Here is a 57,671-nt window from a genome sequence, read left to right on the forward strand (position 1 = left end):
TCTTCGACCTCTCGCACATGGGCGAGATCGTCGTGGTCGGCCCCGAGGCTGGCGCGGCGCTCGACTACGCCCTCGCCGGCAAGCTGTCGGCGATCGCGCTGGGCCAGGCGAAGTACACGCTGCTGCTCGCCCGCGACGGCGGCGTGATCGACGACCTCGTCGTCTACCGCACCGGCGAGGACCGCTTCATGGTCGTCGCCAACGCCGGCAACCGCGAGGTGGCGGTCGCCGAACTGCTCGAGCGCACCGCGCCGTTCGACGTCGAGGTCTTCGACCAGAGCGACGACGTCGCCCTCATCGCCCTGCAGGGGCCCGACGCGCTCGAGGTGCTCCTCGAGACGCCCGGCTTCGGCATCCAGGGCCCGGGCAACGACCACGACGACTTCGCCGACGCGATGCGCGACCTCAAGTACTACCGTGCGGTCGCCGCCGAGTACGAGGGCGAGCCCGTCCTCGTCGCACGCACCGGCTACACCGGGGAGGACGGCTTCGAGCTGTACGTCGCGCCCGAGCGCGCGGCGGGCCTCTGGCGCAACCTCGCCGAGACCGGCGGCCCGCGGGTCGTCCCCTGCGGGCTCGCGAGCCGCGACACGCTCCGCCTCGAGGCGGGCATGCCGCTCTACGGGCACGAGCTCGGCCTCGACACCCACCCCGTCCAGGCGGGGCTCGGCCGGGTCGTCGCGCTCACCAAGGAGGGCGACTTCGTCGGTCGCGCCGGCATCGAGCGCGGTCCCCGAGCGGATGCCCCGGTGCTGGTCGGCCTCCGCGCCGAGGGCCGCCGCGCGGCTCGCGCCGGCTACGCCGTGCACGCCGGCACCGCGGACGACGCGCCCGACATCGGCGTCGTCACCTCGGGCGTGCTGTCGCCGACCCTGGGGCATCCGATCGCCATGGCGTTCGTGCACCCCGACCATGCCGAACCCGGCACGGTGCTCGCCGTCGACGTGCGCGGCACGCGCATCGAGGCATCCGTCGTGCCCCTTCCCTTCTACCGCCGCGGCGCCTGACGCGCGCGCGGACCCCGAACGACACCAGATCGACCCCCGAGACCAGGAGAACCCCATGAGCGAGAACACCGAACTCCAGTACACCGCAGAGCACGAGTGGGTGCTCGTCGACGGCGACACCGTCACGATCGGCATCACCGACTACGCCGCCGAGAAGCTCGGTGACATCGTCTTCGTCGAGCTCCCCGCCGTCGGCACCACGGTCGCCGAGGGCACGGTCGTCGGCGAGATCGAGTCGACCAAGTCGGTCGGCGAGCTCTTCGCGCCCGTGAACGGCGAGGTCGTCGAGGCCAACCAGGCCGTCGTCGACTCGCCCGAGCTCGTGAACAGCGACCCGTTCGGCGAGGGCTGGCTGCTGAAGATCACCGCGCCCGAGCTGCCGAAGCTCCTCAGCCAGGCCGAGTACCGCGCCCTCGTCGGCGAGTAGGGGAAGCACAGATGAGCACCTCCTCCACGTTCGACATGGACGCCTTCGGGCGCCGCCACATCGGCACCACCCCGAGCGATCACGCCATCATGCTCGCCGAGCTCGGCTACGACTCCCTCGAGTCGCTCATGACGGCCGCCGTGCCCGCCTCCATCCGCATGGGGGAGGTGCTGAACTCCGCGATCCCGGCCGCCGCGACCGAGCGCGAGGCGCTCGCCGAGCTCGCGGCCCTCGCCGACCAGAACGCCGTGCGCACCTCGATGATCGGCCTCGGCTACTTCGGCACCATCACGCCCGCCGTGATCCAGCGCAACGTGCTCGAGAACCCGAGCTGGTACACGGCCTACACGCCGTACCAGCCCGAGATCTCGCAGGGCCGCCTCGAGGCGCTCATCAACTTCCAGACGATGGTCACCGACCTCACCGGGCTCGACACCGCCAACGCGTCGATGCTCGACGAGGGCACCGCGGTCGTCGAGGGGATGCTCCTCGCTCGCCGCGCCTCGAAGTCCCCGTCGCACCGCTTCGTCGTCGACTCCGACGCGCTGCCCCAGACGCGGGCGCTCCTCGAGTCCCGTGCCGAGGCCGTGGGCATCGAGCTCGTCGTCGCCGACCTCCACGAGGGCACGGATGTCGCCGCCCTCGGCGAGCACTTCGGCGTCTTCGTGCAGTACCCGGGCGCGTCGGGCCGCGTCTGGAACCCGGCATCCGTCATCGCCGCATCGAAGGCCCAGGGCGCGCTCGCCGTCGTGGCGGCCGACCTGCTCGCCCTCGCGCTCATCACGAGCCCGGGCGAGCTCGGCGCCGACGTCGCCGTGGGCACGTCGCAGCGCTTCGGCGTGCCGATGGGCTTCGGCGGTCCGCACGCCGGTTACATGGCCGTGCGCAAGGGCCTCGAGCGCCAGCTCCCGGGCCGCCTCGTCGGCGTCTCGCAGGACGCCGCGGGCCACCCCGCGTACCGCCTCAGCCTGCAGGCGCGCGAGCAGCACATCCGCCGCGAGAAGGCGACCTCGAACATCTGCACCGCGCAGGTGCTCCTCGCCGTCATGGCGTCGATGTACGCGGTCTACCACGGTCCCCGCGGCATCCGGCACATCGCCGTCACCACCGCGGCGAAGGCGAAGGCGCTCGCCGACGCGCTCACGGGCTTCGGCCTCGCGCTCGCCCACGACGCCTACTTCGACACGATCCGGGTGCACGTGCCCGGCCTCGCGAAGAACGTCGTCGCGAGGGCGCACGACCTCGGCCTGAACGTGTGGGAAGCCGATGAGGCGACCGTGCACATCTCGGTCGACGAGACGACCACCGAGCGCGAGCTGTCCCTCGTCGTCGAGGCGTTCGGCTTCGGCGAGCGGGCGGATGTCCCGGTGTCGCTGTCCGAGCTGCCCTCGAGCCTGCCCGGCGACCTCCGCCGCTCGAGCGCGTACCTCGAGCACCCCGTGTTCAACACGCACCAGTCCGAGACGCAGATGATGCGCTACCTCAAGCAGCTCGCCGACCGCGACTACGCGCTGGACCGCGGCATGATCCCGCTCGGCTCCTGCACGATGAAGCTCAACGCGGCCACCGAGATGCAGGCCGTCACCTGGCCCGAGTTCGCGAACCTGCACCCGTTCGCGCCCGAGGCCGACGTCGTCGGCACGCTCGGGCTCGTCGAGCAGCTCGAGACCTGGCTCGCCGAGGTCACGGGCTACGACACCGTGTCGCTGCAGCCGAACGCCGGCAGCCAGGGCGAGCTCGCGGGGCTCCTCGCGATCCGCGGATACCACCGCGCCAACGGCGAGGCCGAGCGCGACCTCTGCCTCATCCCGTCGAGCGCGCACGGCACGAACGCGGCCTCCGCGGTGCTCGCGGGCATGCGCGTGGTGGTCGTGGCGTGCGACGAGCTCGGCAACGTCGACCTCGACGACCTGCGGGCGAAGATCGCCGAGCACGCGGCATCCATCGCGGCCCTGATGATCACCTACCCGTCGACGCACGGCGTCTACGAGCACGACGTGCGCGACATCTGCCAGGCCGTGCACGACGCGGGCGGCCAGGTGTACGTCGACGGCGCCAACCTGAACGCACTCCTGGGCTTCGCCCGGTTCGGCGACTTCGGCGGCGACGTCTCGCACCTGAACCTGCACAAGACCTTCTGCATCCCGCACGGCGGCGGCGGCCCCGGCGTGGGCCCGGTCGCGGCGAAGGCGCACCTCGCGCCCTACCTGCCCGGCCACCCGATGGCCCAGCGCACCGACCACGCCGGCGGCTTCGTGCACGGCGGCGGACCGGTCTCGGCGGCGCCGTACGGCAGCCCGTCGATCCTGCCGATCTCGTGGGCGTACGTGCGCATGATGGGCGCCGAGGGCCTCGCGCAGTCGACCGCGTCGGCCGTGCTCGCGGCGAACTTCGTCGCCTCCCGCCTGCGCGAGCACTTCCCGGTGCTCTACACGGGCGAGAACGGCCTCGTGGCGCACGAGTGCATCCTCGACCTGCGCCCGCTCACGGCGCAGACGGGGGTCAGCGTCGACGACGTGGCCAAGCGCCTCATCGACTACGGCTTCCACGCGCCGACCATGTCGTTCCCGGTCGCGGGCACGCTCATGGTCGAGCCGACCGAGTCCGAGGACCTGGCCGAGCTCGAGCGCTTCGTCGAGGCGATGGTCGCGATCAAGGCCGAGGCCGACGCGGTCGGACGCGGTGAGTGGCCCGTCGACGACAACCCGCTGCGCAACGCCCCGCACACGGCCGAGTCGGTCATCGCGGGGGAGTGGGAGCACCCCTACACCCGTGAGCAGGCCGTGTACCCGGTGCACTCGCTCGTGCGCACCAAGTACTGGGCGCCCGTGCGTCGCATCGACCAGGCCTACGGCGACCGCAACCTCGTGTGCGCCTGCCCGCCGGTGGAGGCGTTCGCCTAGCGGCGCGGCGTTCGCGGGGCGGGCCTCCACGGGTCGGTCCGTCGTGCCCGGGAACCCTGTACGTGAGGTGCCCTCAGGTCTACACTGAGGGCACCCTCACGAGGAGGTGCCCATGTCCTTCATCGACCTGGTCCAGATCGTCGGCGGCGTCGGGTTCGTCGCGGCGATGGTGTTCGCCAGTGCCGCCGCGTCGCGGGCGTTCGGGCTCGAGGAGCGCGCCGGGCTCATGGAGCGGCGCGACCCGGCTCGGGCCGAAGCCCTGCGCCGTGCCGAGTCTCTGAGCTCGCTCGCCCAGGTCGGCGGTGCCGGCATCGACGGGGTCTGGTCGGTCTGCACGCCCAGCCGGAGCAGCTGGCTCGACATGGCGCGCGTGCGCGCGAGCGAGGCCGACCTCAGGGTCGAGCCGCCCGAGGAGGCGCTGCCGCCGATGCCGTCGACGGTGCTCGCCCTCGCCGATGCCGAGCACGTCGCCCGATCGGTACGGACGCGGCATCCGTCACCCGCGCCTGCGCCGCGGGCCGTGCCTCACGAGGCAGGAACCGCGAAGAGCGTGGGCCACCAGGCGACCGCGAGCGGGTAGCCGACGAACGAGACCACGTCGAGCACGAGGTGCGCGACGACGAGCGGCATCGTGCGCCCGCGACGCTCGTAGAACCAGCCGAACACGATGCCCATGGCGACGTTGCCGACGAACGGCCCGAAGCCCTGGTAGAGGTGGTACGTGCCGCGCAGGAGCGCGCTGGAGACGATCGTCGCCCACGGGCCGACGCCCAGTTCGCGAAAGCGCGTGAAGAGGTAGCCGACCACGATCAGCTCCTCGGTGAGCGCCGCCTCGAGCGCGCGCAGCACGAGGATCGGCACGGTCCACCACAGCCAGTCGGCGGGGGAGGCCTGCACCGCCACGGTGATGCCGAGCGCGCGCCCTGCGGCGTACAGCGCGAGGCCCGGGATCCCGATGACGGCCACGAGCAGCAGGCCGGATGCCACGTCGCGTCCGGGCTGGGTCAGGTCGAAGCCGATGCGCCGGAACGGGCTCGTGCCGGGCTGCCACAGCAGGTAGAGCACGAGGGCGACGGCGAAGAGCCCGAAGAACACGTCGAGGAACTGGTACGTGAAGTCGAGCCACTCGCGCTGCGAGCGGCTCGGGTTGAGCGCGACCGACTGATCGCCCAGCGCCTGCTCCGCCGTGAGCTTGGCGATGATCGAGACGATCGAGTAGACGGCCGAGGCGCCGAGCGAGAGCCCGAGCACGATGACGATCTCGATCCGCAAACGTGCAGCCGACATGCGTCGATCTTCGCATATGCGCTGGTTGCGCAAAGATCCTGCGCATCATGACAAATTCTTCCGCAGGAAACCATTCGAAGGTTGCGCGTCGGTAACGGTTTCCTCAGGAGTTTGCTTCGGGCGAATCCGATTCATAGTCTCAATTCATCCCGCGCCTCAGGACGGCCAGAAGCCGCACCGTCGACGCACGTCTCACAGGAGGAACATTGAAGAACAAGAGAATCGGCGTCGCAGCCATTGCTCTTGCTGCAGCCGGAGCACTCGTGCTCACCGGCTGCACGAGCGGTGGAGCAGAGCCCTCGGACTCGGCCGGTGACGCCACGGCGATCATCACGACCAACGGTTCCGAGCCGCAGAACCCGCTGATCCCGACGAACACCACCGAGACCGGTGGTGGCAAGATCGTCACCTCCCTCTTCGCGGGCCTCGTCTCCTACGACGCTGACGGCGAGATCGAGAACGACGTCGCGGAGTCGATCGAGTCCGACGACTCGCAGCACTGGACCGTCAAGCTCAAGGAGGGCCAGACCTTCACGAACGGCGACCCGGTCACGGCGCAGTCCTTCGTCGACGCCTGGAACTACGGCGCGAAGTTCAGCAACGCGCAGAGCGCCTCGTACTTCTTCGATGACATCGAGGGCTTCAGCTACACCGAGGACACCGAGCTCACGGGTCTCGAGGTCGTCGACGACACGACCTTCACCGTGAGCCTCGTCGCACCCGAGGCCGACTGGCCCCTGCGACTCGGCTACACGGCGTACTTCCCGCTCCCCGAGGTCGCGTACGAGGACATCGAGGCCTTCGGTGAGAACCCGATCGGCAACGGCCCGTACATGTTCGCCTCCGAGGACGCATGGACGCACGAGGAGCAGATCGAGCTCGTCACCAACCCCGACTACGACGGCGTTCGCACGCCTGCGAACGGCGGCCTGACGATCAAGTTCTACACCTCGCAGGACACGGCGTACGCCGACCTGCAGGCGGGCAACCTCGACGTCCTCGACGCCGTGCCCGACTCGGCACTGGCGACCTACGAAGACGAGTTCGGCGACCGTGCGGTCAACCAGCCGGCTGCCATCTTCCAGGGCTTCAACATGCCGTACTACCTCGAGCACTGGAGCGGTGAAGAGGGCAAGCTCCGTCGCGCCGCCATCTCGATGGCCATCAACCGCGACGAGATCACCGACGTGATCTTCCAGGGCACCCGCACCCCCGCTTCGGACTTCACGTCGCCGGTCATCGCCGGTTGGTCCGACAGCCTCGCCGGTGCCGAGGTCCTCGAGTTCAACGCCGACGAGGCGAAGAAGCTCTGGGCCGAGGCCGACGCGATCGCCCCGTACGGCGACACCGTGTTCGACATCGCCTACAACGCCGACGGCGGCCACCAGGCCTGGGTCGACGCAGTCGCGAACAGCATCGCCAACACCCTGGGCATCCAGGCCGTCGGCAAGCCGTACCCGACCTTCGCCGCAGCGCTCGACGACCGCGAGAACGAGAAGCTCACCGGCGGCACGCGTGCCGGCTGGCAGGGCGACTACCCCTCGATGTACAACTTCCTCGCCCCGCTGTACCAGACCGGTGCCGGGTCGAACTACGAGAAGTACTCGAGCGAAGAGTTCGACAACCTCCTCAAGGAGGGTGCCGCCGCTTCGTCCGTCGAAGACGCGACCGCCCTCTACCAGCAGGCTGAAGAGGTGCTCCTCGAGGACCTCCCCGCCATCCCGCTGTGGTACTCGAACGTGACCGGCGCTTCGGCCGACACGGTTGACAACGTGGTGTTCGGCTGGGACTCGGTCCCGCTGTACACCGAGATCACCAAGGGCTGACGTAACCCGTCTATAATCCCTGAGGCAGGATGTCCGGGGCGGCAACGCCCCGGACATCCTGCTGATCTATGCTCATTTCTGTGATTGCGGTCAAACATGCTCTCAGCGACAACAACTGAGGAGAGCTGATGCTCTGGTACACCGGTAAGCGTCTCCTCCAAGTCATCCCAGTGCTCCTCGGAGCAACCTTCCTCATCTACTTCATGGTCTTCGCCATGCCCGGCGACCCGATCGCCGCGCTGTACGGTGACCGCCCGCCGGCGCCCGGCGTCATCGAACAGATCCGCGAGCAGTATCACCTCAACGATCCGTTCATCGTCCAGTACTTCCACTACCTCATCGGCATCTTCCAGGGCGACTTCGGGGTCTCGTACTCCGGCCAGCCCGTCACGGAGATCCTCGCGCGCACCTTCCCGGTGACGATCCGCCTCGCGCTGCTCGCCATCTTCTTCGAGATGGTCGCCGGCATCACGATCGGCCTGATCAGCGGTCTTCGCAAGGGCGGCATCTTCGACGCGACCGGCCTCGGTGTGAGCCTCGTGCTCATCTCCCTGCCGATCTTCGTCATCGGTTTCGCGGCGCAGTACTTCCTCGCCATCCAGCTCGGCTGGTTCAGTCCGACGGTCGGACCAGGTGCGCCACTCGGAGATCTCGTGCTGCCGGCATTGGTGCTCGCCAGCATCAGCTTCGCGCAGATCGTGCGATTGACCCGTGCCTCGGTCATCGACACGTCCGGCCTCGACTTCGTGCGAACCGCATACAGCAAGGGACTGACGCGACGACGCATCGTTCCCGTGCACATCCTGCGCAACTCGCTGATCCCGGTCGTCACCTACCTCGGCACCGACTTCGGCACGCTGCTCGTCGGCGCGACCGTGACCGAGGGAATCTTCAACGTGCCCGGCGTCGGTCGCACGCTCTACCAGGCGATTCTTCGAGGTGAGGGGCCCACGGTCGTGTCCTTCGTCACGATCATGGTGCTCCTGTACCTCATCGTGAACCTCCTCATCGACCTTCTCTACGCCGTGCTCGACCCGAGGATCCGCTATGCCTGATATGCCTTCACCAACACCTCGACACCAGCACTACGTCGCTCCACTCGAAGAGACGCCGCTCGACGCGATCGACGCGATCAAGGCCGAGAGCAAGCCGTCGAACCTCTGGATCGACGCCTGGGCCGATGTGCGTCGCCGTCCGATGTTCTGGATCTCGGCCGCGCTCATCTTCATCATCGTGTTCGTCGCGCTGTTCCCCGGCCTGTTCACCAACGAGCCGCCGAACTCGAACTGCCAGCTCTCCAACAGCAACGGCGCCCCGACCGAGGGGCACCCCCTCGGCTTCACGCGCCAGGGCTGCGATGTCTGGTCCCGAATCGTGCACGGCGCGAGCACCTCGCTCTCCGTCGGCATCATCGTGACGGTGCTCGTGTTCACGCTCGGCGTCCTGTTCGGCGCATTCGCGGGCTACTACGGCGGATGGGTCGACGGCGTGCTCTCGCGCGTCGGCGACATCTTCTTCTCGATCCCCTACATCCTCGCGGCCGTCGTCATCATGTCGGTCTTCGCGGAGTACCGGAACGTGCTGATCATCTCGCTCGCCATCGGCGTGTTCGCATGGCCGGCGACAGCGCGCGTCTTGAGATCCGAGATATTGCGGGTGAAGAACTCGGACTTCGTCACGGCCGCCACGGCCATCGGCGTCCCGAAGTTCAAGATCATGTGGGCGCACGTCGTGCCCAACTCGATCGCACCGGTCATCGTCATCACGACCATCTCCCTTGCGGCGGCCATCGTCGCAGAGGCGACGTTGTCCTTCCTGGGCGTCGGCCTCCCGTCGACGTTCATGTCGTGGGGCAATGACATCGCACAGGCGCAGACGACGCTGCGAACGGCACCGCAGGTGCTGATCTACCCGTCGCTCGCCCTCTCCCTGACCGTGTTCTCGTTCATCATGATGGGTGAAGTCATCCGAGACGCACTCGACCCGAAGGCGAGGGCACGGCGATGAGCAACCCACTTCTCGAAGTCAAGGACCTCGAAGTCGCATTCCGCACCCAGGGCGGGGTCGTCCAGGCCGTCCGCGGCGTGAGCTTCACCCTCGAGCGGGGCTCGAGCCTCGCCATCGTGGGCGAGTCGGGGTCCGGCAAGTCGACGACCGCGCACGCGATCATCAACCTGCTCCCGGGCACCGGATTCATCTCGGGCGGCCAGATCCTCCTCGACGGTCAAGACCTCACCAAGGCCTCGAAGCACGAGATGGAGGGCATCCGCGGTCGCAAGATCGGGTTCGTCCCCCAGGACCCGATGTCCAACCTCAACCCCGTGTGGTCGATCGGCTTCCAGGTCGAGGAGGCGATCCGTGCGAACGGCATCGCCACCGGACGCAAGGCCGTGAAGAAGCGCGCGATCGAGGTGCTGAAGGAGGCCGGCCTCCACGATGCCGACCGACGCCTCAAGCAGTTCCCGCACCAGTTCTCGGGCGGCATGCGCCAGCGCGTGCTCATCGGCATGGGCCTTGCGGCCAACCCGCAGCTGCTCATCGCCGACGAGCCGACGTCGGCGCTCGACGTCACGGTCCAGCGCGTCATCCTCGACCACCTCGAGTCCCTGACGCGCGAGCTCGGCACGACGCTGCTGTTCATCACGCACGACCTCGGCCTCGCGGCCGAGCGTGCCGAGCAGCTGCTCGTGATGTACAAGGGCAAGGTGGTCGAGTCCGGTCCCTCGGCGAAGATCCTGGCGAACCCGCAGCACCCGTACACGCAGCGACTCGTCGCCGCGGCTCCGAGCCTCGCCTCGCGCCGCATCCAGGCGACGGGCAGCGTGCACGCGGAGCACACGGTGCAGACCGGTGCGGAGGCCGCCGCCGGTGAGGAGATCGACCTGATCGCCACCGCCGAGGCTCGCGCCGAGGCACTGGCGGCCGCCGAGGCCGCACCGCCCGCCATCACGGTCGAGCACCTCACCAAGGTGTACAAGATCCGCGGCGCCGGCGACTTCACGGCGGTCGACGACGTGTCCTTCCAGATTCCCAAGGGCACCACGATGGCGCTTGTGGGCGAGTCCGGTTCGGGCAAGTCGACGGTGGCCAAGATGCTGCTGAAGCTCGAGGACGCGACGTCGGGCAAGATCGTCGTCGGCGGCCAAGATCTGGCCAGCGTGACCGGCAAGCAGCTCTTCAACCTGCGCAGCCGCATGCAGCCGGTCTTCCAGGACCCATACGGCTCGCTCAACCCGTTGCGCAACATCGGCAACACGATCTCGGAGCCGCTCTCGACGCACGGCGTGGGCGACCGCACCTCGCGTCGCGAGCGGGTGCTCGAGCTGCTCGACCAGGTCTCGCTGCCGCGCACCCTGGTCAGCCGGTACCCGAACGAGCTGTCGGGCGGTCAGCGCCAGCGCATCGCCATCGCGCGCGCGCTCGCCCTGAAGCCCGAGATCGTCGTGCTCGACGAGGCGGTCTCGGCACTCGACGTGCTCGTGCAGGCGCAGATCCTGCGCCTGCTCGCCGACCTGCAGGGCGAACTTGGACTCACGTACCTCTTCATCACGCACGACCTCGCGGTCGTGCGCGTCATCGCCGATCACGTGTCGGTCATGCAGCGTGGTCGCATCGTCGAGGCGGCGACCACCGATGAGGTGTTCGACAACCCCCAGCAGCAGTACACGCAGGACCTGCTCGCGGCCATTCCCGGCGCGAACATCGAGCTCGGGGCGTAACGCTCCGAAGGGCCCGTGCGAACGCGAACGCCCGGCATCCGTCTTCCGGATGCCGGGCGTTCGTCGTTCCCGGCGGCGGTTCTCAGGTGAAGCCCCTTCGAGCGCGGTAGGCTTGTCGGGCGCGTGCCGTCGATCTCGGCCCCCGCACTCCCAAAGACCTTTCACCAAAGCGCTCCCGCGTTCCCATCGTGCCGCCCGTCGCGGTCACGGGATCGTCGTACGGAGCCCACCAGCCCAGAGGACCGAACACCATGGCGAAGGCCACCCGCAACGACCTGCGCAACGTCGCGATCGTCGCCCACGTCGACCACGGCAAGACCACGCTCGTCGACGCGATGCTCAACCAGACGCACTCCTTCGCCGAGCACGCGCACGTCGAAGAGCGAGCGATGGACTCCAACGAGCTCGAGCGCGAGAAGGGCATCACGATCCTCGCCAAGAACACGGCGATCTCGTACAACGGCCTCCACTCGGGCGGCCAGCCCATCACGATCAACGTCATCGACACCCCGGGCCACGCCGACTTCGGCGGCGAGGTCGAGCGCGGCCTGTCGATGGTCGACGGCGTCGTGCTCCTCGTCGACGCGAGCGAGGGGCCGCTGCCGCAGACCCGCTTCGTGCTGCGCAAGGCGCTCGAGGCCCGCATGCCGGTCATCCTCCTCGTGAACAAGACCGACCGCCCCGACGCGCGCATCGACGAGGTCGTCGCCGAGAGCCAGGACCTCCTGCTCGGCCTCGCCTCCGACCTGGCCGACGACGTGCCCGACCTCGACCTCGACGCGATCCTCGACGTTCCCGTCGTCTACGCGTCCGGTCGCAACGGCGCCGCGAGCCACAACAAGCCCGAGAACGGCGAACTGCCCGACAACGACGACCTCGAGCCGCTCTTCGAGGCGATCCTCCAGCACATCCCCGCTCCGACGTACGACGACGAGCACCCCCTGCAGGCGCACGTCACGAACCTCGACGCATCGCCCTTCCTCGGTCGTCTCGCGCTGCTGCGCGTCTTCCACGGCACCATCAAGAAGGGCCAGACCGTGGCCTGGGTCAAGCACGACGGCTCGGTGCAGAACGTGCGCGTCACGGAGCTGTTCCTGACCAAGGCGCTCGACCGTTACCCCGCCGAGAGCGCCGGCCCCGGCGACATCGCCGTGGTCGCGGGCTTCGAGGACATCATGATCGGCGACACGCTCGCCGACGCTGAGGACGTGCGCCCGCTCCCGGTCATCGCGGTCGACGAGCCGGCCATCTCGATGACGATCGGCACGAACACGTCGCCGCTCGTCGGCAAGGTCAAGGGCCACAAGCTCACCGCCCGCATGGTGAAGGACCGCCTCGACCGCGAACTCGTCGGCAACGTCTCGCTCAAGGTCGTCGACATCGGACGCCCCGACGCCTGGGAGGTGCAGGGCCGCGGCGAGCTCGCGCTCGCGATCCTCGTCGAGCAGATGCGTCGCGAGGGCTACGAGCTCACCGTGGGCAAGCCCCAGGTGGTCACCAAGCAGGTCGACGGCAAGACGCACGAGCCCTACGAGCACCTCACGATCGACGCTCCCGAGGAGTACCTCGGCGCGATCACGCAGCTGCTCGCGTCGCGCAAGGGTCGCATGGACAACATGTCGAACCACGGCACCGGCTGGGTCCGCATGGAGTTCATCGTCCCGAGCCGCGGCCTGATCGGCTTCCGCACCGAGTTCATGACCACCACGCGCGGCACGGGCATCGCGAACGCGATCTCGCACGGCTACGACGCGTGGGCCGGCCAGATCGTCACCCGCAACAACGGCTCGATCGTCGCCGACCGCTCGGGCGTCGTGACGCCGTTCGCGATCATCGCCCTGCAGGAGCGCATGACCTTCTTCGTGAACCCGACCGAAGAGGTCTACGAGGGCATGGTCATCGGCGAGAACTCGCGCAACGACGACATGGACGTGAACATCACCAAGGAGAAGAAGCTGACGAACATGCGTCAGTCGACCTCCGACACGTTCGAGTCGATGACGCCGTCGCGTCAGCTCTCGCTCGAGGAGTGCCTGGAGTTCGCGCGTGAAGACGAGTGCGTCGAGGTCACCCCGGCCGCCGTGCGCATCCGCAAGGTCGAGCTCGACGCCACGGCGCGCGCTCGCACGACGTCGCGCCTGAAGAAGCAGGGCTAGTCCACCGAACAGGGCGGATGCCGCGGGCCATGCCTGCGGCATCCGCCCTTTCGCATGCACGGGGTTCGGAGTCGAAACTGAGGGTTTGTACAGCTTGCAAACGTATGTTGTTGGAGATCCCCTCCCCGACCCGGAACCTCGCACGCCCTATGACCTTCCCCCATCACGGCCGTCGCTCGGCCGCGCGCACCCGTGCGCCGTTCCGTGCGAGCACCGCTCCCCGCCCCGTCCACTCGTTCTCCTCGCGCACCGCGTCGGCCTTCGCCGCCGTCCCGCCGCTCGGCAGCCTGATCCCCGCCCGCGCGGGCCTCGCAGCGCTCACGATCGCGGCGGCCTTCGGCCTGGCCCTCAGCACGAGCACCCCCGCCATCGCGGTGAGCGCGAGCGACACGACCGTCTCGGTGTACGCCCCCGTGCAGTCGACGTTCGAGGACACGGTGGAGCTCGAGCCGCAGGTGGTGGAGGTCGCGAGCGAGGCCGTCATGGCCCCCGTGCCCGACGGCGGGTACGCGGTCGAGGCCGCGCCGCCGCCCATCACGTCGCAGGTCGCGAGCGTCGGGACGGTCTCCCTGATCGAGACCGACCGCATCGTCTGGCCCGTCATCACCCCCGAGCGCACGAGCGACGGGTTCGGTCCCCGGTCGGCGCCGTGCGCCGGCTGCTCGACGAACCACGACGGCATCGACTTCAACCCGGGTGCAGGCACCCCCGTGATGTCGGTCGCCGACGGCGTCGTCGTGCTCGCCACCGAGAACGGCGGCGGCCTCGGGGTCAACGTCGAGGTGCAGCACAACATCGGCGGCGAGCTCGTCACGTCGTCGTACGCGCACATGCAGAACGGCTCGATCGCGGTGAGCGTCGGCCAGCAGGTGACCGCGGGCCAGCAGCTCGGCCTGGTGGGCTCCACCGGCCAGGCGACCGGACCCCACCTGCACCTTGAGATGTTCGGCACCGACGGCGTGCGATTCGACGGCTTCGCATGGCTCGCCATGCGTGTGACCGGCTGAGTCGACGCTGAGCGGCGTTCGGCCCCTCAGCCGCGGCTGAACCCGGGGGTGCGCTTCTCGAGGAACGCAGCCACGCCCTCGCGCATGTCATCGGTGCCGAAGGCGTCCATGAAGCCGCCGATCTCGAGCTCGACGGCCTGCTCCGTGGGTCGCCCGGACGCCGCGACCAGGACGCGCTTCGCGTTCGCCACGGCGACGGGGGAGTTCTCCGCGATGCGCGCGATGGTCTCGCGCGCGCCGGCGAGCAGGGCGTCGCGATCGGGGAACGCCCGCGCGACGAGCCCGGCCTGGACCGCCTCATCCGTTCCGATTCGGCGTCCGCTGTAGATGAGCTCCTTGGCGCGCGCGGGGCCCACGACGCGCGGAAGGCGCACGGTGCCGCCGAAGCCGGGGATCAGCCCCAGTCGCACCTCGGGCTGGCCGAAGGACGAGGCCTCGGTGGCGTAGATGAGGTCGCACGCCAGTGCGAGCTCGAGCCCGCCGCCGAGGGCGAAGCCGTCGACGCAGGCGATGACCGGTGCGGGGCACGCCTCGATGCGCGCCGCGACCCGGTGCCCGAGGCGCGCCATGCGCTCGCCCTCGGCAGGTGTGCGCCCCGCCATGGCCGCGATGTCCGCTCCGGCGACGAACGCCCGGCCGCCCGCGCCGACCAGCAGCACGCCGCGAACGGATGCCGCAGCGTCCGTGATCTCGACGAAGGCCGCGTCGAGCGACTCGAGCACGTCACCCGACAGCGCGTTGAGGGCTCGCGGGCGATCGATCGTCACGACGGCGACATCCGCATCGAATTCGAGTCGGACCTCGGGTGCTGCGGCCTCGGCCTCCGGCATGGTCATCTTCGATCCTCTCGGGAGCTGACGGGGACCTCCACGCTACGCCATGGGGCACGTCGATCGTGGTCGTCCGCGTCGCCCGACGGTAGACTCGCCGCGGGGGATCGGGCAGTGCGTCCGCCCCGACGATCCCGTCCCCAGCCGCGAGGAGTCCTGATGTCGACTGCGACCACCACCGCACGGATGCCGCGCGCACTTCGGCGCACCGCCCTCGCCATCGCGGCGGCCGGCCTCGCCGCGGGCCTGCTGACGGCGTGCGCCGGCAATCCGGTCGAGGACCTGGTCCAGAACGGCGTCGAGGACGCGATCAAGAGCGCGACCGGTGAAGACGTGAGCATCGGCGGCGAACTGCCCACCGACTTCCCGACCTCGATCGACGTCGTCGACGGCAAGATCACGGTCGGCATCGGCACCGGCGACAGCAACGGCTGGGTCGTGGTCGTGCAGGCCGACGAGGCGGATGCCGCCGCGGGGGCGAAGTCGAAGCTCGAGGCGGGCGGCTTCGTCGAGGACACGTCGCTCACCCAGGAGCAGATCGACTCCCTCACGGGCGGCCAACTCGACGCGACGGTCTACGCCGACGACGAGTACCGGGTGCTGCTCGCCGTGAAGGACGACACGGTGACCTACACCGTCACGCCGAAGTGACCGACGTGGCTCGCCCCGGCCTCGGCTCCCGCATCGGGACGCTCGTCATCGCCTTCCTCGTCGGCGTGCTCTACGGCACGCTCGGCACCGTCGGCCATCGCCACGTGCTGGCCATCGGCGACGTCGTGCTGCCCTGGGGGCTCGTCGCGGCGCTCATCGGCGTCGCGGCACTGCTCGTCGCGTTCCGCGTCTTCAGCGGGCGACTGGTCGCCGCCGTCGTGGGTCTCGGCGTGATCGTCGCGGTCGGCGTGCTCACCCTGACGGGCCCGGGCGGATCGGTGCTCGTGGTCGGCGACCTCACCGGCACGATCTGGTCGCTGGGCCCGGCGCTCATCACCGTGTTCGTCGTGGCCTGGCCGCACCTGCCGGCGCGCTCCGCCGCCCGCGCCGCGGCATAGACTGAGATTCCCCCTCCGAAAGGACGCGAGCCACCGTGACCTACGTCATCGCTCTCCCGTGTGTCGACGTCAAAGACCGTGCCTGCATCGACGAGTGCCCGGTCGACTGCATCTACGAGGGTGAGCGTTCGCTCTACATCCACCCCGACGAATGCGTCGACTGCGGCGCCTGCGAACCCGTCTGCCCCGTCGAGGCCATCTACTACGAAGACGACCTGCCCGACGAGTGGGCCGACTACTACAAGGCCAACGTCGAGTTCTTCGACGACCTCGGCTCGCCCGGCGGCGCCGCCAAGGTCGGCGTGATCGCCAAGGACCACCCCGTCATCACCGCCCTGCCCCCGCAGGCGCACTGAGCATGGCGCTCGGCGCGCTTCCCGACTACCCGTGGGAGAGCATGGCCCCGTACGCGGCGCGCGCGAAGCAGCACGCCGACGGCATCGTCGACCTCTCCATCGGCTCGCCCGTCGATGAGACTCCGCCGATCATCCGCGAGGCCCTGTCCGCCGCGACCGATGCGCACGCCTACCCGCAGACCGTCGGAACGCCCGAACTGCGACGCGCCATCGTCGAGTGGTTCGAGCGGCGCCGGGGCGTCGTCGGCACCGGACTGAGCGAACGCAACGTGCTGCCGACCATCGGCTCGAAGGAGCTCGTCGCGCTCCTTCCGCTGATGCTCGGCGTCGGCGAGGGCGATGTCGTCGTGCATCCCCGTGCGGCCTACCCGACCTACGCCATCGGCGCGGCCATCGCCGGTGCCGAGGCGTTCGCGTCCGACGATCCGGCCGAATGGCCCGCGGCGACGAAGCTCGTCTGGCTCAACAGCCCCGGAAACCCCGACGGCCGCGTCCTCGACCTCGACGAGTTGCGTGCGGCGCAGGCCCGGGCGCGCGAGCTCGACGCCGTCATCGTGAGCGACGAGTGCTACGCCGAGCTCGGCTGGGACGCCCCGTGGAGCACCGAGCCGGTGCCGAGCATCCTCGATCCCCGCGTGAGCGGCGAGGACCGCCGTGGCACGCTCGCCGTCTACTCGCTCAGCAAGCAGTCGAACATGGCCGGGTACCGCGCCGCGTTCATCGCCGGCTGCGGGCTGCTCATCGAGCGGCTGACGACCGTGCGCAAGCACGCGGGCCTCATGGTGCCCGCGCCGCTCCAAGCGGCGATGACGGTCGCGCTCGGCGACGACGCCCACGTCGCGCACCAGAAGGAGCTGTACCGCGCCCGGCGAGACGTGCTGCGCCCTGCGCTCGAGGCGGCCGGTTTCCGCATCGACCGCAGCGAGGCGGGCCTGTACCTGTGGGCGACCGAGGGCCGAGACGCCTGGGACTCGATCGACCGCCTCGCCGAGCTGGGCATCCTGGCCGGCCCCGGGCACTTCTACGGCGAGCACCACCCGCAGCACGTGCGGTTCTCGTTGACCGCGACCGATGAGCGCATCGAGGCCGCTGCACGCCGCCTCGCGGCATCCGTCGCCTGACCCCGATTGTCCATCCCCTCAAGACACGGACGGATGTCTTGGCGGATGCAACAGTGTGCCCGGAGCGCGTCTAGGCTGTATCCCGGACCGCGGCCGAACGGAGCTGCGGTGCGGAAAGCAGGTGACCGCACTTGACGATCACAGGAGGCGCCGTGAGCGACGTCGTGAACAATGCCGAAGGCCAGAAGCCCCTTCAGGCGACCTTGAACTTCCCCGGTGGCACCGCGGAGTTCCCGATCCGCCCCGCCGTCGACGGCGCGGCGAGCCTCGACCTGTCGACGCTGACGCGACAGACCGGACTCACCGCACTCGACTACGGGTTCGTGAACACCGCGTCGACCCAGTCCGAGATCACGTACATCGACGGCAACCAGGGCATCCTGCGCTACCGCGGGTACCCGATCGAGCAGCTGGCCGAGAACTCGACGTACCTCGAAGTCGCATGGCTGCTCATCTACGGGTCGCTGCCGACCGCAGACGAGCTGGGCGAGTTCGACGAGAAGATCCGCCGGCACACGCTGCTGCACGAGGACCTCAAGCGGTTCTTCTCGGCGCTGCCGCACACGGCCCACCCGATGTCGGTGCTCTCGAGCGCCGTGTCCGCGCTGTCGACCTACTACGAGGGTTCCGACCCCGACGACGTCGAGCTCACCATGATCCGCCTGCTCGCGAAGCTCCCGGTCATCGCCGCGTACGCGCACAAGAAGAGCCTCGGCCAGGCGTTCCTGTACCCCGACAACTCGCTGAGCTTCGTCGACAACTTCCTGCGCCTGAACTTCGGCAACATGGCCGAGCCGTACCAGATCGACCCCACGCTGTCGAAGGCGCTCGACCGCCTGCTGATCCTGCACGAGGACCACGAGCAGAACGCGTCGACCTCGACCGTGCGTCTCGTCGGCTCCACCGGTGCGAACCTGTACTCGTCGATCTCGGCCGGCATCCAGGCGCTTTCGGGCCCGCTGCACGGCGGCGCCAACGAGGCCGTGCTGCAGATGCTCGCGCAGATCCGCGACTCCGGCGAGGGCGTCGACAAGTTCGTCGAGCGCGTGAAGCGCAAGGAGGACGGCGTCAAGCTCATGGGCTTCGGGCACCGCGTCTACAAGAACTACGACCCGCGCGCGACGATCGTCAAGCAGTCGGCCGACGAGGTGCTCGCCGGTCTCGGCGTGGCCGACCCGCTGCTCGACATCGCCAAGGAGCTCGAGCAGTTCGCCCTGCAGGACGACTACTTCAAGGAACGTCGCCTCTACCCGAACGTCGACTTCTACACCGGCGTGATCTACAAGGCGATGGGCTTCCCGACGCGCATGTTCACCGTGCTCTTCGCGATCGGCCGCCTCCCCGGCTGGATGGCCCACTGGCGCGAGATGAACCTCGACCCCCAGACCAAGATCGGCCGCCCGCAGCAGCTCTACGTGGGCGAGGCCGAGCGGCGCTACCCGGGCATCTGACCCGTGCGGCGGTGCCCGAGCGCCCGCCATCGAACGGCCCGAAGGGGGCGCCACCGACGGTGGCGCCCCCTTCGGCGTGCGGCCGGCGCCTACTCGGCGGCCGGCGCCTCGCTCGGCACCGCGCTCGAGGGCGTGACGCCGGCCGCGGGAAGCAGGTCGAGCGTGTCCGTCGCGGCATCGCGCACCGCGTCGAGGGTGAACGCCCAGGGCCGCGTCTTCCCGTGCTGCCAGAGCGGGGCCTGGTCGACGTAGTTCGGGTGGAACGCGTGACCGGATGCGCCGGTGAGGTTGATCCACGTGGACGCGTCGAAGTCGTGCAGGTCGACGACCATGCGCATCGACGGCACCCAGTCGACCCCGTATCCCACGCTGGTGTCCCAGCCGATCGCGTTGACGATCGAGGAGCCGCCGCCGAGCTCGAACGGGCCGCGGTTGAAGAGCCACTCGATCGGGGCGATGCCCGACGTGCCGAAGCTCTGGTTGGTGAGCGTGAGCGTGTGCAGTCGGCCCCAGCGCCAGGCGTCGGCGTCGCTGCCCATGCGGCTCGTCGCCTCGGTCCACGCGGCGTCGAGGGCGTGGGCGATCATCGCGTCGCGACCCGAGACGCCGAGCTCCTCGTTCGTCCACCACGTGGCGTCGGGTTCGGCGAGCAAGGTGCCGACGACGCTGAACCAGCGGTCGCCGCCGGTGGGCTGCGTCTCTTCCGGCAGCGCCGAGAACATGTCCGCGAGCAGGGTGCGCCAGAACACGGCGAAGTACGCCGCCCCCGCGCTGTCGACGTCGTCGCGAGCATCCCATGCGGCGAGCAGTTCGGCGCCGCGTGCGGCGTCGCCCGAGAGGTCGAGCTCGGCGATCACCGGCAGGAAGGCGGCGGCGTTCGCATCGCCCGTGTCGAGCTGGATGTCGGAGAGGTCGGCGGCCGTGAGCTTCTCGCCGGCGTCGATCTTCTCCTTCAGCAGGCGTTCGATGCCCGCCGCGCGGTATCCGTAGTCCCAGTCGGCCGTGAGGAACGGGCCGTCGTGGGTCACGGCGTTGTTCGCGGTGACGATGTAGCCGCGCTCGGGGTTCAGGACGTTCGGCATGTCGTCGAAGGCGACCTCGTCGCGCCACCCGACGTCGTTCGTCCATCCGGGCTGCGGCAGGGTGCCGTCGCCGACCTTGCGGATCGGCACGGTTCCGGGCGCCTGGTATCCGATGTTGCCGTCGACATCGGCGTAGACGAGGTTCTGGGCGGGCACGTCGAAGAGGGACGCCGCCTTGCGGAACGCGTCCCAGTCGCCGGCACGGTCGAGGGCGAAGATCGACGCGGCGGTGGTGCCGGGCGTGAGCGCGGTCCACTGCAGTGAGAGCGCGTAGTCGCCCTCCGGCTGGCCGGATGCCACGGGATATCCTTCGGCGACCGCCGCGAAGTCGTCGCCGATGCCCGACACGATGGGGCCGCGACCGGTCGAACGCACGGTGATGGTCACGGGAGCGCCGCCGGCGACCTCGATCGTCTCCTCGCGCTCGATCAGCGGCACCTGGGCGCCGTCGAGCTCGTACGTGTCGCCCGTGATGCGTTCGAGGTAGAGGTCGGCGACGTCGGGGCCGAGGTTGGTGAATCCCCACGCGATGCGGTCGTTGTGGCCGATGATCACCCCGGGCAGACCCGCGAAGGTGTAGCCGGCCACGTCGAACGCGCAGGTCTCGGTGATCTCGGCGCAGTGCAGGCCCATCTGCGCCCAGATCGACGGCAGGGCGGGCCCGAGGTGCGGATCGTTGGCGAGCAGGGGCAGGCCCGACTCCGTGAGCGATCCGCCCACCACCCAGGAATTGGAGCCGATGTCGTTGCCCTCGGGCCCGAGGAGGGCGGGGATCCGGTCGAGCGTGTCGCGCAGCGACGAGAGCGCGGCGACGTAGGCGGTCGAGGCATCCGACTCGGTCGAGGCGCCGGATGCGGCATCCGGGGCCTCGGGCAGGGACGTCACCTCGGTCGAGGCCGGGGCGGATGCCGCGGGCGTGCCCCCGAGGATGGTCGGCGCGGTCGACCAGTCGAAGTCGGGGTGCAGTCGGGCGACCTCGTCGGCGGGCAGCGCCGTGGCGAGGAGTGCCCGGTCGATCTCGTCGCCGAGGTTGGAGCGGAGGTCCCATGCCATGGCCTTGAGCCAGGCGATCGAGTCGACCGGGGTCCAGGGCTCGGGGGAGTAGCCGGGGTTCTGGAGCCCGAGCACGGCGTACTCGAGCGAGAGCTCGGCGCCGCTGCGCTGGTCGAGGTAGGCGTTCACGCCGGCGGCGTAGGCCTCGTAGTAGGCGCGCGAGGTCTCGTCGAGGCCGTCGTACTCCTGCTCGGCGATGCCGCGCCAGTCGAGTGTGCGGATGAACGTGTCGGTGCCCACCTGCGACGAGCCGAAGAGCTCGGCGAGGCGCCCGGCGGTGACGTGGCGGCGGAAGTCCATCTCCCAGAAGCGGTCCTGCGCGTGCACGTACCCCTGGGCGAAGAAGAGGTCGTGGTCGTTGTCGGCGACGAGCTGGGGGATGCCGGCGTCGTCGCGGTACACGGACACCGATGAGATGAGGCCCGGCGCGTCGACGCGACCGCTCGTCGTGGGGAACGAGCGCTGCACGGTCCACCATCCGACGCCGGCTGCCGCGATGACGAGCAGCAGGACGATGGCGAGGAGCCACGTGAGCGCTCTCAGCCAGCTGTGGTGTCGGGTTCGGGGTGCGTCGGTGCCCACGTCACTCCTTCGTGATCGCCCATGACGACGGCCGCCACTCGGCGACCTGAGGCACCACTGTAATCGAGTGCGCGAGCGGGGGAGGACTCAGGCGTGGAGGGCGGTGTTGAGCTTCACGCCGTGGCCGTCGCGGGAGAGCACCTCGACCCGGCCATTGAGCGAATTGCGGCGGAACAGCAGGTTCGGAACCCCCGACAGCTCGACCGCCTTCACGGTGCGCGCCTCGGCGTCGCCGAGCAGTGCGACCTTCGTGCCCGCCGTCACGTAGAGGCCCGCCTCGACCACCGAGTCGTCGCCGATGGAGATGCCGATGCCCGAGTTCGCACCGAGCAGCGCCCGCTCGCCGATGGTCACGCGCTGGGTGCCCCCACCCGAGAGCGTGCCCATGATCGAGGCGCCGCCGCCGATGTCGGACCCGTCGCCCACGACGACGCCCTGCGAGACGCGCCCCTCGATCATCGACGTGCCCAGGGTGCCGGCGTTGAAGTTCACGAAGCCCTCGTGCATGACGGTGGTGCCCGGTGCGAGGTGCGCGCCGAGGCGCACGCGCGAGGCATCGGCGATGCGCACGCGCTCGGGGGTGACGTAGTCGAGCAGGCGCGGGAACTTGTCGAGCCCGGTCGCGTGGATGCCGGCGCGCTGCAGCGCGGGCCGCAGCCGGTCGAAGTCGGCCGGATGCACCGGGCCGGCGTTGGTCCAGACGACGGCCGGGAGGTGCCCGAAGACGCCGTCGAGGTTGATCGTGTTCGGGGCGACGACCAGGTGCGAGAGCAGGTGCAGGCGAAGGTACGCGTCGGCGGTGCCCGCGGGCGCCGCGTCGAGGTCGATCGTGAGCTCGACCACCTCGACCCGCACGTTGCGGCGGGCGTCCTCGCCCGCGAGCGCGCTGTGCTCTGCGGCGAGCGGCGTCGCCTCGTCGCCGAGGATCGGCGCCGGGAACCAGGCGTCGAGCACGGTGCCGTCGCCGGCGATGGTCGTGAGGCCGGCGGCGGCGGCGGTGCGGGCGGGGCTGGGGGCGGCGTCGTTCGCAGGCATGGTTCAAGGGTAGCGATGCGGCCCGGCGGATGACGCGGCGCGTCGCTTCCGTAGAATCGGGGAATGCCCGCTGAGACCGCCAAGACGCCCCCCGCGCTCGACCCGACCGCCGACTCCGTCACGCTCACGAGGGCGATCTGCGACATCCCGAGCGTGTCGGGCGATGAGACGGTGCTGGCCGACCTCGTCGAGCGGGCGCTCGCCGCGGCATCCCACCTCGAGCTCCACCGAGACGGCGACACGATCGTCGCGCGCACGAATCTGGGGCGCGAGCGCCGCGTCGTGATCGCCGGGCACCTGGACACCGTGCCGATCAACGGCAACGTGCCGACCCGGTTCGAGACCGATGGCGGCGTCGACTACCTCTGGGGGCGCGGCACGACCGACATGAAGGGCGGCGTCGCGGTCGCGCTGAAGCTCGCGGTCGAGCTCGCCGAACCCGTCTACGACGTCACGTGGATGTTCTACGACCACGAAGAGGTGCAGGCCGACCTCAACGGGCTCAAGCGCCTCGCCGAGACGCGGCCCGACCTGTTCGTCGCCGACTTCGCGATCCTCGGCGAATCCTCCAATGGGCAGGTCGAGGGCGGATGCAACGGCACGCTCCGCGTCGAGCTGCGCGCCACGGGCACCCGGTCGCACACCTCGCGGCCGTGGATGGGCGTCAACGCGATCCACGCGCTCGCCCCGGCGCTCGAGCGGCTGGCGGCCTTCGAGGCCGAGACCGTGGAGGTCGAGGGGCTGGCCTATCGCGAGGGGCTCAGCGCCGTCGGCATCCGCGGGGGAGTGGCCGGCAACGTCGTGCCCGACGAGGCCGTGCTCACGGTCAACTACCGGTTCGCGCCGAGCCGCTCGGTCGACGAGGCGATCGAGGCCATGCGCGAGCTGTTCCCCGAGTACGAGCTGACGGTGACGGATGCCTCGGCCGGCGCCCGCCCCGGGCTCGACGACCCGTTCGTGCAGGGGTTCCTCGCGGCGGTCGGCGCCGAGGCGCGGCCCAAGTACGGGTGGACGGATGTCGCGCGCTTCAGCGCCCTCGGCGTGCCCGCGGTGAACTACGGACCCGGTGACCCGAGCCTCGCGCACACCGACGACGAGCGCGTGCGCCTCGACGCGATCGTCGCGTGCGAGGTGGGCCTGCGGTCGTGGTTGACCGGCGCGTGATGCCGGCATGACCGACGTGAACGCCGCGGCGCACGAGCAGCCCGACCGCGAGGCCGCGCTCGACGCCCAGCCGCCGGCAGAACACGAATCCGGGGTGCGCGAACCGGACCCCTTCCGCGCCACCCGCTGGTCGCCGCGCGTGCGCTGGCGCGTCTCGCCGTGGTGGCTGCGCGTCCTGCTCGTCTACGCGGGTGCGCGCGCGATCACGACGGTGTTCGTGCTGACCCTCGCGAGCGTGCAGGGCGCGAACCCGTGGACGGGCGCAAGGCCCGGCTACTTCGAGTTCGCGAACATGTGGGACGCCCGCTGGTACCAGATCATCCAGCTCGCCGGGTACCCGAGCCTGCTGCCGCTCACGCCCGACGGGCACACCGCCGAGAACGCCTGGGCGTTCATGCCGGTCTACCCGGCCCTCGTCGGCGCGCTGACGTGGCTGGCGATCCCGTGGAACATCGCCTCCGTGGTGGTCTCGCTCGCCGCGGGCCTCGGCGCCGCACTCGTGTTCCACCGCCTCATGTCGCGCTTCCTCGCCCCCGATCGGGCGATGTTCGCCGTCGTGCTGTTCTGCGTCGCGCCGGTCGCGCCGATCATGCAGTTCGGGTACGCCGAGGCGCTCGGGTACCTCCTGCTCGCCACGGCGCTCCTGCTCCTCGTCGATCGCCGCTACGGCTGGCTGTTCCCCGTGATCGCGGTCTGGTCGTTCACGAGGCCAGGCGCGCTGGCGTTCGCGCTCACGCTCGGCCTGCACTGGCTCTGGCGGTGGTGGCGCCGACGCGAGGAGCCGTTCCCGGTGCGCGAACGCGTGCTCGCGGCATCCGCCACGGTCTTCACCGTGGTCTGCGGCTTCGGGTGGTTGCTCGTGGCCGGGGCCGTCACCGGGAACCTGCACGCCTACACCGACACCGAGCTCGCGTGGCGCGCCGCGTACATCGGGTACGGCGAGCTCGTGCCGTTCACGGCCTGGTTCCAGTCGGGCGGATGGTGGCTCGGACAGCCGCTCGGCACGATCGCGGTCGCGGCGCTCATCCTCGCGTTCACGCTCGTGCTCCTCTCGCCCGCGGTGCGCCGCCTCGGCATCGAGATCCGCCTCTGGTCGGCGAGCTACGCGCTGTACCTGCTCGCCGTGTTCTTCCCGCAGTCGAGCGTGTTCCGAATCGCGTCGCCCCTGTTCCCACTGCTGGGCGCCGCCGCGATCCCTCGCGCCCGCTGGTACCGCTGGAGCCTGGTGATCGTGTTCCTGGCGCTGCAGGTGGGCTGGCTGCTCATCTGCTGGGGCATCGACGGTCGCGACTGGACGCCGCCGTGATCGTGGCTCCGATCGCGTCCGGGCGCGCTCCGCATGCCGCCGTATGGCCTCCCGGGTCGCTCGATGTCGTCCACAGCCTCACGGCGATTTCTCAGGAGTGCTTCCGATGACCGATAATGGAATGAGACAGCCACGAAAGGGGTAGCTCAATGGCGGCCATGAAGCCACGCACCGGAGACGGGCCTATGGAGGCTGTGAAGGAGGGTCGTCTGATCATCGTGCGGGTACCGCTCGAGGGCGGCGGTCGCCTTGTCGTCTCGGTCAACGACGCTGAGGCCAAGGAGCTCTACGACGTGCTCGGCGGCGTCGTCAACCCGGCCTGATCAGTTCCATAGGTTTCGAGCCGAGCCCGCAGTGCGGTGCTCGGCTCGAGGCATGTCCGGCGGTCCGCCTGCACTGACGGGGGCGGGCCGGCCACGGGCGCGAAGGGCGGATGCCGCGTGCCGACGTGTCGCTGCCGTCGAGGCCCGTGGCTCCAGACCCGTGGCTCCAGACCCGAGGCCCGAGTGCCGATCGCGAAGGGTCGGCCGCTGAGCAGTGGGCTGCGTGTCGAGTCTCGCGTACGCCTCAGGCGCCGAGCTTGACGATCTGCAGCAGGCCCTCGCCGGCGGGGGAGACCGCCGTCGCGACCGCGGGCGAGGCCGCGAGTTCGGAGATGAGCGCGCGGTACGCGGTCGCCTGCTCGTCGCGCCGGGCGGGGTCGGCCACGCGCCCGCGCCAGAGCGCGCGCGCCACGAGCACGGAGCCGTTGGGCTTGGCCAGGCGCAGGCCGTGCTCGACGTACTCGATGACGAGGGTCGGGTCGGCGTCGATCACGACGAGGTCGTAGGAGTTCTCGTTCATGCGGGGCAGCACCTCGCTGGCGCGCCCGGCGATGAGGCGCACGCGGGCGGCGGCGATGCCGGCGTCGGCGAAGTTCTCGCGGGCGGCCTGAAGGTACTCGTTCTCGGTGTCGATGGAGGTCAGCAGCGCACCACGGGCGGCCTGCAGCATCCAGAGGCCCGAGACGCCCACGCCGGTGCCGATCTCGATGATCGACTCGGCCCGCGCTGCCGCGGCCAGGACCGCGAGTTGCGCGCCCACCGCGGGGGAGACGGGGTCGATGCCGAGCTCGATGGACTGCTGGCGCGCACGGGCGACCGCGTCGGTCTCGACGACGGATTCGTCGACGTACTTCCAGTTCAGGTCACGTTCGGACACGATTCGGCTCCCGGCACTCTCTCAGCTCCCAAGCCTACGGCCCGGCCCGCATGTGATTTGCACGCCTCGCCGCCGACTATCCTGTAGGGGTGTTCGGTCTGACGTTCGAGAAACTCCTCATCATCGGGGTGATCGCCGTCTTCCTGCTCGGGCCCGAACGCCTGCCGCACTACGCGGCTCAGCTCGGCCGGTTCGTCCGGTCCGTCCGCGATTTCGCCAACGGGGCGAAGGACCGCATGCGCGAGGAGATGGGCCCCGAGTTCGACGAGGTCGACTGGCAGAAGCTCGACCCCCGCCAGTACGACCCGCGCCGCATCATCCGCGACGCCCTGAGCGACGCCGACCCGTTCACCGAGCCGGCCGCGACCGCACCGGTCGTGGCGCGCGCCGGCGTGAACGAGAACTCCGCCTACCTGCAGCGCAAGCGCAAGCGCGAGGCCCTCGGCACGGGCGAGCAGGCGCCGTTCGACTCCGAGGCGACCTAGCCCGGTCCAGGTCGCGGTGACACGGCCCCGCTCCACGTCGAGCGGCCGACCCGTTGCATCCGTGCAGGAGAGGCGGCATCCGCCCTGTCAGCGGGGACGCCGCCTGATCTCCTGCACCGTGCACCGTGCACCGTGCACCGCGCACCGCGCACCGTGCACCGTGCACCGTGCACCGCGCACCGCGCGCCAAGCACCGCGCACCGCGCGCCAAGCACCGCGCGCCCTGCACCCTGCACACCCTGCACCACGGCATCCGAGCGGCGCAGCGCGTCGCCGGCGTGCAGGGCGGATGCCGCAGCACGGGCGTCAGGCGCGTCGGATCGCCTTCAGCGACTGCGCGACGAGGGTCATGACCGGCACGAGCGTGCGGTACTCCGACGCGGTGCGCGGGAGCGGGATCAGGCCCGTCGACCGCGACACGGTGACCGGCTCGACGAAGCGCATCAGCCCCTCGGTGCCGTTGCGACGGCCGACCCCCGACTGCTTGACGCCGCCCATGGGCGCGGCGACCGCCGAGAACGAGCCGCGATAGCCCTCGTTGATGTTGATGCTGCCGGCCTCGAGCTGGTCGGCGACCCGCGAGGCGTGCTTCAGCGAACCCGAGAAGATCGACGCGTTCAGGCCGTACTGGCTGCGATTGGCGGCGCTGATCGCCTGGGCGTCGTCGTCGACGAGGTAGAGCGAGGCGATGGCGCCGAAGGTCTCCTCGGCGAACACGGTCATCTCGGGGGTGACGCCCGTGAGCACGGTCGGCTCGAAGAACCACGGCCCGAGGTCGGGCCGGTGCGTGCCGCCGACGAGCACCGTGGCGCCCTTGGCGACGGCGTCGTCGAGGTGCGCCTGCACGCGCGCCAGCTGGGCGGCAGTGGTGAGCGAGCCGAAATCGGCGCGGTACTCCAGCTCGGAGCCGAGCACGGCGCCGTTCAGGCGGCTGACGAGTTCCTGCTGGAACGGGCCGGCGACCTTGCGGTCGACGTAGAACCGCTCGACCGAGACGCAGAGCTGGCCCATGGCCGAGAACGCCGCGTGCGCCGCGCCGCGGGCCGCGTCGACCGGGTCGGCGTCGGCGAGCACGAGCAGGGCGTTCTTGCCGCCGAGCTCGAGCGAGGCGCCCACGAGACGTCGCCCGGCCTTCTCGGCGACCTTGCGGCCGGTGGCCGTCGAGCCCGTGAAGCAGATGTAGTCGGCGACGTCGGTCACGGCCTCGCCGACCTCGGCGGCCGTTCCGGTCACGACCGCCCAGAGCGCCTCGGGCACGCCCGCGTCGATGAAGGCGCGGCGCAGGGCGAGGATCGAGAGCGCCCCCTGGTCGTCGGCCTTCTGCACGACGGCGCAGCCGGCCGCGAGGGCGGGCACGACGTCCATGGCGGCGAGGCTCAGGGCGTAGTTCCAGGGCGTGATCACGCCGGCGACGCCCTTCGGCCGGTAGCGCACGCTCGCGGTCAGCACCGTCGGGATGCCGCTGCGTCGGGGACCGCCGCGCAGCACTTGGCGGGCCATGACGGCGTTGTAGCGCGTGACGGATGCCGCCTGGAAGACCTCCTCGAAGGCCTGGCCGCGGGTCTTGCCGCTCTCGAGCTGCACGAGGTCGAGCAGGAGCTCGCGGCGCTCGAGCACGAGGTCGTGCGCCCGCAGCAGCACGCGGCGGCGCTCGGCGAAGCCGGCGCGGGCCCAGGCGAGCTGGGCGATGCGGGCGCGAGCGGTCGCGTCGTGCACGTCTTCGGCGCTCGACTGCGGCAGTGCGTGGAGCGTCTCGCCGGTGGACGGCGTGGGCACCTCGACCGTCGTGTCGCCGGTGGCGACGATCTCGGCGGTGAGGCGGGCGAACAGGTCGGGGGAGGCCAGGGTGGCGCGCATGCGGCACAGTCTAGGACAGTTGACCCACTCTGGTCGGATCGAGGCCCCGGAGCCGATTACACTATGCCTCCATGACCGCACCGGAGCGCCCCCTCTCCCGCGGCGTCATCACCCGCTACGCCATCGGCTCTCTCGGCACCGGCGGGTTCGCGACGCTCCCGGGACTCGTCCTCGTCTTCTACATGACCGACACGCTGGGCGTCACCGCGCTCGCCGCCGGCCTCGTGGTGACCGCGGCGAAGGTGTGGGACGTCGTCATCGACCCGTGGATCGGCGAGCACAGCGACCGCGCCCTCGCCAGAACCGGCTCGCGCCGCACGTGGATGCGCGTCGGCGCGCTCGCGCTGCCGATCGGCTTCGTGCTCACGTTCGCCGTGCCGGCCGGTCTCGGCTCCGCGGCATCCGGGGTCTGGGTCTTCCTCGCGTTCCTCGCGACCGCCACCGCCTTCAGCCTGTTCCAGGTGCCCTACATCGCCCTGCCCGCCGAGCTCACGCCCGACTACGACGCCCGCACCAGGCTGCTGTCGTGGCGCGTGGTCGTGCTGAGCCTCGCGATCCTGCTCTTCGGCGCCGGCGGGCCGGTGCTCCGCCGCATGGGCGGCGACGACGAGGCCGTCGGCTACCTCGTGATGGCCGTCGTCGCCGGCCTCGTGATCGGGGCGGGCATGCTCGTCGCCGTCACGACCGCCCCGCGCGGCCTCCCCGGCGTCGAGGCGCCGCGGCTCGGCATCCGATCGGCCTATGCCGAGGGCTTCGCGGCCCTGCGTCGCAGTGCGCCGTTCCGCACGCTGCTCGCGACGTTCGTGCTGCAGGGCCTCGCGACCGGCGTCATGCTCGCCGGCGCGAACTACGTGGCCGTGTGGGTGCTGCACAGCGAAGACGCGCTGACCCTGCTCTTCGTCGCGCTCATCGCGCCCGCGGTGCTCTGCGCGCCCCTGTGGAGCCGCATCTCGCGCCGCACCGGCAAGGAGCGCGCGTTCCAATGGGCGAGCCTGCTGTTCGCGCTCGCCGCGCTCAGCCTCGTCGGCATGATCTGGGCGCCCGGCGCCTGGGTGTACCTGCCCGTCGCACTGGCCGGTGCCGCATACGCCGGAATGCAGACGCTGCCCATGGCGATGCTGCCCGATGTCATCTCGCACGACGCCCGCGAGCATGGCGAGAGCCGCGCGGGCAGCTTCGGCGGCGTCTGGACGGCGGGCGAGACCGCCGGCATGGCCCTCGGCGCGACCGTGCTCACGATCGTGCTCGCGATGACCGGATACCTCGAGTCCACCGGCTCGACCGTCGTCGAGCAGCCCGCGGCGGCCGTCGCCGGCATCGCCGTGAGCTTCAGCGCCCTGCCCGCGCTCCTCGTGTTCCTCAGCCTCGTGCCGCTCGCCCGCTACAGCCTGCGCCGGCACGACATCGTGGCGGATGCCGCGAGTGCCGCCCCGGGCGACACCTCGGCCGGAACGCCGCCGACGCCCGCCGCGAGCGCCGAGCCCGCCGGGCCCGCACCCGCGAACGACCCCCAGGAGACGGTGTGACCATGAACGACTTCCGACGCGACCCCGCCGAGGTGCTCGCCGAACTCGAACGCCTCCGCAAGGGCGACGCGCCGACGCATGGCGGCCGCGTGCTGTCGTACGTGTACGACTCGGGCGTGGCCGAGCTCGACGAGCTCGCCGCTGCGGCGGCCCGACTCGTGCAGCCGGTGAACGGACTGGACCCGACCACGTTCACCTCCGTCGCGGCCATGGAGGCCGGCGTCGTCGGGTTCGCCCGCCACGTCTTCCACGGCGAGGCGCACGACCGTGCCGACGAGCACGCGGACTCCGGCCCCGACCGGGCGGAGGTCGTCGTCGGCACCGTCACCTCGGGCGGCACCGAGAGCTGCCTGCTCGCCGTGAAGACGGCCCGTGACGCCTGGCGTGCGGCACGGGCGGGCACCCCGCGGATGCCGCGCATCGTCGCCCCGATCACCGTGCACGCCGCGTTCCACAAGGCCGCCGAGTACTTCGGGCTCGTGCTCGACCTCGTGCCCGTCGATCCCGAGACCGGCACGCTCGCGGCATCCGCCATCACCGATCGCCTCGGCGACGACGTCGCCCTCGTGGTGGTGTCCGCGCCGTCGTACCCGTTCGCGGGGCTCGACCCGATCGCCGACGTCGCCGACGCCTGCCGTCGGCGGGGCATCGCCGTGCACGTGGACGCCTGCATCGGCGGGTTCGCCCTCGCCTTCTGGCCCGACGCGCTGCCCGCCTGGGACTTCGCGGTGCCCGGCGTCACGAGCCTCTCGGCCGACCTGCACAAGTACGGCTACGCGCCGAAGGGCGTCTCGGTGCTCCTCACGCGGGGTCGCGATCGCCAGCGCCACCAGTACTTCCGCACGACCGAGTGGCCCGGCTACCCCGTCGTGAACCCCACCATGACCGGGTCCAAGCCCGCGGGGCCGCTCGCGGCCGCCTGGGCGATCACGGAGGTCCTCGGAGAGCACGGCTTCGCCGCGCTCTCGGCGAAGACCGCGCGGGCCACCGCAGCCCTGCGCGAGACGGTCGACGGCATCGAGGGACTGCGCGTCGTCGGACGTCCCACCGGGCCGCTGTTCGCCGTCGCCACCGACGAATCGGTCCCCGAGCACCTGCGCGTCGACCCGCACCACTGGGCGGATGCCGCGCGCGGCGCCGGCTGGTTCCTGCAGCTGCAGCCGGGCCTCGTGCAGTCCGACGGCACGCGCCTGCCGCACACGACCCACCTCACGATCACGCCCGTCACCGACGACGTGGTGCCCGAGCTCGCCGACGCGCTCGTCACCGCGGCCGACGCCGTGCGCGGGGTCCCGAAGGTCGACGGCGCGCTCGTGCTCGCCGGGCTCGCCGACGCGGTGCCCGGCGGCATCGAGCCGCTGCTCGCGGCATCCGGCGGCATCGACTCCGACACCGCGGCCGGCCTGCTCGGCGCCATCGGGCTCCTGGGCGACGAGAGCGGCGGCCTCCCGGCGCAGATGGCGCCCGTGCTCGCGCTCGTCGAGGCGCTGCCGTCGGAGCTGACCGGCCGGCTGCTCGTCGAGCTGCTCGCCCGGGTCGTCGAGCCGAAGGGGTAGGTCGAGCGGGCGGAGCAGGCGGTCGCGTCAGCTCGAGGGCAGCCCGCACCGCTCGGTGAAGTAGGTGAACAGGTCCTGCTTCAGCGAGGCCGCGGCGCGCACCTCGTACTGGCCCGACCACCCCTCGCTCGTCGTCATGACGAGCGGCAGGATCGTGCCGCGCTTGTCCTCCGCGCCCGCGTGCGGATCGCAGCGGGCCGGCCGCACGGGGAGCGAGATCGTCGAGGGCTGATCGCCGGCCTCGATGTGCGCCGTCGTGGTCGACCAGTTCAGGCCGTCCTCGGCCGAGAGCAGCGTGGTGCCGAGCACCTGCTCCAGGTCGAGCGATCCGGATGCCGCGCCCGTCGGCTCGACCGCGATGTCGAGCCAGGCGCGGCGATCGACGCCCGAGCCGGTCGACCGGAGGCGGTCGGCCAGGGTGAACGCGGCGACGCGCTCGACCGCCGCCGTGAGGCATCCGAAGTTCTGCAGTCGGGGGAGGGTGTCGTACGGGTCTTCGGCCTCGATCGTGCCGACCGCGGTGCCGCCGCCCTCGGGGTCGACGGTCAACGTGACCTCGGCGGGCCCGGCGTCGCCCTCGCAGCGCGCCGGGGTGAGGTCCATGCGGTACTGCACCGACGTGCCGTCGGGGATGGTGCGAGGCCCGTCGAAGTGGAGGCCGGGCTCGAGGCCCGGCGCGGCGACGTCGAACGACGCGAAGGCGAGCTCGGAGCCCGTGCCGTTGTCGATCTGTACCACGAGCCGCCCGTCGACCACGTCGGTGCGGCTCTGCAGGACGCTCGCGGTGATCCCGTCGGGCAGCGCGGCCGGCGTCGCGGACGCCGTGCCGGGGGCGGCGCCGGTGCAGCCGGTGAGGGTCGCGACGGCACCGAGCAGTGCGGCGGCGGCGAGCACGCGCCAGACGACGGGGCGGGAGCGGGGCGCGCGCGGCATCCGTCTCACCCGACCGTCAGCGGACCGAGACGTTGAGTCGGCGGCCGGCGAGCTGTCGCGGCCGGGAGGCGATGACCTCGGCCACGCGCTCGATGGCGCGGGCGGCGGGATCGTCGGGGGCGCCCACGACGACCGGGGTGCCGTCGTCGCCGCCCTGGCGGAGCGCGATGCTGAGCGGCACGCTCGCGATGAGGGGGACGGATTCGGGCTGTCCCTCGGAGAGACGCCGCGCGACCTCGTCGCCGCCGCCGGAGCCGAAGAGGTCGAGCACGGTGCCGTCGGGACCGGCGAGCCCGGCCATGTTCTCGACGACGCCGATGATGCGCTGACCTGTCTGCCGGGCGACCACGCCCGAGCGCTCGGCGACGTCGGCGGCCGCCGGTTGCGGGGTCGTGACCACGAGCACCTCGGCGTTCGGCAGCAGCTGACCGAGGGAGATCGCGATGTCGCCCGTGCCGGGCGGCAGGTCGACGAGCAGCACGTCGAGGTCGCCGAAGTACACGTCGGTGAGGAACTGGTTGAGCGTGCGGTGCAGCATGGGCCCGCGCCAGGCCACCGCGACGGACGATGCGCGCGCGCCCGGCTCGGCGGGCTCGACGAACATGCCGATCGAGATGACCTTCACGCCGTGCGCCACGGGCGGCAGGATCATGTCGTTCACCTGCGTGGGGCGGGCGGCGAGGCCGTCGGCGTCGACGAGCCCGAGCAGGGCCGGGATCGAGAAGCCGTGCACGTCGGCGTCGACGAGGCCGACCGACAGCCCGCGCGCTGCGAGCGCGACCGCGAGGTTGGCGGTGAGCGTCGACTTGCCGACGCCGCCCTTGCCGCTCGTCACGGCGACCACGCGCGTGAGCGTGCCGGGTCCGAACGGGTTGCCGCGGGCGGCCTTGCCGCCGCGCAGGCGCTCGGTGAGGGCGGTGCGCTGCTCGGGCGTCATGACCGTGAGCGTCACGTCGACCGCACCCTCGCCGGCGACGGTCTCGGCGGCCTGTCGCACATCGCGTTCGATGCGGTCGGATGCCGGGCAGCCGACGATCGTCAGCCGGATCACGATGCCCACGCGACCGCCGACGGCCGTGACGGACTCGACCATGTCGAGTTCGGTGACGGGCTTGCGGATCTCGGGGTCGATCACCGACTCGAGGGCGCGGCGCACGGCCGCCTCGAGCACCTGCGCGTCGGGCGAGTCAGCTTCGGGTTGCGGCATCGGCGGCTTCCTCGTCGTCCTTGCGATCGAGTTCCTCGAGCACGGCGCGGAGCTCGGATCGGATGAAGTCCTTCGACGCGAGGTCCTTCACGGCGAGGCGCAGCGCGACGACCTCGCGCGCGAGGTACTCGGTGTCGGCGAGGTTTCGCTCGGCGCGCTGGCGGTCCTGCTCGATCTGCACGCGGTCGCGATCGTCCTGGCGGTTCTGCGCGAGGAGGATCAGGGGAGCGGCGTACGAGGCCTGCAGGCTGAGCACGAGCGTGAGCGCGGTGAATCCGATGGCGATCGAGTCGAAGCGCAGGGGCTCGGGCGCGAACGTGTTCCACGCCATCCAGGAGATGGCGAACACCGAGAGCCCGAGCAGGAAGCCCGGGGTTCCCATGGCGCGCGCGACCCATTCGGTGAAGCGCCCGAAGCGATCCTTGTCGGGGTTTCCTCGGCGGAACCGGGAGCCGCGGCTGCCCTTCGGCGTGTCGAAGCGCCGCTCGTCGGCGGTGTTAACGCGTGCCATCTCCGGCCCTCCTTCCGTTCATCGGGATCGGGATGCTCCCCGTGGTCAGCTGTGCTCGGGCGGTCGCGCGTTTGCTCACCTCGTCTTGGTCTTCGGGATGACTTCGCCAGTCATCGGGCAGCAGGTAGTCGAGGACGTCGTCGATGGTGACGACGCCGACGAGTCGGTGCCGCTCGTCGATCACCGGCACCGACACGAGGTCGTAGCTGGCGAGGATGCGGCTGACCTCGGCGGCCGAGGTGTCGGCCCCGACCGGCTCGAGGCCCTGGTCGATGAGCGTGCCGAGCCGCTCGTGCGGCGGGTAGCGCAGCATCCGCTGGAAGTGCACCATGCCGAGGAACCGGCCGGTGGGCGCCTCGTAGGGCGGCAGCGTGACGCAGACGGCGGCACCGAGCGCCGGCGGCAGGTCGTGGCGGCGGATGAGCGCGAGTCCCTCGGCGACCGTCGCATCGGCGGACACGATGATCGGCTCGGTCGTCATGAGCCCGCCCGCGGTGTCGGGCCCGTAGCTCAGCAGCATGCGCACGTCTTCGGCCTCTTCGGGCTCCATGAGCTCGAGCAGGTGCTCACCGCGCTCCTCGGGGAGCTGGGCGATGAGGTCGGCCGCGTCATCGGGCTGCATGTGGTCGAGCACGTCGGCCGCGCGGTCGTCGCCGAGGCCGCCGAGGATCTCGACCTGGTCTGCCTCGGGCATCTCCTCGAGCACGTCGGCGAGCCGGTCGTCGGAGAGCTCCTCGGCGACCTCCTGGCGGCGCGCGAAGGGCAGGTCGAGCAGCGTGTTCGCCAGGTCGGCGGGCTTCAGCTCGGAGTACGTGGCGATGAGGTGCTCGGCCGACTGCGCCTCGCCGGTGCGGGCGCTCTCGCGCACCTCGCGCCACGTGACGTACGCCGACTGCCCCTTCGAGAAGGGGGATGCGCCCTTGGGCCGGCGCACGAAGAGCTGCTCGACCTCCCACTCGCCGGGCTCCTGCTCCTCGATCGAGACGTCCTCGACCGTGGCCTCGCCCGACCCATCGTTGAAGCGCACCTTGCGGCCGAGCATCTCGGCGATCACGCGCACCTCGCCGCCGCGCTGTTCGAAGCGGCGCAGGTTGATGAGACCCGTGGTGATGATCTGGCCGTTGCCGATCGAGGTCACGCGACCGATGGAGAGGAAGACGCGGCGCTTGCCCGGAACCTCGACGATGAGGCCGACCACGCGCGGCGGATCGTTCTTGCGGTAGACGACGAGGACGTCGCGCACCTTTCCGACCCGATCGCCGGCGGGGTCGAAGACGGCGCACCCGGCGAGTCGGGCGACGAAGACTCTCGTTGCGCTCACGGTACAAACTTAGCCCGTGGGAGGATGGACGGGTGAGCAACCCATCCCCGTTCGGCGGACGCATGGCCCGCGCCTTCCCCACATTGCCGCAGGGCGAGACCGTCGCGAGCTTCGAGACGTACGCCGAGGCGCAGGCGGCCGTCGACGCGCTGGCCAAGGCCGAGTTCCCCGTGAAGGAACTCGCGATCGTGGGCAGCGGCCTCACGAGCGTCGAGCGCATCACCGGAAAGCTCACCTGGGGTCGCGCCGCCACGGCGGGCGCGCTCTCGGGAGCCTGGTTCGGCACGTTCCTCGGGCTGCTCTTCTTCATCTTCGCGCCGTCGCCGTCCTCGGTCGGCATCCTGCTCTCGGCGGTGCTCATCGGCGCGGGCTTCGGCATGATCTTCAGCGTCGTCTCGTACTCCGTCAACCGTCGGCGCCGCGACTTCACGTCGGTCGCCCAGGTGCTCGCGACGCGGTACTCGATCGTCGCCGAGGCGGCGCACATCGAGCGTGCGCGCCAGATCCTGCACGTGACGGATGTCCCGGAGCCGGCGTTCCCGAGCGAGCGGTTCTCGGCGCCCGCCGCCCCGACCCCGCCGCCGTCGGCGTCGACCGCACCGACGGGCGGGTCGATGCCCGGGGCCGCGGTCGCGGCATCCGACCACGCGGCATCCGGCGAACCGGCCGAGGGTGCCGCCGAGGCCGAGGCCGAGGCCGAGGCCGAGGAGCCGCAGGGGCTCACCTACGGCGAGGCGCAGGATGCCGCCCGCAGGGCCGAGCGCGAGCGTCGACGGGCCGGCGGCGACGGCTGAGCATCGGCCCGGCGATGCTGCGAGATCGCTGAATCCGCGCGACCGACGCGAGACTCGCGATATATCGTGTCGCCATGGTGACCGAGCGCGAACTCGCACGCGAGATCGTCGAGGCCGAGCGGCCCGACCGTCCGATCCGGCGGTGGCTGCGCAGCATCCGTCGTCGCATCCACGATCGTCCGTGGCTGCGGCGAACCTACCGCGTGCTCGTCGGCGTGCTCGGCGGCACGATCGCCGTCGTGGGGCTCGCGCTCGTGCCGCTGCCCGGACCGGGCTGGCTCGTCGTGTTCCTCGGCCTCGCGATCCTCGGCACCGAGTTCGCGTGGGCGAAGCGCCTCGCCGCGTTCACGAAGCGCCAGCTGGAGCGCTTCTGGGCCTGGTGGCAGGCGCGCCGCACCGCACGGGCGACCCCGGGCGACGCGGCGTGACCGCCTGACGCGTCAGCGGACGAACCGGCTCGTCGTCACCACGACGAGACGGCCGTCGCCGAGAGCTCGAAGCCGTGGCCGCCGACGGCATCCTCGCACCGGACGCCGTCGTCGGTCGTCGGCTCGCACGACACCGTGCCCACCGTGTTGCGCTCGCCCTCGGCGAGGATCTGCGTCGCCGGCATGCCGGTGCATCACGATCCGATCACGGGCGGGCGGCGCCGCGCACCCAGGCCTCGACCTCGGCCACCGTGCGGGGGATGCCGATCGAGAGGTTCTCGGCACCGTCGGCGGTGACGAGGATGTCGTCCTCGATGCGAACGCCGATGCCGCGGAACTCCTCGGGGACGGTGAGGTCGTCGGCCTGGAAGTAGAGGCCCGGCTCGATGGTGAAGACCATGCCGGCCGCCAGCTCGCCGTCCATGTACATGTCGCGGCGCGCCTGCGCGCAGTCGTGCACGTCGAGCCCCAGGTGGTGGCTCGTGCCGTGCACCATGTAGCGCCGGTGGAACTGGTTCTCGGGCAGCAGCGACTCCTCGGCCGAGACCGGGAGGAAGCCCCACTCGGCCGTCTTGCGTGCGATGACGGCCATCGCCGCGGCGTGCACGTCGCGGAAGACCACGCCGGGGCGCACGACCGCGAACGCGGCATCCGCAGCTTCGAGCACGGCCTCGTAGACCAGGCGCTGCACGTCGGAGAAGGTGCCGTTGACCGGGAACGTGCGGGTGATGTCGGCGGTGTAGTAGCTGTCGACCTCGACGCCCGCGTCGAGCAGCACCAGGTCGCCCGGCACGACGGGGCCGTCGTTGCGGGTCCAGTGCAGGATGGTCGCGTGCGGGCCGGCCGCGGCGATCGAGCCGTAGCCGACGTCGTTGCCGTCGAGGCGGGCGCGGGTCGCGAACACGCCCTCGATGACGCGCTCGCCGCGCACCTCGGACGTGATGCGGGGCAGCTCCTCGAAGACCTCGGTGAAGCCGCGCCTGGTCGCGTCGACCGCGGCGCGCATCTCGGCGATCTCGAACTCGTCCTTCACGAGTCGCAGCTCGGAGAGCACCCGGGCGAGCTCGGCATCGGGCTCGTGCTCACCGCCGACCTCGAGCGAGAACGGCGCGTCGGACGCGTTCGTCGACAGCGCCTCCTCGGCGGCGAAACGGATGCGGGCGTGGTCGACGCGCTCGGTGATCGCGGCGTCGGCCTCGCGCAGGACCAGGGTCGCGGTGTCGACGGCGTCGATGACGCGGTCGAACTCGTCGAGGCCGCGCGTCGGGATGGCGAGGTCGGCCGAGACGTGCGCGAGCGAGGGACGAGGGCCGATCCAGAACTCGCCGATCGCGGGGTTCGCGTAGAACTCCTCGGAGTCCCGGCCGGCGCGCTCGCGGAAGTAGACGGTCGCGACGTGGCCCTCGTGGCCCTCGGGCTCGAACACGAGCACGGCGCCGGGCTCGGAGTCGGAGCCCCAACCGGTGAGGTGGGCGAACGCGGAGTGCGCGCGGAACGGGTAGTCGGTGTCGTTGGCGCGCTGCTTCATGTCGCCGGCGGGCACCACGAGCCGGGTGCCGGGGAATGCCGCCGAGACGGCGCTGCGGCGGCGTGCGGCGAAGGCGGCCTGCTCCCGCGCGGTGGGGAGGGCCTCGTCGCGGGTCGCCCAGCCGCTGCTGATGAAGTCCTTGAACCCCTCGGAGCCGGGGGTCGTCGAGCGGTTCGCGTTGCGGCCCGTCTCGTCGGCGGTCGCCGCTGCCGGGGTCTCGGTCGTTGAGGTGTCGCTGGAGTCCATGCCCCCATTCTCGCACCGACGCCCATGGGCGGCACCTGTGCCGGCGACGGACGGACGCCGTCCGGGCGGGCGTCAGGCGGCCGGCGAGAGGGTCGCGACGACCGGGCGGTGGTCGCTCCCGGCGTCGTCGAGCTCGCCGACGACGCGGAACGCGTCCACCTGCCAGCCGGGCGTCGCGAGCACGTGGTCGATCGGGCTCCCGAGCGCCTGCGGGACGTCGGTCGGCCAGGTGCCGAGCCCGCCGGAACCGGCCTGCACCGCGGCATCCGCGCAGTTGCCGAGGTCGCCGCCGTTCGTGCCGCGTCCGGCGAAGTGGTCGACCGTGGCGTTGAAGTCGCCCGCCATGATGACGTTCTCGCCCGAGCACTGCTCGGCGAGCCAGTCGAGGTCGCTGCGCCAGTTGCGCAGCTCCCAACGGATCGGCGCCACCGCGTGCACGGCGACGATGCGGGGTCCGTCGCCCGACACGGGATCGGCGACCACCGTGGGCAGCGTGTTCGTGTTGCCGGGCGGCCCGGGGACGAGTGCCGACGTGACCTCGTAGTCGCCGAGGTCGGGGGAGATGAGGATCGTCGTCGAGCGCGCCTTGGCGATGTCGTCGAACGCCGCCGTGTGCACCCACATCGGGCTGCCGCCCTCGCGCATCGCGACCGCGACGTCCTCGCCGAGGGGTTCCGTCGTCTCGGGCAGCACGACGACGTCGGCACCCTCCTCGAGCGCGAGGTTCGCGATGGTCGAGGCGTCCGGCACCTCGCCGAGCGTGTTCCACGAGAGCACGGTCACCGATCCGGATGCCGCATCGCCCGCGGCATCCGACGAGCCGAAGCCGCGCACGGCGAGGATGCCCGCGTTGCCGATCGCGTAGAGGACCATGACCGAGGCGAGCCCGAGCGCGACGGCCCGCAGCGGTCGCGCGAAGGCGACCAGGAGCAGGACGACCGCCACCGCGATCGCGCCGACGGCCGCCACGCCGCGCAGCGCGACGACGTGCGCGAACACCCACTGGTTCTGCAGGCCGAGGGCCTGCGGCCAGAGGAGGAGGGCTGCGAGGATCGCGGTGCCGACGACGAGGATCCAGCCGAGGATGCGGGGGAGCATCCCTCCAAGCTAGGGGACGAGTCTGTGGCGGGGCCGCATGCGGGCGGCGTCTTGCGGTCGCGTCGCGCCGCCGCGGCCTAGCATGGTGGGATGGCTTCGTTCCCGGCATCCGTGATCGGCGAGGCCGACCTGCACGTGCACTCGACCGTCTCCGACGGCACCGGGAGCCCTGCGGCGCTGCTCGTCGAGGCCGCCGAGGTCGGCCTGTCGGCGATCGCGCTGACCGACCACGACTCCACCGCAGGCTGGGCCGAGGCGGCCGGTGCGGTTCCCGAGACGGGCGTCGCGCTCATCCCGGGCATGGAGCTCTCCACGCGCGAGCAGTACACGAGCGTGCACGTGCTGGCCTACCTCATCGACCCGTTCGACGAGGAGCTGCTCGCCGAGACCACGCGCATCCGCGAGTCGCGGCTGACCCGCGCCGAGCAGATCGTGCAGCGCATCTCCCGCGACTACGCCCTCACCTGGGACGACGTGCTCGCCCAGACGGCCGTGGGCGCGACGGTCGGCCGGCCGCACATCGCCGACGCCCTCGTCGCGCGCGGCCACGTGTCGACCCGATCGGCGGCGTTCGCCGGCATCCTGCACCCGCGGCACGGGTACGCCCGCCCGCACTACGCGCCCGATCCGCTCACGGGCGTGCGCCTCATCCGCGCGGCCGGCGGCGTCCCGGTCCTCGCACATCCCGGCGCCCGCGGCGCCGAGCACGTCGTGCCGCGCGAACGCCTCCGCGAGCTCGTCGACGCCGGGCTCTTCGGCCTCGAGATCGACCACCCCGAGAACGACCCCGGTTCCAAGCCCCGCCTGCACGCGCTGGCGGCGGAGTTCGGGCTCGCCGTCACCGGCTCGAGCGACTACCACGGCACGGGCAAGCCCAACCGGCTCGGCCAGGAGCGCACGCCCGGCGACGTCGTCGCACGACTCATCGGCGAAGCGACCGGATCGGCGCCCGTCCTGCCGTGAGGCGCGGGGCGTCCTGACCTGCGGTCGACGCCGTGTCGAGTGCGGGCGCGCTCCGAACTGGCCTCGCGCCGGCGCACGAGCGGCCGTCGACGGTCGTGCCGGCGCGGTGCACGGCGGAACAGACGAGGAGCGGATGCCGCGTGGCATCCGCTCCTCGTCTGGTCGTGCTCAGGTCAGGCCTGGGGCGCTCCGCCTCCGGCGGCTCCGGCCGGGCGCGGTCCGCGACGCCGGCGACGACGACGCGGTGCGGCGTTGCCGTCGTGGTGCTCGCTGCCGCCGCCGTCGTGCGTGCCGGCGCCGACCTCGCGGGTCGCGGTCGTCGCGCCCTCGCCCGAGGACTGGACGGATGCCGCGGCGTCGCCGGTGCCCGACGCAGCGGCGGGAACGGTCGACTCGCCGTCGCTGCGACCGCCGCGCGTGCGCTGACGCGAACGGGTGCTGCGCGGCGCGCGAGTGGACTCGCCCTCGCTGCGACCGGCCGTGCTCGACCGCGTCGGAGCGGCCGTGGGAGCGGCCGGCTTCAGGCGGCCCTTGGTGCCCGCGGGGATGTCGAGGTCGGTGAACAGGTGCGGGCTCGACGAGTACGTCTCGGTCGGCTCGGGCTGGCCGAACTCGAGCGCGCGGTTGATGAGCGCCCACTTGTGCAGGTCGTCCCAGTCGACGAACGTGACCGCGATGCCGGTCTTGCCGGCGCGACCCGTGCGGCCGGCGCGGTGCAGGTACGCCTTGTCGTCGTCGGGGATCGTGTGGTTGATCACGTGGGTGACGTCGTCGACGTCGATGCCTCGGGCCGCGACATCCGTGGCGATGAGGATGTCCTTCTTGCCGGCCTTGAACGCGGCCATGGCGCGCTCGCGCTGGTCCTGGTTCAGGTCGCCGTGCACGGCGGCGGCGTTGAAGCCGCGGTCGTTGAGCTCCTCGACCAGCTTGGCCGCCGCGCGCTTGGTGCGCGTGAAGATGACCGTCTTGCCCCGGCCGTCGGCCTGGAGGATGCGCGAGATGACCTCGTCCTTGTCGAGCGAGTGCGCCCGGTAGACGAGGTGCTTGATGTTCGCCTGCGTGAGGCCCTCGTCGGGGTCGGTCGCGCGGATGTGGATGGGCTTGGACATGAACCGGCGCGCGAGCGCGACGATCGGGCCCGGCATGGTCGCCGAGAACAGCATGGTGTGGCGGTTCGCCGGCGTCTGCGCGAAGAGCTTCTCGATGTCGGCGAGGAAGCCGAGGTCGAGCATCTTGTCGGCCTCGTCGAGCACCATCTCCTGCACGTTCTTCAGCGAGAGCAGCCGCTGCGAGGCGAGGTCGAGGAGGCGCCCGGGGGTGCCGACCACGATCTGCGCGCCGGCCTTGATCTGCTCGATCTGGCCCTCGTAGGCCTTGCCGCCGTAGATCGAGACGATCTTCGTCGGGCGGTTCGAGGTCGCCAGCTCGAGGTCTTCGGCGACCTGCACGCACAGCTCGCGCGTGGGCACGACGACGAGCGCCTTCACGCCGGGCTCGGGGTCGTCGCCGAGGCGCTGGATGATCGGCAGGCCGAAGCCGAACGTCTTGCCCGTGCCGGTCTTGGCCTGGCCGATGATGTCCTGGCCCGAGAGGGCGAGGGGGATGGTCTGCTCCTGGATCGGGAACGCGTCTGCGATGCCCTTCGTGGCGAGCGCGTCGACGATGTCGGACGCGACGCCGAGTTCTGCGAATGTAGTCAAGAATCTGCCTGTCGGTATAGCGGTAGGAATGCGCCCTGCTTCTCCTCAGGCGCACGGCTGCGGGTCCGATGCCCGCATGCGCCTCCCAGCTTATCCGAGAGTGGCTGAACGCCTCGGATAGGCTGTACGCGTGGTGTCCTGGATCAGTCGACGCGTGCCGCGTCCCGAAGCGCCGCGACTGCGACCCCGCGTCGCGCCGACCGAGCTGACCAAGGTCGACTTCACGGAGCTCGTGCCCGAACCGGTGCCGTTCCTCGGCCAGGCCGCGTACATCCAGCTGGAGTTCTTCGAGGGGCTCGCGCTCGCCGTCCGCACCGCTCCGACGCTCGGCACCAAGGAGGGCCTGAGCGCCGCCGCCGGGGTCGCCCTCGGCAAGCACCACGACCTCATCGCCGAGCTCCGGCGCATGGACGTCGAGCCCGTCGACGTGATGGCGCCGTTCGCGCCCGCGACCGACCGGCTCCGCCAGGCGTGGACGCATGCCGACTGGTACGAGCTCCTGCTCGCCATCCACGTCACGTCGGGCATGCTCGACGGCTACTTCGCCAGCCTCGCCAACGGGCTCCCCACCGACGTCGCCCGCCGGGTCCGCGCCATCCTCGATCGCGGAGGGGCCGGCTCGGTGCTCGAGGCCGAGCTCGCCGCGGCCATCGCCGAGCAGCCCGGCCTCGCCGACCGGCTCGCCCTATGGGGCCGGAGCCTCGTCGGCGACACGCTGCTCATCGCGCGGTCGGCGCTGCACGCCTCCGAGGCGCGCGGGCTCGACGAGAAGGTCGAGCCGATCTTCACGGAGCTCATCGCCGATCACACGCGACGCATGGACGCCCTCGGCCTCACGGCCTGAGCCGCCTCCCGGCCTGGCTCGGTCGGGTCCTGCACCCGCGCCATCCGCTCCGCGGCGTGGTGAGTGCCGGGCGGGAACACGAACGGACCGCGTCCTCCGTGCGGAGGACGCGGTCCGTTCGAATGCTGCGGGCCGAGGTCGGCGCGCTCAGCGCACCGGGGTCGCGTTCGTCGCGGTGCTCGCGCCGGGGCGTGCCAGCCGCTCGAAGAGCGCGGCATCCGCTCGTTCGCGTCGCGGGCCGATCAGGTACGCCGTCGCGGCGGCGGCGAGGCCGGCCACGACGAAGGAGACGACCCAGATCCAGGCGCCGTCCCAGGCCCACCCGAGCCAGGTCAGCGCGACCCAGACCACGGCTGCCACACCGGCGCCGATCGACGGGATCAGGATGACCCCGTGCGTGTTGCGCAGGGGCAGCAGGTAGCGGGCCGCGAGGCCGAGGATCGCCCCGCCGAGCACGACGAACAGCAGTTCCATGTCAGGCGACGAATCCGACGCGCCGTGCCTCTTCGCCGCTGATCTCGACATAGGCGAGGGCTGCGGCGGGAACGAGGAAGACGGTGCCCTTGGTGTCGACGAACTCGAGCGACTTCGCGTCGCCCGCGAGCGCCGCCGCGACCTGGGACTTGACCTCCTCCGGCGTCTGCGCCGACTCGAATGCGAGTTCGCGGGGGGAGTTCTGAATGCCGATCCGTACGTCCACAGTGGGGGCCTTTCTGTCCTTGCGACCACACTAGGACACGGCTCGCGGGCCCCGGCGCACGTTCACTGTCGGCGGAACGGGTTAGCGTGTGGCCATGCCCGGCCCCACCCTCTCCCCGCAGTCCGACGCGAGCCTCGCCCCCGGCATCGCACCGGCCGGCGAGTCCGCTGTCGACGTCGCCGGCCTCCCGGCGCAGGCGGTCCCCGAGCAGGGGCACGTCGCCGTCTTCGGCGCGCCCGGCTCCGGCAAGACGACCCTCGCGGTCGATCTCGTCGCCGACCGCGTCGAACGGCTCGGCTACGGCGTCGACGAGGTGCTCGTGCTCTGCGCAACGCGCACGACGGCGACCGCCCTGCGCGACCGCATCGCCGTGCGACTCGCGGCGACCACCCGCGGCCCCCTCGCCCGCACCGCGAACTCCATCGCCTTCCAGCTCGTCCGCGCCGACACGGGCTCGCCGGTGACCCTGCTCACCGGCGGCGAGCACGACCGCATCGTCGCCGAGCTCATCGACGGCGGGGTCCGCGACGGATTCGGCCCGGCCTGGCCCGACCCGCTCAGCCCCGAGGTGCGCTCGCTGCGCGGGTTCCGCAGCGAGCTGCGCGACCTGCTCATGCGTGCCGTCGAACTCGGCATCGACGAGGTCGAGCTCGCCCGTCTCGGCGACGCGGCCGGCCGTCCCGAGTGGGTCGCGGCGGCGGCGTTCATGTCCGAGTACGCCGACGTGAAAGAGCTCGTGCGGCCCGACCAGTTCGACTCGGCCGAGCTCGGCGCGTTCGCCGCGACGATCGTGCGGCGCAGCGCGGCCGACCCGGCGGCATCCGCGTCGCTCGGACCGCTCGCCGGGCTGCGGCTGCTCGTCGTCGACGACGCGCAGGAGACCACCGAGGCGGCCGCCGCGCTCATCGCCGCGTTCGCCGCGTGCGGCGTGCAGGTCGTGGCCATCGGCGATCCGGATGTCGCGAGCAACGGGTTCCGCGGCGGACGCCCCGAGTTGCTCGGCTCGCTCTCCTCCGTGCTCGACGGCGCCCCCGTTCGGCGCATCGACCTGCCCGTCGTGCACCGCGGACGCCCCGGCATCGCCGAGATGCTCGGCGGGGTGCGCGCGCACATCGGCACCGCACTGGGCGGCAGCCACCGATCGGCGGCGCTCGCCGCCGTGCTCGACCTCCCAGACGGCCTGGCTCCGGTGCTCGGCATCGAGGCGCCCTCCAGCGCCGCGGAGTCGCTCGCGATCGCCTCCCTCCTGCGGGAGCGGCACCTGCTCGACGGCGTGCCCTGGTCGCAGATGGCCGTCATCCTGCGTTCCGGCGCCGACGTGCCGGCGATCGAGCGGGCGCTCGCGCTCGCCGACGTGCCCACCGCGGGCGCCGCGACCGGCATGGCGCTGCGCGACGCACCCGCCGCGGCCGCGTTGCTGGCGGCGTGTTCGGTCGTGCTCGGCCGCGAGCCGTTGACGGCGGAGCTCGCCGTCGCGCTGCTGACCGGCCCCCTCGGGCGTCTCGACGGCATCGGCCTGCGCCGGCTCAGGCTCGCGCTCCGGCACGAGGAGCTGGCCGCCGGAGGTGACCGCACCGGCGACGAGCTCCTCGTCGAAGCGCTCGCCGCGCCCGGCGGGTTCACCACGATCGACGCCGCCCCCGGCCGCCGGGCGTCCAGGCTCGCCGCCGTGCTCGACGCCGCCGCCGGCATCGCGCGGGGCGGGGGCAGCATCGAGGAGGTGCTCTGGTCCCTCTGGGAGGGCAGTGGGCTGGCATCCGAATGGAGCCGGCAGGCGAGCGGCACCGGGGTCCTCGCCGACGAGGCCGATCGGCAGCTCGACGCCGCGGTGGCGCTGTTCGCGGCGGCGACGCGATTCGTCGAACGCGAACCCGACGCACCCGCCGTGCGCTTCGTCGACGAGGTGCTCGCGAGCGAGCTGCCCGAAGACTCGCTCGCGCCGCGGCGCACGGCCGAGACCGTGCTCGTCACCACGCCGCAGGGCGTCGTCGGGCGCGAGTTCGACGTGGTCGTCATCGCCGGGCTGCAGGACGCCGTGTGGCCCAACCTGCGCCCGCGCGGCACGCTCCTGCACTCGGCACTGCTCCCGCGGGTCGCGCAGGCCCAGCGGTCCGGCTCGCCGCTGCCCGGCGCCGACTCCCCGGCCGAGGCCCGTGCCGGCGTGCGCGACGACGAACTGCGCATGTTCGTGCTCGCGGCATCCCGCGCCCGTCGTCAGGTCGTGCTCGCCTGCACGGCCAACGACGACGAACAGCCGTCGGTCCTCATGGGCTACGCGCCCGAGCGCGTGCGCCAACGCCGTCGCCCGCTGCACCTGCGGCAACTGGTCGGCGTGCTCCGTCGTGAGGCGGTCGCGGGCGATGCGGAGTCGGCCTCGGCGCTCGCACTGCTGGCCGAGGAGGGCGTCGCCGGCGCCGGTCCCGACGAGTGGTACGGACTCGCCGAGCTCACGACCGAGGCCCCGCTCGTCGATCTCGACGGCGACCCCGAGGCGACCGTGTCGGTCTCGCCGTCGCAGATCGATCGGGTCGAGGAGTCCCCGCTCGGCTGGTTCGTCGATCACATCGCGTCCCCGCCGTCGGGCGTCGCGGCGTCGATCGGCACCATCGTGCACGCGGTCGTCGAGGAGGTCGGTGCGCGCGATGACGGCGATACGAGCCTCGACACGATCTGGGCGGCCGTCGAGACCCGGCTGCAGGGCGTTCGCTTCGAGGCCGGATGGGTCGCCGAGCGCGAACGGCGGGGCGCACGGCGCATGGCCGAGGGCGCTGCCGAGTACCTCACCTCGTTCTCCGACGACCGCAAGGTGCTGCTCGGCGCCGAGGGGCGGTTCACCATCACCGTCGATCGGGTGCGCATCACCGGCACGATCGACCGCATCGAGGCGTCGCCCGACGGCACGACGGTCATCGTCGACCTGAAGACCGGTCGCACGCCGCCGACGTACGCGCAGACCGCCGACCACCCCCAGCTGGCCGCATACCAGTTGGCGGCCCGGCAGGGGGCGATCGCATCGGCCGGAACCCTGGGCGGGGCGAAGCTCGTCTACGTGGCGACGCCGTCGAGGGGACTCGCGTACACCGAGCGCGCACAGCAGCCGTTCGACGACGAGGCCGAGTCGGACTTCCACGAGCGGCTCGCCGAGGTCGGCCGCATCATGGCGGGTTCGAGCTTCCACGGTCCCGCCGAACTCGGCCACCGGTCCCGGTTCGGGTCGTGGCAGTACCGCGTGCACCTCGTGCCGGCGGTCTCGGCATGACCGCGGCGAATCCGGCCGCCCCGGTGCCCTCTGCTCACCCGGCACCGGTGACCCCGCCGCAGGCGATCAGCGCCGCCGAGATCGCCACCCGACTCGGGTTGCACCTCCCGACGCCCGAGCAGCAGGCCGTCATCGAGGCCGATCCTCGCGGGGCGAGCATCGTCGTCGCGGGCGCCGGCAGCGGCAAGACCGAGACCATGGCGAATCGCGTCGTCTGGCTGCTGGCCAACGGGCACGTCGGAGTCGCCGAGGTCCTCGGGCTCACCTTCACCCGCAAGGCCGCCGGCGAGCTCGCCGAGCGGGTGCGCGAACGTGTCGCGCAGCTCGTGGCCGAGGGCATCGCCGACCTCGAGATCGATCCCCTCGAGTCCGCCAGCGTGAGCACGTACCACTCGTTCGCGAGCGCGATCTACCGCGAGCACGCGATGCGCATCGGCCGTGAACCCGACGCGACCGTGCTCGGCGAGGCCTCCGCCTGGCTGCTCGCCCGTTCCGTCGTGAGCGCGTCCGCAGACCCGCGACTCATCGAGCTCGACGCCTCGCTCGACAAGGTCACGGCCGCGACGCTCGCCCTCAGTCGTGCGCTCGCCGAGAACGTCGCCGACAGCCGAGACGTCCGCGCGTTCGCCCGGGACTTCCTCGGCATGCGCGGGCTGCCCATCGAGGCGCCCCGCAAGCGCACCGACTTCGACTCGTTCGTCGACGCCCTCGGAGTCGTCGATGCGCTGCCGCCCCTGCTCGACCTCGCCGACGCGTACGCCGCGGCGAAGCGCGAGCGCGGCTACGTCGAGTTCTCCGACCAGGTGGCGCTCGCGCTGCAGATCTGCGCCGAGCATTCCGAGGTCGTCGCAGAGCACCGCGAGCGTTCGCGCACCGTGCTCCTCGACGAGTACCAGGACACGAGCGTCGTGCAGACCCGCCTGCTCGCGACGCTCTTCGAGGGGCACGCGGTCATGGCAGTGGGCGATCCCGACCAGTCCATCTACGGATGGCGGGGCGCGAGTGCCGCGAACCTCGCGCGCTTCGACCGCGACTTCGGCCAAGGGCGCGCCGCGGTGTACCACCTCTCGACCAGCTGGCGGAACCCTCGCGTCGTCCTCGACGCCGCGAACACGCTGATCGCGCCGCTCGACGCCGGCATCCCGAAGGCGCCGCTCGCGCCGTCGCCGTTCGCCGGCGCCGGTCGGCTCGAGGTCGACTGGTCCGAGACGATCGAGGGTGAAGCCGATCGCGTCGCACGCTGGTTCGCCTCGAACCTCGCCCGAGGGTCCAAGAGCGGCGCACTGCTCTGCCGCACGTTCGCGAACGTCGAGGTGTTCACCACCGCGCTGCGTGCGCACGGCGTCCCGGTGCACGTGCTCGGCCTCGCGGGCCTGCTCGACCAACCGGTGATCGCCGATCTCGTCTGCACCCTGCGGGTGCTGCACGATCCCACCGCCGGATCCGAGCTCGTGCGCGTCCTGGGCGGCGCGCGTTGGCGCATCGGCCCGGCCGACCTCGCGGGCCTGCGCGCCGTCGCGGCGTGGCTCGTCGACCGCGACCTCGCTCGCCGGCGTCTCGACGACGAGGTCCGGCGCGAGCTCCGCGCGTCCACGGCCGCCGAGGAGTCGCCGTCGATCGTCGATGCGCTCGACTTCGTGCTGACCGCGCCCGACGACCATCGTGCGCTCGCGGGCATCAGCGAGACCGGTCTCGCCCGGCTGCGGCGAGCGGGGTCCCAGTTGCAGGCGCTCCGCCGCCGAGCGGGCCTCGGCCTCATCGACTTCGTCCACCTCGTGCAGCAGGAGCTGCTGCTCGACATCGAGGCGGCAGCCAATGCCGACCAGCCGCTTGGGCGCCCGAGCCTCGAGGCGTTCGACGAGTTGCTCGCGGGGTTCGCCGAGGACTCGGAGCATCCGACGCTCGGCGCCTTCCTCGGGTGGCTCACCGAGGCCGAGCAGCGCGACCGGCTCTCGCCGCGCCAAGACGAACCCGAGCCGGGTGCCGTGCAGGTGCTCTCGATCCACGGCTCGAAGGGGCTCGAGTGGGATGCCGTCGCGGTCCCGCGCATGGTCGAAGACGAGATCCCGTCCAAGCCCCGCTCATCGAAGGGCTGGCTCGCCTTCGGCGAGCTGCCCAACGAGTTCAAGGGCGACCACGAGGAGCTGCCCGAACTGGGCTGGCGCGGGGTCCAGAGCCAACGGGAGTTCGATGAGGCCGTGAAGGCCTTCGCCCAGGAGAACCGCGAGGGCCATGCCGAAGAGGAGCGCCGGCTCGCCTACGTGGCTGTCACCCGCACCCGGTCCGATCTCCTGCTGAGCGGTTCGTGGTGGTCGACGCAGAAGACCGCGAGGCCGGCCAGCCCGTTCCTCCGAGAACTCGCGGTCGCGGGCGTCGTCGATCCGGCGACGCTGCCGACCGTGCCCGAGCACGAGGAGAATCCCCGCAGCAGTGCGGCCGAGCGCGTGGAATGGCCGCTCGATCCGCTGGGCGTGCGGCGTGCGGGAGTCGAGCGCGCCGCCGAGGCCGTGCGGGCCGCTGCTCGTCGGCCGAGCGGATCCGGCATCGGCCCGCAGCTCGCATCCGAGCTGACGCTCCTCATCGAGGAGCGTCGTCGTCGGCAGGCCGGTCCCGGCCCGACTCCGATCCCATCGCGCATTCCGGCGTCGCGCTTCAAGGACTACCTCGACGATCCCGAGGCGGTTGCGGCGCAGCTGCGTCGGCCCATGCCGCAGCGACCGTACCGCGCGACCCGGCTCGGCACCCTGTTCCACGACTGGGTCGAGCACCGGTCCACGGGTGAAGCGGCCGCCGCGGGCGTCGACGACGGACTGTTCGCGTTCCACGACGGGTTCGATCCGGGCATCGAGGAGGGGTTCATCCTCGACGCCGTCGCCGATGGCGCGCCGGCCGGTGGCCCGCCGGCCGATGGCGCGTCAGTCCAGGTCGATGCCGCCGGCACGCAGGATGCCGGTACGCAGGACGCCGCCGCCGATACCGACGATGCGGAGGCCGCCGGCACGATCGCCCCCACGAGGTCCAGCCGGGTGCTCGCCGATCGCGAGCGGCTCCAAGCGCTCCGCGCGACGTTCGAGGCCTCCGAATGGGGCGATCGTCGTCCGATCGCCGTTGAGATCGAACTGCACCTGCCCATCGAGGAGCATGTGTTCGTCTGCAAGCTCGATGCCGTCTACGAGGTGCCCGCCGATGGCGAACTCGCGGCACGCGGCATCCGGTACCAGGTGGTCGACTGGAAGACGGGGCGGGCACCGCGCAATGCGCGCGACCTCGAGCTCAAGCAGACGCAGCTCGCGCTGTACCGACTCGCGTACGCGGCATGGTCCGGTGTCCCGGTCGAGCAGATCGACGCCGTCTTCTACTTCGTCGAAGACGACCGCACCATCCGCCCGACGGAGCTCTACGACGAGGCGGCGTTGCGCCGGGCCTGGGCCTCGGCCGTCAGCTGATCGAGGGTCGCCCGGTCCAGCGGGGCGGTCGCGGCCGGATCGGGCGCGGCGTCGGAAGCGGCATCCGGAACCGCGTCCGGAGCGGCGTCACCCCAGTCGCTGAGGTCGAGCGGGATCGGGGCGGTGGCCTCGGGTTGGTAGGCGTAGCGCTCGCCGACCTCGTCGCGCTCGAGGTCCGAGAAGTCGTAGCTGTCCGTGAGCAGTGCCGACCGCGGCTCGCGCGCCGAGGTGGGCGCCGACCGCGGAGTCTCGTCGAGCATCCGTTCGACGCCGTCGACCGTCAGGATGGGGCCGGTCTCGGGGGAGAGGGCCTCGGTCGTGCGTTCGTGCACGCTCTCGACGAGTCCGTCGAGCATGCCGACGGCGTCGGCGATGATCGCCTCATCGTGGCGGTCGACGCCGTGCAGCAGCCAGCGCGCGAGTTCGAGTTCGCCGTAGAGCAGCGCTCGCTGCGGCAACAGCGCATCGGCGCCACCGCTTCGTCCGAGCGTGTAGGCCTCGAGGGCGCGCTCGGCCGAGGCGCCTCTCGACGTGAGCAGCCAGTGCAGGTCGCGCGCCGGATCGCCGACCGAGAGTGCCGACCAGCCGACCACCCCGAGCACGCGTTCCTCGTCGACGAGGAACGAGTCGGCGGAGAGCGAGCCGTTCACGACGGCGGGGCGGAACCTCCATAGCGCGGCGTCATCCGTCGCCTCCTCCCATCGGCGCAGGAGCGCGGCCGGGAGATGTCCGGTGTCGGATGCGCGGCCGATGAGCTCGACGACCGCGTCACGGGACTCGTCGGCGGTCTCGCGGTGCAGCCCGGCGTCGCCGATGAATCCGGTCGGCAGCGAGTGGATCGCGGCGATCGCTCCACCGACCGACTCGGCGAGACGGTCGTACGCGGTCAGGTCGTCGCCGGAGACGACATGACCGTCGAGGAAGTCGGTGACGACCGCGCGGGTGCCGTCGATCGGTGCCTGACCTGACGTCGACGGCACCGCGAACGGGAGCCTCGACCGGATTCCCGCGGTCATCGCCGCGATGGCGACGAGGTCGGCGGACTGCTCGGTCTCGGCGGTCTGGGATCGGGGGACGCGGATCAGCAGGCGTCTGCCGTCGGTCGCGCGCAGTTCGGCCGCGTCGAATGCGCCGGTGGAACGTCGAGTGTGCGCGCGGGCCCCCGCGACCTCGAGGCCCGGGATCGCTGCCGTGGCCAACGCGGCTAGAGTGAGTGTGGGTCTGGCCATGGCCAACAGCTTAAGCAGGTGATTCCGTCGCCGGGGCGAGCGCCACGCCTTGCCGCCGACTCCGCCCCGACGCGAGAGAGGCCTGCCGTGCGCGAATCGACATCACCGCCGCTCACCCGCGCGCGCCTCGAACGCGACGCCGCCGCGCGCGGAATCGACGATCGGGCCGAGCAGTTCGACGCCGATCCGACCGCGCTCGTCCTCCTCCTTCGCAGCGGCAGGGCACTGCTCACCGAACAGGTCGAAGACCTCGTGCCGGTGCTCGACCTGCGGAGTCCCGCCGCGGTGCGGGCGCTGCTCGGTGACGACGCGGACATCACCCTGCGCTGCTATCTCGGGCGAGTCGCCTCGACCGACGGGCTCGACATCCCAGGCGAGGAACCCGATCCGACTCGCCGGCAGCCGTCGGAGGCGCACGGGGCCGACGGCGCGCCCGTCGAGGTCTGGGTGCTCGATGACGCCGTCGCCGACCTGATCGAGTCGGAGCCCGCTCGCTGGGTCGGACTGCGCCAGGCCGCGTCGCAGCTCGAGAGCCGGGAGGCCGGGCTGTTCACGCAGGCGGTCGCGATCGCGAACTGGCACGCGGCGTCGGCCTTCTGTCCCAGGTGCGGCGGGCCGACCGAGCTCGCGGAGTCGGGCTGGTCGCGCCGGTGCACGGTCGATGGCGGCTCGATCTTCCCGCGCACGGACGCTGCGGTGATCGTGCTCGTGACGGATTCCGAGGACCGGGTGCTCCTCGGCTCGAACGCGATGTGGGAGTCGAACCGCTTCTCCCTGCTCGCCGGCTTCGTCGAGCCCGGCGAGTCGCTCGAGCATGCGGTCGTGCGGGAGATCGGCGAGGAGGCGGGCCTGGCGGTCCGCGACGTCGAGTACGCGGGATCGCAGCCGTGGCCGTTCCCGGCGAGCCTCATGCTGGGCTTCACCGCCCGGGCCGAGTCAGCGCGCCCGGCGCCCAAGGTCACGCCCGACGGCGTCGAGATCCTCGAACTGCGCTGGTTCACCCGCGACGAGCTCGCGGCCGCGCTCCCCGAGGTCGGATTCCCCGGGCGCACCTCGATCGCCGGTTGGCTGCTCGAACGCTGGTTCGGTGCCCCGATCGACTCGTCGCCGCGAGGCTGGGGCGCGTGAGCACGGCAACCGACCCACTGCTGGCCGACCTCGACGACGAGCAGCGCATCGCCGCGGAGGCCCTGCTCGGACCGGTCTGCATCCTCGCGGGAGCGGGCACCGGCAAGACCCGGGCGATCACGCATCGCATCGCGTACGGGGTCTCGACCGGAACGTACGATCCGGCCCGGGTCATGGCCCTGACCTTCACGGCACGCGCCGCCGCGGAGCTTCGAGAGCGCCTGCGCGCGCTCGGTGCCGGCGGCGTGCCGGTGCGCACCTTCCACGCCGCGGCGCTCGCGCAGCTCAACCACTTCTGGCCGTTGGTGGTGGGCGGCAGCGCTCCTCGCGTGCTCGAGTACAAGGGGAGGATGCTCGGCGCCGCCGCCGAATCGATCCGCCTGCGGGTCGATCAACCGACGCTGCGGGATGTCGCGGCCGAGATCGAGTGGCGCAAGGTGACGCTCATGACGCCCGAGGCGTACGAGACGCGGCTCGCCGCGCGGGGAGCGCCCGGCCAGCTCACGCCCGACCAGTTCCGCGACCTCCTCGCCGCCTACGAGCGACTGAAGGACGAACGACGACAGCTCGACTTCGAGGACGTCCTGCTCGCGACCTCGGGCATGGTCGAGGCCGAGGCATCCGTCGCCATGCAGGTGCACGAGAACTACCGGCATTTCGTCGTCGACGAGTACCAGGACGTCTCGCCGGCGCAACAGCACCTGCTCGACCTGTGGCTCGGCGACCGCCGTGAGCTCTGCGTCGTGGGCGATGCGAGCCAGACGATCTACTCCTTCGCGGGGGCGACGCCCGAGTACCTGCTCGGCTTCGAGCGCCGGTTCGCGGATGCCACGATCGTGCGCCTCGAACGCAACTACCGGTCGACGGAGCCGATCGTCGATGCCGCGAACCGGTTGATGCGCGGTCGCGCCGGAGCGCTCCAGTTGCGTTCGGTGACGGATGCCGCGACGATCACCGATTCCCGGTCCGTCCCAGATGCCGACGGCCCATCGGATGCCGCGGGCACGGCGGACACTCCGAGCACGGCGGCCGCCCGGCCGACGCGTTCCCCGGCGCGCCGTGGTGGGGAGGAACCGGTCGTGACCTCGTACGCCGACGAGCTCGCCGAGGCGAGGGGCGTCGCCACGCTGCTGCGCTCGCGCATCGACGCGGGATACGCGCCCGAGACCATGGCCGTGCTCATGCGCGTCAACTCGCAGTCGGCGATGCTCGAACACGCGCTCGACGAGGTCGGCGTGGCCTCGCGGGTGCGCGGCGCCGTGCGGTTCTTCGACCAGCCCGAGGTGCGCCAGGCGGTGCAGGCGCTGCGCGCCGCGGCCCTCACGATCGCGAATGAACCGCTGTTCAAGTCCGTCAGCGACGTGCTGCGCTCCCTCGGCTGGACGGCGCAGGCGCCAGACGGTCCGGGAGCGGTGCGGGGGCGGTGGGAGTCCCTGAACGCCCTCGCGCGTCTCGTCGACGACGCGCCGGCCGGCACGACGTTCCGCGCCTTCGCGGACGACCTGCGGGCCAGAGCCGAGGCGCACCACGAGCCCACCGTGGCGGCCGTCACCCTCGCCACGCTGCACTCGGCCAAGGGGCTCGAGTGGGACGAGGTGCACATCATCGGCCTCACCGAGGGCATGCTGCCCATCACGTACGCGAAGGGCCTCGACGCGATCGACGAGGAGCGGCGCCTGTTCTACGTCGGCGTCACGCGGGCACGCCGGCGACTGTCGCTGAGCTGGGCTCGGGTCGGCGGCCAGCACCGGGCAGAGCGTGAGGAATCGCGATTCCTCCAGGAGCTCGGCACCCGCAGCTCGAGTGCACCTCGTGCCGTCGGAGCCGCGCGTCGGAGCGAGACCGCTCGAAGCTGACGGATGCCGCGGCGAGCTCGGACTCGCCGGCGCGCAGCCGGTCATCGACCGCTCGGGCGGCGGCCGCGGCCGCATCGAACCGGAGCCGTGGCGGATCGTCGGGCGCCGGACGGCCGGCGAGTTGCGCGGCGATCACCGGCCACGCGGCATCCGCGTCGCGCCGGGCGAGGTCGAGACACCGCACGCATGGCCCGCGCCCGGGCTCGACGAGCGGCCCGACCCGGATGCCCGCGTCGTCGGTGAGGACGACGAGGTGCGGCAGGTCGCGGCGCATCCACGGCAGGTGGCGCGCCGGCGTGATCGCCCAGTCGGCGACGATCACGACGAGGGCGGGGTCACCGGTGTCGGTGCCGGGAGAGAGCCGGCGTGCGGAGTGTCCGAGCGCATGCAGGTCGGCGACGATCAGGTCGGCCAGTGGACCCGCGCCGTCGACGGCGATGGCGCTCGGTTGCGCGTCGGCGGTCTCGGCGGTCGTGGTCGCGGTCGCCGTGGCGGACGGGGTCGCCGGCGCTCCGGGATCGGCGGCGGCATCCGCTCGCAGGCAGGCGGGTTCGAGCCGGGCCACGAACGCGCGCACCTCGTCGGGCGTGCCGTCCAGTCCGGAGCCGATCGTGATGAGCGTGGAGAGGCTCGCGCCGTGCCGCATCGCCTGGAGCAGCCCCGTCTCGAGCGGGCCGGGGTGCTCGATGACGGCGCGCGGCGAGGCGGCGCCGAGCTGGATCGTGTCGGGGGTGCGCCAGACGAGGGGGAGCGCGGGGTCGAGGCGAGGCGTCATGCCGTGAGCATGCCCGATCGCGCACTGCCGCAGCGCAGCCTCTCCACAGGCGCAGGAGGCAGACGCGGGCATGACGGGCACCAGGCGCGCAGACGGAGGCGCGCGCACCGCTGACACCCGGGCGGGGCGGGCCCCGGTGCCCGTGCTCGTCGGGTCAGGTGGGCGGCGGGGTGTCCGTGCCGTCGGTCGCGTCGGGCTCGCTGCCGTCTTCGCCGGGAGCGGCCGGGGTCTCACCGCGCAGGAGCTGCTCGAGCGCCTGGTCGAAGTCGTCGTCGGCCTCGGAGGTCGCCGACTCGGCACCGGTCAGCCGCGCGATGAGCGCCGCCGGGTCGTCGAGGTCTTCTGCGGTGGGGAGCAGGTCGGGGTGCGCCCAGAGGGCGTCGCGCTGCTCGATTCCGACCGCCTCGCCGACCGCCTTCCAGAGCGCGGCCGCCTCGCGCATGCGGCGCGGGCGCAGTTCGAGGCCGACGAGCGTCGCGAACGCGGACTCGGCCGGACCTCCGGTGGCCCTGCGGCGACGGATGGTCTCGGCGATCGCGTCGGACTTGGGCAGTCGCGAGGTCGCGTCGGAGGTCGCCTGGTCGACCCAGCCCTCGATGAGCGCGAGCAGGGTCTCGAGCCGCGAGAGCGCGGATTCCTGCGCCTCGCTCCGAGCACTGATGAGCGCCCCCGACTCGACCGCTCGACGCAGCTCCTCGGTGTTCGACGGGTCGAACCCCTCGGCGAGGCGCTCGAGGCGCTCGGTGTCGATCTCGATGCCGCGGGCGTACGCCGTGATGGCGCTGATGAGGTTGAGCCGCAGCCACCGGGCGTGACGGAAGAGGCGCGCGTGCGCAAGTTCGCGGACGGCGAGGTAGAGCTCGACCTCGGTCGACGGAATGTCGAGGTCGGCGCCGAACTCGGCGATGTTCTGCGGAATCAGCGCGGCGCGGCCGTCGGCTTGCAGCGGGATGCCGACGTCGCCGCCGGAGACCACCTCGCTCGCGAGCTGGCCCACGACCTGGCCGAGCTGCATCGCGAACATCGCGCCGCCGACGCCGCGCATGAGCTTGCTCGCGCCGTCGATCATGGACTGCATCTCTTCCGGCGCCTGCTCGCGCATGACGCGCGTGAGGGCGTCGGAGATGCTGAGCGCGACGGGCTCGGCCAGCTGCGTCCAGATCGGCATCGTCGCGGCGACCCAGCCGCGCCGGGTCAGCAGTTCGGGCGAGTCGGGCAGGCGCGAGAAGTCGACCGCCTCGTCGAGCCAGAGGGAGGCGACCTGCAGGGCCTGGTCGAGTCGCGCGCGCTCCTCGTCGGTGATCTGCACCTGGGCGGATGCCGCGCGCTGTTCGCCTTGGCGGAGCGCGACGCTCCAGTCGATGCCGTCGTCGGCGTGGTTCATCGCCTGCTGCAGCTGGCTGAACAGGGCCGCGACGCTCGCCGGGTCGTTCGGCAGGCCCGCGGCGCCGGCCAGCTGCGCGGGGTCGATGTCGCCCGCGCCGGAGAGCAGGTTTCGGAGCATCTCGCGGAACTCCTCTTCGGGGTTCGTTCCGCCGGGCTCGTCGTTCCCATCGGCCACGTGAGCCACCTCCAGTCAAGTTCCCTCCAACCGTAGCGCCGCGCTCGGGACGAGTGGCTGGGAAATGGCTTAAGCTGGGCGTTCCCGGTGTCCGCCCGTCGCGAACAGCGGGACATCCGGCACCATGCGGTGGTTCGAACCGCTCGGAAGGAAGCACCC

The 57,671-nt window shown here is 71.6% G+C and carries 47 protein-coding genes (1 of these 47 running past the window's edge); 29 read left to right on the top strand and 18 right to left on the bottom strand.

Annotated elements, in window-relative coordinates:
- From gcvT to ACR3IO_RS11180, 4 genes are all read left to right on the top strand, one after another.
- A protein-coding gene (gene gcvT / locus ACR3IO_RS11165) for a glycine cleavage system aminomethyltransferase GcvT (protein WP_434071284.1) crosses the window boundary here: on the top strand, positions 1-1,007 show its 3' portion. The gene continues 166 nt to the left of window position 1, outside the view; only the last 1,007 of its 1,173 coding nucleotides appear in the window; its start codon lies beyond the left edge, outside the window; the stop codon is at positions 1,005-1,007.
- Between the two features lie 55 nt (positions 1,008-1,062).
- Positions 1,063-1,434, top strand: a complete 372-nt coding sequence (gcvH, locus tag ACR3IO_RS11170) for a glycine cleavage system protein GcvH (protein ID WP_434071285.1) — start codon at positions 1,063-1,065, stop codon at positions 1,432-1,434.
- 11 nt (positions 1,435-1,445) lie between these two features.
- Positions 1,446-4,337, top strand: a complete 2,892-nt coding sequence (gene gcvP / locus ACR3IO_RS11175; RefSeq protein ID WP_434071286.1) for an aminomethyl-transferring glycine dehydrogenase — start codon at positions 1,446-1,448, stop codon at positions 4,335-4,337.
- Positions 4,338-4,449: 112 nt separating this feature from the next.
- Positions 4,450-4,917, top strand: coding sequence for a hypothetical protein (locus ACR3IO_RS11180; protein WP_434071287.1), 468 nt, complete (start codon positions 4,450-4,452; stop codon positions 4,915-4,917).
- Here ACR3IO_RS11180 and ACR3IO_RS11185 read toward each other — a convergent pair.
- Positions 4,863-5,624, bottom strand: coding sequence for a CPBP family intramembrane glutamic endopeptidase (locus ACR3IO_RS11185; RefSeq protein ID WP_434071288.1), 762 nt, complete (start codon positions 5,622-5,624; stop codon positions 4,863-4,865). The genes ACR3IO_RS11180 and ACR3IO_RS11185 overlap by 55 nt on opposite strands.
- Before the next feature lie 206 nt (positions 5,625-5,830).
- On the opposite strand from ACR3IO_RS11185, the gene ACR3IO_RS11190 reads away from it, so the two are divergent.
- The 6 genes from ACR3IO_RS11190 (at position 5,831) to ACR3IO_RS11215 (ending at position 14,332) form a co-directional block, all read left to right on the top strand.
- Positions 5,831-7,450: a peptide ABC transporter substrate-binding protein gene (locus ACR3IO_RS11190; protein ID WP_434071289.1), complete on the top strand. Its 1,620-nt coding sequence runs from the start codon at positions 5,831-5,833 to the stop codon at positions 7,448-7,450.
- 128 nt (positions 7,451-7,578) lie between these two features.
- Positions 7,579-8,505, top strand: a complete 927-nt coding sequence (locus ACR3IO_RS11195) for an ABC transporter permease (protein WP_434071290.1) — start codon at positions 7,579-7,581, stop codon at positions 8,503-8,505.
- A gap of 1 nt (position 8,506) precedes the next feature.
- Complete coding sequence (locus ACR3IO_RS11200) at positions 8,507-9,457, top strand: ABC transporter permease (protein WP_434071291.1); 951 nt, start codon at positions 8,507-8,509, stop codon at positions 9,455-9,457.
- Positions 9,454-11,169, top strand: coding sequence for a dipeptide ABC transporter ATP-binding protein (locus ACR3IO_RS11205; RefSeq protein WP_434071292.1), 1,716 nt, complete (start codon positions 9,454-9,456; stop codon positions 11,167-11,169). The genes ACR3IO_RS11200 and ACR3IO_RS11205 overlap by 4 nt, the downstream gene beginning before the upstream one ends.
- Before the next feature lie 251 nt (positions 11,170-11,420).
- Positions 11,421-13,325: a translational GTPase TypA gene (gene typA / locus ACR3IO_RS11210; protein ID WP_434071293.1), complete on the top strand. Its 1,905-nt coding sequence runs from the start codon at positions 11,421-11,423 to the stop codon at positions 13,323-13,325.
- A gap of 149 nt (positions 13,326-13,474) precedes the next feature.
- Complete coding sequence (locus ACR3IO_RS11215) at positions 13,475-14,332, top strand: peptidoglycan DD-metalloendopeptidase family protein (protein ID WP_434071294.1); 858 nt, start codon at positions 13,475-13,477, stop codon at positions 14,330-14,332.
- A 26-nt stretch (positions 14,333-14,358) separates the two neighbouring features.
- Here the strand turns inward: ACR3IO_RS11215 and ACR3IO_RS11220 are convergent, their stop codons facing one another.
- Positions 14,359-15,168 carry an enoyl-CoA hydratase/isomerase family protein gene (locus ACR3IO_RS11220; protein ID WP_434071295.1) on the bottom strand — a complete coding sequence of 270 codons (810 nt, stop codon included), beginning with the start codon at positions 15,166-15,168 and terminating at the stop codon, positions 14,359-14,361.
- 153 nt (positions 15,169-15,321) lie between these two features.
- Here ACR3IO_RS11220 and ACR3IO_RS11225 point away from each other — a divergent pair, with 153 nt between their 5' ends.
- The 5 genes from ACR3IO_RS11225 to ACR3IO_RS11245 all read left to right on the top strand — a co-directional run bounded on the left by ACR3IO_RS11225 (position 15,322) and on the right by ACR3IO_RS11245 (position 19,139).
- Positions 15,322-15,813 (top strand): hypothetical protein, encoded by a 492-nt coding sequence (locus ACR3IO_RS11225; RefSeq protein WP_434071296.1) that lies wholly within the window; start codon positions 15,322-15,324, stop codon positions 15,811-15,813.
- Entirely contained in the window at positions 15,810-16,211 is a 402-nt protein-coding gene (locus tag ACR3IO_RS11230; RefSeq protein WP_434071297.1) for a histidinol dehydrogenase, read from the top strand. The genes ACR3IO_RS11225 and ACR3IO_RS11230 overlap by 4 nt, the downstream gene beginning before the upstream one ends.
- 35 nt (positions 16,212-16,246) lie before the next feature.
- Positions 16,247-16,567 carry a ferredoxin gene (gene fdxA / locus ACR3IO_RS11235; RefSeq protein WP_434071298.1) on the top strand — a complete coding sequence of 107 codons (321 nt, stop codon included), beginning with the start codon at positions 16,247-16,249 and terminating at the stop codon, positions 16,565-16,567.
- Positions 16,568-16,569: 2 nt separating this feature from the next.
- Positions 16,570-17,688 carry a succinyldiaminopimelate transaminase gene (gene dapC, locus ACR3IO_RS11240; RefSeq protein ID WP_434071299.1) on the top strand — a complete coding sequence of 373 codons (1,119 nt, stop codon included), beginning with the start codon at positions 16,570-16,572 and terminating at the stop codon, positions 17,686-17,688.
- A gap of 164 nt (positions 17,689-17,852) precedes the next feature.
- Entirely contained in the window at positions 17,853-19,139 is a 1,287-nt protein-coding gene (locus ACR3IO_RS11245) for a citrate synthase (RefSeq protein ID WP_434071561.1), read from the top strand.
- An 89-nt stretch (positions 19,140-19,228) separates the two neighbouring features.
- Here the strand turns inward: ACR3IO_RS11245 and ACR3IO_RS11250 are convergent, their stop codons facing one another.
- Together ACR3IO_RS11250 and dapD are read right to left on the bottom strand one after the other, a co-directional pair.
- Positions 19,229-21,856, bottom strand: a complete 2,628-nt coding sequence (locus ACR3IO_RS11250) for a penicillin acylase family protein (protein WP_434071300.1) — start codon at positions 21,854-21,856, stop codon at positions 19,229-19,231.
- Between the two features lie 87 nt (positions 21,857-21,943).
- On the bottom strand, positions 21,944-22,891 hold the full coding sequence (gene dapD / locus ACR3IO_RS11255; protein ID WP_434071301.1) for a 2,3,4,5-tetrahydropyridine-2,6-dicarboxylate N-succinyltransferase: 948 nt from the start codon (positions 22,889-22,891) through the stop codon (positions 21,944-21,946).
- Between the two features lie 63 nt (positions 22,892-22,954).
- Here dapD and dapE point away from each other — a divergent pair, with 63 nt between their 5' ends.
- The 3 genes from dapE (at position 22,955) to ACR3IO_RS11270 (ending at position 25,684) form a co-directional block, all read left to right on the top strand.
- Positions 22,955-24,055: a succinyl-diaminopimelate desuccinylase gene (gene dapE / locus ACR3IO_RS11260; RefSeq protein WP_434071302.1), complete on the top strand. Its 1,101-nt coding sequence runs from the start codon at positions 22,955-22,957 to the stop codon at positions 24,053-24,055.
- Between the two features lie 7 nt (positions 24,056-24,062).
- A complete protein-coding gene (locus ACR3IO_RS11265; protein WP_434071303.1) occupies positions 24,063-25,361 on the top strand; it encodes a hypothetical protein in 1,299 nt (432 codons plus the stop codon).
- 149 nt (positions 25,362-25,510) lie between these two features.
- Positions 25,511-25,684 carry a DUF3117 domain-containing protein gene (locus ACR3IO_RS11270; protein ID WP_067875042.1) on the top strand — a complete coding sequence of 58 codons (174 nt, stop codon included), beginning with the start codon at positions 25,511-25,513 and terminating at the stop codon, positions 25,682-25,684.
- A 244-nt stretch (positions 25,685-25,928) separates the two neighbouring features.
- Here ACR3IO_RS11270 and ACR3IO_RS11275 read toward each other — a convergent pair whose 3' ends face one another.
- Positions 25,929-26,561: an O-methyltransferase gene (locus ACR3IO_RS11275; protein WP_434071304.1), complete on the bottom strand. Its 633-nt coding sequence runs from the start codon at positions 26,559-26,561 to the stop codon at positions 25,929-25,931.
- Between the two features lie 89 nt (positions 26,562-26,650).
- Here ACR3IO_RS11275 and ACR3IO_RS11280 point away from each other — a divergent pair, with 89 nt between their 5' ends.
- Positions 26,651-27,046: a twin-arginine translocase TatA/TatE family subunit gene (locus ACR3IO_RS11280; RefSeq protein WP_434071305.1), complete on the top strand. Its 396-nt coding sequence runs from the start codon at positions 26,651-26,653 to the stop codon at positions 27,044-27,046.
- A gap of 306 nt (positions 27,047-27,352) precedes the next feature.
- On the opposite strand, the gene ACR3IO_RS11285 is transcribed toward ACR3IO_RS11280, so the two are convergent.
- Positions 27,353-28,903, bottom strand: a complete 1,551-nt coding sequence (locus ACR3IO_RS11285; RefSeq protein WP_434071306.1) for a succinic semialdehyde dehydrogenase — start codon at positions 28,901-28,903, stop codon at positions 27,353-27,355.
- Between the two features lie 71 nt (positions 28,904-28,974).
- Here ACR3IO_RS11285 and ACR3IO_RS11290 point away from each other — a divergent pair, with 71 nt between their 5' ends.
- Positions 28,975-30,429 carry an MFS transporter gene (locus tag ACR3IO_RS11290; RefSeq protein WP_434071307.1) on the top strand — a complete coding sequence of 485 codons (1,455 nt, stop codon included), beginning with the start codon at positions 28,975-28,977 and terminating at the stop codon, positions 30,427-30,429.
- Positions 30,430-30,431: 2 nt separating this feature from the next.
- Complete coding sequence (locus ACR3IO_RS11295; protein ID WP_434071308.1) at positions 30,432-31,985, top strand: pyridoxal phosphate-dependent decarboxylase family protein; 1,554 nt, start codon at positions 30,432-30,434, stop codon at positions 31,983-31,985.
- A gap of 27 nt (positions 31,986-32,012) precedes the next feature.
- Here ACR3IO_RS11295 and ACR3IO_RS11300 read toward each other — a convergent pair whose 3' ends face one another.
- The 4 genes from ACR3IO_RS11300 to ACR3IO_RS11315 are packed head-to-tail and all read right to left on the bottom strand — an operon-like array spanning position 32,013 to position 35,957.
- Entirely contained in the window at positions 32,013-32,918 is a 906-nt protein-coding gene (locus ACR3IO_RS11300; RefSeq protein WP_434071309.1) for a hypothetical protein, read from the bottom strand.
- A 16-nt stretch (positions 32,919-32,934) separates the two neighbouring features.
- On the bottom strand, positions 32,935-34,125 hold the full coding sequence (locus ACR3IO_RS11305) for an Mrp/NBP35 family ATP-binding protein (RefSeq protein WP_434071310.1): 1,191 nt from the start codon (positions 34,123-34,125) through the stop codon (positions 32,935-32,937).
- Positions 34,106-34,636 carry a DUF1003 domain-containing protein gene (locus tag ACR3IO_RS11310; RefSeq protein ID WP_434071311.1) on the bottom strand — a complete coding sequence of 177 codons (531 nt, stop codon included), beginning with the start codon at positions 34,634-34,636 and terminating at the stop codon, positions 34,106-34,108. The genes ACR3IO_RS11305 and ACR3IO_RS11310 overlap by 20 nt, the downstream gene beginning before the upstream one ends.
- A complete protein-coding gene (locus tag ACR3IO_RS11315) occupies positions 34,623-35,957 on the bottom strand; it encodes a magnesium transporter MgtE N-terminal domain-containing protein (RefSeq protein WP_434071312.1) in 1,335 nt (444 codons plus the stop codon). Before ACR3IO_RS11315 ends, ACR3IO_RS11310 begins: the two co-directional genes overlap by 14 nt.
- Before the next feature lie 32 nt (positions 35,958-35,989).
- Here ACR3IO_RS11315 and ACR3IO_RS11320 point away from each other — a divergent pair, with 32 nt between their 5' ends.
- Together ACR3IO_RS11320 and ACR3IO_RS11325 are read left to right on the top strand one after the other, a co-directional pair.
- On the top strand, positions 35,990-36,751 hold the full coding sequence (locus ACR3IO_RS11320; protein WP_434071313.1) for a general stress protein: 762 nt from the start codon (positions 35,990-35,992) through the stop codon (positions 36,749-36,751).
- Positions 36,752-36,825: 74 nt separating this feature from the next.
- The gene (locus ACR3IO_RS11325) at positions 36,826-37,179 is read left to right on the top strand and encodes a TIGR02611 family protein (protein ID WP_434071314.1); all 354 of its coding nucleotides are present in this window, start codon (positions 36,826-36,828) and stop codon (positions 37,177-37,179) included.
- 35 nt (positions 37,180-37,214) lie between these two features.
- On the opposite strand, the gene ACR3IO_RS11330 is transcribed toward ACR3IO_RS11325, so the two are convergent.
- The 3 genes from ACR3IO_RS11330 to ACR3IO_RS11340 all read right to left on the bottom strand — a co-directional run bounded on the left by ACR3IO_RS11330 (position 37,215) and on the right by ACR3IO_RS11340 (position 40,051).
- Entirely contained in the window at positions 37,215-37,364 is a 150-nt protein-coding gene (locus tag ACR3IO_RS11330; protein ID WP_434071315.1) for a hypothetical protein, read from the bottom strand.
- A gap of 20 nt (positions 37,365-37,384) precedes the next feature.
- Entirely contained in the window at positions 37,385-38,953 is a 1,569-nt protein-coding gene (locus tag ACR3IO_RS11335) for an aminopeptidase P family protein (protein WP_434071316.1), read from the bottom strand.
- Between the two features lie 72 nt (positions 38,954-39,025).
- Entirely contained in the window at positions 39,026-40,051 is a 1,026-nt protein-coding gene (locus ACR3IO_RS11340) for an endonuclease/exonuclease/phosphatase family protein (protein ID WP_434071317.1), read from the bottom strand.
- Between the two features lie 90 nt (positions 40,052-40,141).
- Between ACR3IO_RS11340 and ACR3IO_RS11345 the strand changes: the two genes are divergently transcribed.
- On the top strand, positions 40,142-41,014 hold the full coding sequence (locus ACR3IO_RS11345; protein ID WP_434071318.1) for a PHP domain-containing protein: 873 nt from the start codon (positions 40,142-40,144) through the stop codon (positions 41,012-41,014).
- Positions 41,015-41,187: 173 nt separating this feature from the next.
- Here the strand turns inward: ACR3IO_RS11345 and ACR3IO_RS11350 are convergent, their stop codons facing one another.
- Positions 41,188-42,714, bottom strand: a complete 1,527-nt coding sequence (locus ACR3IO_RS11350; RefSeq protein ID WP_434071319.1) for a DEAD/DEAH box helicase — start codon at positions 42,712-42,714, stop codon at positions 41,188-41,190.
- A 130-nt stretch (positions 42,715-42,844) separates the two neighbouring features.
- Between ACR3IO_RS11350 and ACR3IO_RS11355 the strand changes: the two genes are divergently transcribed.
- Positions 42,845-43,558 (top strand): ferritin-like fold-containing protein, encoded by a 714-nt coding sequence (locus ACR3IO_RS11355; protein WP_434071320.1) that lies wholly within the window; start codon positions 42,845-42,847, stop codon positions 43,556-43,558.
- 147 nt (positions 43,559-43,705) lie between these two features.
- On the opposite strand, the gene ACR3IO_RS11360 is transcribed toward ACR3IO_RS11355, so the two are convergent.
- Positions 43,706-44,032, bottom strand: coding sequence for a hypothetical protein (locus ACR3IO_RS11360; protein ID WP_434071321.1), 327 nt, complete (start codon positions 44,030-44,032; stop codon positions 43,706-43,708).
- Position 44,033: 1 nt separating this feature from the next.
- Positions 44,034-44,258, bottom strand: coding sequence for a DUF3107 domain-containing protein (locus ACR3IO_RS11365; RefSeq protein ID WP_434071322.1), 225 nt, complete (start codon positions 44,256-44,258; stop codon positions 44,034-44,036).
- Positions 44,259-44,352: 94 nt separating this feature from the next.
- Between ACR3IO_RS11365 and ACR3IO_RS11370 the strand changes: the two genes are divergently transcribed.
- Together ACR3IO_RS11370 and ACR3IO_RS11375 are read left to right on the top strand one after the other, a co-directional pair.
- Positions 44,353-47,517, top strand: coding sequence for a PD-(D/E)XK nuclease family protein (locus ACR3IO_RS11370; protein WP_434071323.1), 3,165 nt, complete (start codon positions 44,353-44,355; stop codon positions 47,515-47,517).
- A gap of 47 nt (positions 47,518-47,564) precedes the next feature.
- The gene (locus ACR3IO_RS11375) at positions 47,565-50,963 is read left to right on the top strand and encodes a UvrD-helicase domain-containing protein (protein ID WP_434071324.1); all 3,399 of its coding nucleotides are present in this window, start codon (positions 47,565-47,567) and stop codon (positions 50,961-50,963) included.
- Here the strand turns inward: ACR3IO_RS11375 and ACR3IO_RS11380 are convergent.
- Positions 50,915-52,192: a phosphotransferase gene (locus ACR3IO_RS11380; RefSeq protein WP_434071325.1), complete on the bottom strand. Its 1,278-nt coding sequence runs from the start codon at positions 52,190-52,192 to the stop codon at positions 50,915-50,917. The genes ACR3IO_RS11375 and ACR3IO_RS11380 overlap by 49 nt on opposite strands.
- Before the next feature lie 87 nt (positions 52,193-52,279).
- Here ACR3IO_RS11380 and nudC point away from each other — a divergent pair, with 87 nt between their 5' ends.
- Together nudC and ACR3IO_RS11390 are read left to right on the top strand one after the other, a co-directional pair.
- Positions 52,280-53,320: an NAD(+) diphosphatase gene (nudC, locus tag ACR3IO_RS11385; RefSeq protein ID WP_434071326.1), complete on the top strand. Its 1,041-nt coding sequence runs from the start codon at positions 52,280-52,282 to the stop codon at positions 53,318-53,320.
- Positions 53,317-55,176 carry an ATP-dependent helicase gene (locus ACR3IO_RS11390; RefSeq protein ID WP_434071327.1) on the top strand — a complete coding sequence of 620 codons (1,860 nt, stop codon included), beginning with the start codon at positions 53,317-53,319 and terminating at the stop codon, positions 55,174-55,176. The genes nudC and ACR3IO_RS11390 overlap by 4 nt, the downstream gene beginning before the upstream one ends.
- 929 nt (positions 55,177-56,105) lie before the next feature.
- On the opposite strand, the gene ACR3IO_RS11395 is transcribed toward ACR3IO_RS11390, so the two are convergent.
- Positions 56,106-57,512 carry a zinc-dependent metalloprotease gene (locus ACR3IO_RS11395; protein WP_434071328.1) on the bottom strand — a complete coding sequence of 469 codons (1,407 nt, stop codon included), beginning with the start codon at positions 57,510-57,512 and terminating at the stop codon, positions 56,106-56,108.
- Positions 57,513-57,671 lie beyond the last annotated feature (159 nt).

The organism is Agromyces sp. Marseille-Q5079, assembly GCF_051016555.1.
Lineage (GTDB): Bacteria > Actinomycetota > Actinomycetes > Actinomycetales > Microbacteriaceae > Agromyces.

Excerpts from the sequence above, each read along its gene's own strand:
- ACR3IO_RS11195 (WP_434071290.1), top strand. The coding sequence starts at position 7,579 with ATGCTCTGGTACACCGGTAAGCGTCTCCTCCAAGTCATCCCAGTGCTC.
- ACR3IO_RS11330 (WP_434071315.1), bottom strand. The coding sequence starts at position 37,364 with ATGCCGGCGACGCAGATCCTCGCCGAGGGCGAGCGCAACACGGTGGGC.
- ACR3IO_RS11295 (WP_434071308.1), top strand. The coding sequence starts at position 30,432 with ATGAACGACTTCCGACGCGACCCCGCCGAGGTGCTCGCCGAACTCGAA.
- ACR3IO_RS11205 (WP_434071292.1), top strand. The coding sequence starts at position 9,454 with ATGAGCAACCCACTTCTCGAAGTCAAGGACCTCGAAGTCGCATTCCGC.
- typA (WP_434071293.1), top strand. The coding sequence starts at position 11,421 with ATGGCGAAGGCCACCCGCAACGACCTGCGCAACGTCGCGATCGTCGCC.
- dapD (WP_434071301.1), bottom strand. The coding sequence starts at position 22,891 with ATGCCTGCGAACGACGCCGCCCCCAGCCCCGCCCGCACCGCCGCCGCC.
- ACR3IO_RS11200 (WP_434071291.1), top strand. The coding sequence starts at position 8,507 with ATGCCTTCACCAACACCTCGACACCAGCACTACGTCGCTCCACTCGAA.
- ACR3IO_RS11325 (WP_434071314.1), top strand. The coding sequence starts at position 36,826 with ATGGTGACCGAGCGCGAACTCGCACGCGAGATCGTCGAGGCCGAGCGG.
- gcvH (WP_434071285.1), top strand. The coding sequence starts at position 1,063 with ATGAGCGAGAACACCGAACTCCAGTACACCGCAGAGCACGAGTGGGTG.
- dapE (WP_434071302.1), top strand. The coding sequence starts at position 22,955 with ATGCCCGCTGAGACCGCCAAGACGCCCCCCGCGCTCGACCCGACCGCC.
- ACR3IO_RS11360 (WP_434071321.1), bottom strand. The coding sequence starts at position 44,032 with ATGGAACTGCTGTTCGTCGTGCTCGGCGGGGCGATCCTCGGCCTCGCG.
- ACR3IO_RS11345 (WP_434071318.1), top strand. The coding sequence starts at position 40,142 with ATGGCTTCGTTCCCGGCATCCGTGATCGGCGAGGCCGACCTGCACGTG.
- ACR3IO_RS11225 (WP_434071296.1), top strand. The coding sequence starts at position 15,322 with ATGTCGACTGCGACCACCACCGCACGGATGCCGCGCGCACTTCGGCGC.
- ACR3IO_RS11215 (WP_434071294.1), top strand. The coding sequence starts at position 13,475 with ATGACCTTCCCCCATCACGGCCGTCGCTCGGCCGCGCGCACCCGTGCG.
- ACR3IO_RS11185 (WP_434071288.1), bottom strand. The coding sequence starts at position 5,624 with ATGTCGGCTGCACGTTTGCGGATCGAGATCGTCATCGTGCTCGGGCTC.
- ACR3IO_RS11335 (WP_434071316.1), bottom strand. The coding sequence starts at position 38,953 with ATGGACTCCAGCGACACCTCAACGACCGAGACCCCGGCAGCGGCGACC.
- ACR3IO_RS11270 (WP_067875042.1), top strand. The coding sequence starts at position 25,511 with ATGGCGGCCATGAAGCCACGCACCGGAGACGGGCCTATGGAGGCTGTG.
- ACR3IO_RS11305 (WP_434071310.1), bottom strand. The coding sequence starts at position 34,125 with ATGCCGCAACCCGAAGCTGACTCGCCCGACGCGCAGGTGCTCGAGGCG.
- ACR3IO_RS11265 (WP_434071303.1), top strand. The coding sequence starts at position 24,063 with ATGACCGACGTGAACGCCGCGGCGCACGAGCAGCCCGACCGCGAGGCC.
- ACR3IO_RS11180 (WP_434071287.1), top strand. The coding sequence starts at position 4,450 with ATGTCCTTCATCGACCTGGTCCAGATCGTCGGCGGCGTCGGGTTCGTC.
- dapC (WP_434071299.1), top strand. The coding sequence starts at position 16,570 with ATGGCGCTCGGCGCGCTTCCCGACTACCCGTGGGAGAGCATGGCCCCG.
- ACR3IO_RS11285 (WP_434071306.1), bottom strand. The coding sequence starts at position 28,903 with ATGCGCGCCACCCTGGCCTCCCCCGACCTGTTCGCCCGCCTCACCGCC.
- ACR3IO_RS11300 (WP_434071309.1), bottom strand. The coding sequence starts at position 32,918 with ATGCCGCGCGCGCCCCGCTCCCGCCCCGTCGTCTGGCGCGTGCTCGCC.
- ACR3IO_RS11310 (WP_434071311.1), bottom strand. The coding sequence starts at position 34,636 with ATGGCACGCGTTAACACCGCCGACGAGCGGCGCTTCGACACGCCGAAG.
- ACR3IO_RS11290 (WP_434071307.1), top strand. The coding sequence starts at position 28,975 with ATGACCGCACCGGAGCGCCCCCTCTCCCGCGGCGTCATCACCCGCTAC.
- gcvP (WP_434071286.1), top strand. The coding sequence starts at position 1,446 with ATGAGCACCTCCTCCACGTTCGACATGGACGCCTTCGGGCGCCGCCAC.
- ACR3IO_RS11340 (WP_434071317.1), bottom strand. The coding sequence starts at position 40,051 with ATGCTCCCCCGCATCCTCGGCTGGATCCTCGTCGTCGGCACCGCGATC.
- ACR3IO_RS11380 (WP_434071325.1), bottom strand. The coding sequence starts at position 52,192 with ATGGCCAGACCCACACTCACTCTAGCCGCGTTGGCCACGGCAGCGATC.
- ACR3IO_RS11370 (WP_434071323.1), top strand. The coding sequence starts at position 44,353 with ATGCCCGGCCCCACCCTCTCCCCGCAGTCCGACGCGAGCCTCGCCCCC.
- ACR3IO_RS11220 (WP_434071295.1), bottom strand. The coding sequence starts at position 15,168 with ATGACCATGCCGGAGGCCGAGGCCGCAGCACCCGAGGTCCGACTCGAA.